Origin of the sequence: Synergistes jonesii (genome assembly GCF_000712295.1) — a bacterium.
In the GTDB taxonomy this organism is placed as follows: domain Bacteria; phylum Synergistota; class Synergistia; order Synergistales; family Synergistaceae; genus Synergistes; species Synergistes jonesii.
Genome location: NZ_JMKI01000004.1, coordinates 1 through 53306 on the forward strand (window position 1 = coordinate 1; position 53306 = coordinate 53306).

Below are 53306 nucleotides of genomic sequence, written 5' to 3' on the forward strand. Positions count from 1 at the left end.
GGAATCCACCGAAGACGTGATACAGGCGGCGATCAGCCCCGGCATCACGAGCAGGAAAATAGCCTTGAGCGAATCGAACGCGTCCTTTACCTCCTGCTGGCTCACCTCACCTCACCGCCCCCTGTAATCCCAGCGCGCGCGCCTGCCGCGCACGTCCACGTGGATCCCCCAGTCGTACAGGCCTATGCCGCCTTTGTCGAACTCTGGGATCATAGCGGCGAACTTAGCAAATTCCTTCGGCGAAAGCTTCGGGCAGTAAATATCGGCGGCTATGCCCTCCAGATGCCGGCTGTTCCGCACGCCGCCGACGCGCCTGTTGTGCCGGACGCATCTGACCGCCGAATTGATGATGATGGGGACGCCGATCAGATCCCTCAGCGCCTGTAAAGCCGTCACCAGCTTCATGTCGATCGGCGCCGCGTCGCAATCTTTCCTTCCGCACCTACAGCGGAACTCCTTCCGCGAGAAATCCTTCGTTAGGTCTCCCAACGCCTACGCCTCTTTCAAGCGCCCTTCATACAGCCGCCACAGCGCGCAGACGTTCCGCGCGTAAGCGCTCCCGCTCCCAGCGCCATTGAAGCGGCCGGCGGCGGCGCGCACGATCGCGGCGTCGATCCCCCCGCCCGCTCCGAGCGCCAGGCGCACCGCATCATTGTGGCGCGCAAGCTCCTTGCGGAGCAGCACGCCCAAATGCGCCGCGCCGAAGCGCACATTCTGATCCGGATCAAGCAGCGCCGCGACAGGGTCCTTCCTGGCCGCAGTCCCCATATAGCCCCAGGCCAGCGGCAGCATCAGCTGCATAAGCCCGTAGCTCGTGGCCACATCCTCGAGGGACAAGCCGCATGCATGGGCTATCTCGCGGCAGCGCGCCTCATACCTTTCCATATACTCCGGCTCGTGCCGCGTTGCCTCTGGGCCCCCGCCCGACTCCTGCTCGATCACCGCCAAAATCAAAGCCGGCGGACATCCAGTCTGCCGGCCCCACTTCTCCGCAAGCTCCCGCCAGCGGAACACCTTCATATTCGGCTTCCATACGCTCATAGCCTTACCTCCTTTCGCTTCCCTCCGCCGCCTCTACACCACAGCGCGGGAAAGTATCACATTCTGCCCGTTGGGGATGTAGATAAAATTCTCTCCGTCCGCTATGCGTAGGTTTTCCAATTTCTCCCGCAGCGCCTGCGGGAGAGGCGTCCACGTTATCCCGCCGTCCACCGTGACGCTGTACACTCCGTTCTTAGAACCTATGCTGTAGCTCTGGGCGCTTCCGAGCGGGAGTTCAGAGAGCGCTATGTGCGCATACGAGTGATACCCTTGGCTGAAAGCCCTGTATTTGGCTACAGTGCTCGACGAGCCGTCGTAGTACGCCTTCACCGCGTCGTAAGCCAATCTCGGCTTAGCCTGCCCGGTGACTTTCACCTGTCCGGAGACTATCGCACCGACCGTTTTAGTCACGTCCGGCTGTACGGCTACGAAGAAGTTGAAACCAGCCAGCTCATGTGATGTGAAATCGCCCGCTTCGTTCAGTATGCCGTAGCAGTAGCGGACGTATTTCGCCCCTTCCGGTATCACGCCTTGGCGCGACGATATGAGCCCACTTATGGGGTTCAAGGCCCCGTCGTAGAAGTAGCGCGTAATGAGGGAGAAGCGATTGGTCATGCTTTGTGTCCAGTCACTGAGGTCGGTTGTGTCGATATAGTTTTGTACCTTCCACGACGCCGGCATAAATCCCGAACGTACTCTTTTGGGGTTTTCTGTTTCCATGCCCGTGCTGCTGTTGATGCCGCCTATTTCCCATACGGCGGCGTTCATGCCGTTGTAGACGTCGATGCGCAAGTCACCGTCTGAGACTTTGCCGCTGACGTAAACGGAGGGCCTGTAGCTGGCCGAATAAATAACGGCGTCGCTGTCCCTCAATACGGCTTCTTCCAGCGTGTTGCGACGGCCGTCGGCGCTGTTGTATTCGGAGTACGGGGATTCGAGCGGCACTCTCGCGAACATGCATTCTAGCGCGGGCGACGACGACGTGGATGTGCCGTGCTCGGCGTCGTATGGGTTGATGCGGTCGAGGAAGCGGCGCATTATAAGATTTTCTTTCACAGCTTTCCCGTCCGGCCCGACCGTGAGCGTCGGCCCGTAGCCGCCGGACTCTATGCATTCGGGGTGCAGCCTGCCGTCGGCGGCGTCGGTCGGCGTGCTTTCCACCCAGCGCCCTGTGAACATAGCCACGTGGTCCCACATGCGGAATAGGTTTTTGAACGAGGGGTATTCCGGCTTGTACGGGTTAGTGCGCCAGAATACCAGATCTCCGGCCTGTAGCTTGCTGTAGTTTATACCGGGGTCTATCGCCCAGCCGTTTTTGTAGAGCCATTCTATACTGGAGGAAGCTCGAAGGTTGTCTACATACTTTCCCCACGGATAAAAGTGCGTCCCGCGCCAGCGGTTGGTCAACTGCTCGTACCTGCTCTGCCAGTACGGTATACCGCGGATCGCGAGAAATATCGGCGCTCCGCAGTCGCATGATTTCTCGCACGCGGACGGGGAGCCGCCGCTGTACGCGCTGACGGTGTAAAGGCCGTCGTCGGCCGGCCCCTTGAAGTTCATTTCAAGGCTGTCGTTGTTCTCCTCGATGTGCGAACGCCCGTATACCCACGAACGGCCGGCGTAGCTTTCCATGCAGCTTACGAGCTGTCTTGCCGCGACTGGGTCGTTCAGTGGTCTTTCGTTGGAAAGTATCGAGTAGGCGTTTATTGCGTTGCAGTCTTTAGGGTTGGGGGTGAAGGCGGTGGGGAACCGGCCTTTTTCGAGTTTGAAGAGGTGTTTGTCGCCCAAGTCGAATATCGATGCGGCCGTTACGCTGCCGGAGTCGTTTAGGACGTAGCTGTAGAGCCGCATGTAAGTCGCTTCCGCCGGCACCGTGAAGGTATAGCCTTTTTGCAGCAGCTCTACAGCCGCGGACGACGACGTCTCGAGCAGCCTGCCTACACATTCGTCGTCCGATATGTCGATGTCTTCGTAGTGTTCGAGGTGCGCCGGGGCGGGCTGCCTCTCGGCCTCCCTGTAGAAGAAGAGGCGGCAGCCTGCGGAGCCCCACGCTTTTATCGTATACGTCCCCCCCGCCGTCACCGGTATTTTGCGCCTGTACCTCAGTGCGGCGAATTTCAAGTTGTCCCTGTTGTAATCCGAGCCGACGGGGCCTTCGGACTCCGTCACGCACATGCGCCCGCGCTCCCAGCAGCTTACGTTGTGGCGTATGAGGTTTTCGCCCGGGACGCGACTGCGCCCGGCGTTGTCGACGAGCGTCCCCCCGCCTGTGTTTGTAACCGTCCACATGTCCGCTTCGCAGTCCAGTGTAAGCGTTTTGCCGGCCGCCACATTGAACACGGCTCCGTTGTCTATTTCCAGATAGACGTTCGCAGGCACCGTCAGGTCGTTCAATACGTTGTACGTCCCCGCCGGCAGCCGCAGCTTTATCGCCGAGCCGTCCGCCCTGTTTATCCACCAGGCCAGCGAAAGCGGGGAAGAGGCCTCCGCCTGATCCGGCCACACGGCCACCACGTTGTCCGGCGTGAGCGTGTATCCGCCCGCTTTGTTTCCGTCTCCTACGAGGAGCTTTTTTACGTCTGTCAATACGCCGAGCTCGTTTTCCATCAAGACCGAGGCGGCGGCCTGTGAAGAGGTGCCGCCGCGCTCCGTGCGGCGCACTATGTTGGTAGTCATTTAAAAACCTCCCTGCACAAAATCAGAAAGAGCCGCCCGAAACGAAGGCGGCCGCGGCGTCCCCGAAAGTCCCGCCGCTTTCCATATCGTACGTCCCCGCCTGTTGGATCACGGTGACGCGCACCCACATATCCGACTCCGGAGGATACGCGCCGGAGACGTCCGTCCCTATGCACCTGTACGTATGGCCGTCCACGCAGCAGACCGTATCGGGGTAGCCGTAGACCGTCGACGCGTCCCACGGCGGCACGGAAGAGGCCGAAAGCACGGCGTCCCTGGCCGCCTCCGCGGCCTCCGCGCTCATCTCCGCCGACGCCTTGGCGGCAAGCGCCGCGTCGGCCGAACTTACGGCCGACGAAGCCGACAGCTGCGCCGCGTCGCGCGCCGAAAGCGTCTCCCCGTGCTTCTGCGCTATCTCCTCGTAGCGCTCGTGATTCTCCACCACCTGCGCCGCCAGCTCCTCCGCGGAAAGCGAATCGTCCACCGGCGCCGTTATCGCGCGCCCCGCGACTTCCGCCAGCTGCTGGATCATCATCACGCCGCGGTCCAGCCCCTTTTCCGTGTCGTCGGCGAAAAAGCGCCCCTGCTGATTCAGCAGCTTTACCGGCTGCAGCAGCGGCAGCTCCCTCATCAGCGTCAGAGTCCACCCCGCGGGCAGCGCGTCCGCGTCCGCGGAAGCGGGGTAGACCACCCGCCTCGCTTCGGCGTCCACCCTATAGCCGGACGAAATAAGCTCCGGCGTCCCGCCGGGCCCCGAAACATACACCTTCATATACGAGACGTCCGGCAGCGGGAAATCGTAACTCCATTCGCGCGTCAGCCCGTTGCCGGCGTGGACCTTCTTACAGCTTTCAAAATCCAGCATCACAGCCTCCTAACCCGCCGGCGCCACGTCGGCCGTAAGCGCCAGCACCGAACAGGGCAGCGGATGCGGCGCGTAAAGCACCATCCGCCCCTCGTCATAAGAAGAATCAAAGAAAATCTCGTGGTCGCAGGAAAAGAGCCGCGTAGCCTCCCCGCTCTCCTCATCAGAGCGCTCCGGCACCTCGAAAAGCAGAGCTTTCTGCGCTTCCGAGACCCCCGGACCGGTATAGACGGCGTTGCCCGGGCCTCCGGCGGCGGCGCCGGCCGAAAGCCCGCGCGTCCTCTCCACGCGCACGCGGACGGAGGCGACGCGGCTCTTCCGCGTAAGCTGCGCGCCGTCCCTCCTCTGATACGAAAGATCCAGCGTCTCCGCCACAGCGGCGTAGGGCAGCCCCACGTGCACGACGCGCGCCGCCTCCGGCAGCATTACTCGGCCGTCCTCCACGACCAGCCCCTCCACCGCGTCGCCGTCGGCGTTCGCGCAGACCGTGCGCCCGTTCAGATGCGAAAGCCCGGAGACCTCCCTTTGCGCGGACGCGGAGACCCTCGTGATCCCCGCGTCCACCATAAAGGCCTCCGCGGCGGTGGAGGCCTCCATCGGCTCCATCACCTCTATAAAGCGTTCGGCCCCGCGCCGCACGCAGAGATACACCAGGTCGGAGCCGCGCGAAATCACCGAAGCCACGCGCTCCACGACCCCGTCAGTCGGATAGCGCGCCCAGGCCACCACCTCGTGCTCGCGTATATACGTCATCCCTATCAGCAGCCCGTCGTCGCGCACCGCCCAGCACATCGAATCCGGCTCCAGCGCGAAAGCCCAGTCTACGATCTCGCGCCCTTCGAAAAGATGCCTCGCCAGCACCGTCAAGTCGTTGCCCGTATAGCTGTCGGAGGCGTATTCATAGCCCAGGTCGCGGATGCGCAGGCCCCGGGCCTGCACGAAAAGAATCATATTGCCCACGACGATCGGCTCTATCGCGGCGCAGCCCCTGTTGCCCTGCAGCCCTACGTCGACGTTGGAAGGCGTCACTGCGCCCCCCGCCGCTCCGGAAGAAAGCTTCCACTCGCCGCCGGAAGTCATCACCAGCAAGTCTCCCAGCGAGACGAAATACCTGAGGTCGAACATCTTCCGCGAAACCAGCGTGCCGGAAAGCGCCTCGTCGTCCAGCGCCTCGAACGACGCGCCGAAATCGTAATAATCGCCCGTCTTCGACATCCACCAGCTCTGCGGCTGCTCCCGCGTCGAGCCCATAATCAGGCGCTCCTGATAAAATCCTGCGGCCGACGGCCAGCCCTGCGCGTCGCTCCACGCGCCCTCCTCCCAGTTGACGGTGGCCTTCGTAGCGGCCGCCGCGGTGAGCACCCGCGCCGCCGCCGAAGTGGGGGAGTAGACCGCCGTGATCTTCATCACCGCCCGGTGCTCGGCCGCGTTCGCCGCCAGCTGGAAATAGCCGCGGTCCTCCTCGCTGTTGCCCTCGGGCACGAAAGTAGTGAACGACGCCGCCCTCACGCGCAGCCGCGTCGGCTTGTCCACCACGTCCTGATCGCTGTAATTCTTCGCATTGCCGCAGGAGGACGACGTCCCCTCGGCATAACTTTCCGAAATATAAGTCTTATACTTCACCCAGGCCGACTCATCCTCGTCGTAATACTCCAAAAACACCGTTCCGCCCCAGAAGCCGCCGGACTCCAGCCGCCAGCCCTTATAGGCCGTCACCTCGAGCGTCCGGCCGCCGGATGAGGCCGGGACGAAGACCGAACAGTCCACCGCGCCGACGCGCACCGGCGCCGGCGGGGAAAAGGTCACGACGCCCTCCTCCGAAAGAGAGGAGACGGAGCAGTCGGTATAGCCGTCGCCGCTTACGGCGCTGTAGACGCGGCACCTGCGCCCGACCGCGAAATATCCCCTGTACGCCTCCGGGACCGTGTAATAATAGCTGTACGTGGGGCCACCCTCGCCCGACGACCCCGTCTCTTCCTGGACCCCGGTGATCGAGGCGGAGGCCCAGGCGCCGCCGGCGTCTCCGGAGGACTTCACCGAAACCTCGTCCACATGATGAATGACCGAAAAAAGCCCGCCAACGTGCCCCGACTTAAAGAGCGGCGCCGAGGCGGTAAGGACGATATTTCCCGTCTTGGCCGAGAGCCCTACCGCGACCGCCTCTATATCGGCCCCGTGCCCGCGCCAGGGGCCGTTCTTAAAGGCGAAATCCGCCAGCACCCAGTTCGTGTCATTGACGCGGTACAACTCACGCGGCCTGTGATTCTTATGCACGATATAAAGCACGTCCGCCGACTGCGTGAACGACAGCCCGTCGATATCGGCCGCCGAATAGGGCGTCGCCACCTCGTACGGCTCCGACCCCGACTGGATCTGCCTTCCGTCGCGGTAAAAGCGCACATACCTGTCGCCGAACTCCAGCACATACGTCTGATCTATCGAATACTCGAACTCCACCAGCCGGCACTTCCCCTTAGCCTTGGCCACGAACCTCATCCCCGCGCGCTTAGTGATCCCGCCGTGCGGATGTATCACGAAATTCTCGCATCTCCGCAGCCCGGCGGCGTACTTCGCTAAGTCCGGCCGTCCGAAAAGCGCCGGAGAAATCTCGCCCGAAGCGAAAGAAGTCTGCAAAGTGCGTATGCTCATCCCCTGCCCCTCACATACTCATCCGCCCAATCGTCGCCCATATCCGCCGGAACCGCTTCATTCGCGTCGTTCCACGCCGCGCGCTGCACCGCCTCGTTATAAAACCTCGCCAGATGCTCGCGCATATTCACGTCGCCGCCCTGCAGCGAGACGCATATCTCCATAGCCAGCCGGTATGCCAGAGCCTCCGCGAAGAGGTCCGGCATAAAAGGCGGTATCGCGCTTGAGCGGAACTCCGCGTAAGCCCGATAGAGATCCGTCGCGACCGCCGCTTCGAACACGCCCTTGCGCGCCTCCACCGTCAACATCCTGAAAGGGGCGTTCCCCGCCTCCTCGTTGAACACCCGGCAGAGCACGGCGCAGTCCTGCGGCGGCGTATAAAGATACTTCCACCCCGGCACAGAGACATCCATCTGTTCCAGCGTGCATATCCTGACCGTCCAGCTCCACGGATGCGCCGCCAGCAGAGAACGGAAAGCCGGCAGATAGACTCTTTTGCAGACCGCCGCCTCGGCGCTCTTCTCATCCATCGAACTTATGCCGCGCGAGCAGCCGCAGAGAATCAAAGCCCTGTTGCAAACTTCGGTCTCTCCCACACCCGTCCCTCCTTTCCGTTATAAAAAAGGCGGGGCTTTCGGCCCCGCCTTCAACAACGCTTTTATCTTTCGCTATTTTCGCGTGCTCACGTCGATGCGCGGGGGCACGGTCTTAGGGCTCGGCCTGCCGACGGGCCCGATCCCGTTGTCCATCAGCCAGCGCGCCTGGAGCCTGCGCCCCTCGCGCTTCGCCTCCGAAACATCCTCCCAGCCCTCATAACAGTCGCCGTAGGGATTGACGGAGGCTCCGTTCTTCACGGCCGCCGCCCCCGCCTCGTGCAGCAGCTTCGCGAAGGTCTCCACATTCCATTCGCTCACGGCCTACAGATCCTCATAAGAGTGATGGTCTCCCTCTACAAGGAACATATCCACCTTGCCCGCCGTAAAAGTCCCCGTCACGTCGATATACCCGCGCAGATACCTCTTGCAGCCGCGCGGGACGCGCACCGCGAAGAGCTTCTTCCCGGCCGTGAGCTCCGCCAGCGTGACTTCGTCGCTCCTGTAAAGCGCCTTCTTCGTCGAAAAATCGCTTGCGTCCGAAGTTTCAAGCGAAAACACCGCCGAAGTCCCGCCGGCTCCGGCGGCGGAGCAGACGCCGACGAAATACATCTCGTCGCCTATCGCGTCGCCGCCCTTCACGAGATCTATGACGTCCGTCGCCGCGTCTCCTCCGGAGAGCTCCTTACCCTCGCAGAAAATAAGATCCTTCTCAAGTATCATCTTTTCTTACCTCCTTAAGCTACCGCCGCTTCGTTGTTCTTGATGGTGTCCACCTGGCGGATGGGCACGCCCCAGAACGAAGTGACCGGCTTGCCGCCCACCTCGTCCACCTTCAGCGCCAGCGTCGAGCGGTTCGCCGCCTGTAAATTCAGCGCCGTCATCACCGTGCGGTTGCAATAGATGACCCGCCTGCCCATATCGGCCTTCGGGAACTTGCCGAACGCCGTAATAAGCAGGTTGATGAGATCCGCGCCGGCGTAGCCCGACGAGCCGGAGCCCGCGAGATCCGATACGTCGATATTGGCGATGCGCACGCCGTAGCGCCAGTCGCGCACGCAGAAGCCCATATCCCACTTATAATGCGTCACATACGCCTCATACTTCTTGTTGCTCGCGTCGCGCACCGTCTGCTGCCCGCGGAAGTCGACGGAAATCCCCGCCTTGCTCCCGCGCGGATAAAGGCCGTGCATCGTCTGCGTCCCCCAGTTGAGGATATAGATAGACGTGTTGTCCGTCCCCGAGCCGCCGCCGTCTACGACGTTGAAGCCGATCTTCTTCTCGTCCGTCGAAAGCGTGCAGTAGCGCGCCGCAAGCCCGGTGAACTTCGCCGTATCCTTCTTCTCGTTGCCGTAGATCAGCGTATCCGCCATCTCGATATTCATACGCTCCAAGAACGAAGAACTCTCCGAAAGCAGAAAGGCCGCCTTGTCGGGCGCCATATCTGCAAGAGCCTTGTCAATCTCGCTGTAAGTTTCAAGCATGCCGCAGGAGTCCTGAATCTGCTCCGTCTCGCTCTTCGACGACGGCACGCCTTCGTAGAGCTTGCGCCATGTCGCCTCCGGCAGCCCCGTCCTCACAGTGGTCTTGTGCGTGTGGCCGCTGTTGCACTGCTCGAAGACCATATCGTCAAGAATCGCGTTCTGCTCCGACAGCATCTCCACGATCTTCGCGATCTTCCCGTTCCCGTCGGTGCGACGGGCCACATCCATAAGCGTCGGGTTGTTTCCGCCTAAAATAGCCATTTACCGTTCCTCCTTAAGACAACTTCCCATATATGAGCTCCGCGGCTTCCTTCACCGGATCGCCGCCGCTTCCTCCGCGTCCGCCGGGTATGAACCTGTCGTCGGAGAGGTCCTTCGCCATCTTCACCATCGCCTTGACGAAAGGCGGGTAATTTCCGAGGTTGGACCTGTCCAAATACGCCACGAACTCCGGCCCCGCGTACTTCGCCAGCACGCGGGAGACTGTCGCCAGGTTCTCCTTCAGCTCAGCTCCGCCGATCTCCGGGTCCTCGCGGATCTCCTTTTCCCACGCCGCGAGCTGCACGCGGTCCGCCTCGAGCTGCGCCTCGCGCGCCGCCGAGAGGCGCTTGATGTAAAGGTCGGCCACAGCCTGCGCCTGCTCGTTCGTCGCCTTGAGCCCCCGCATGATGGGTGTCAGCTCCGCAAGCCCCTCTTCGTCCAACGTCCAGCCCTCCGGCATCGTGAGCTCGTACTTCTCAGGGGCCCCCGGCTCCGACGGCGCTTCCTGTTTGCCGCCAGGCGAACATTTAGAACTTCCTTGGGACGCGCCTAGTGCCGCGTGCGTTTCGCGGCCGCCGCCCTCCTCTGCCGCCGCAGGCGGATCCGTCTCTATATCCTTCGTGAGCAGAGAGCGCTCGAAAGTTTCCTTCTCTTTCCCTTCGCCGGCCTGCCGCCCCTGTGCCGGCTGCTGTTCCGGTTCGCCGCCCGGAGTGTTTTCCAGCGAACCTTCCGCCGCCTTAGCCGCCGCTGTTTCGTCTGCCATCTTTATCTCTCCTTATCCCTCCTGCGTGAATATGTTCTCATCTTCGGTGCAGGAGCCCCAAAGATTTATCTCTATAGCGCGATAGCCCTTGTCCTTCTTCCTGTTGAAAAAAGCCTCGGCGCGCGGCGGCCTCTCCGGCTTCACGCGCGCGGACTATGGCCCTCTGCCTGGCGCTCCAAGGGTCTTCCTTTTCCTCCTTGGACATCTTTTCCTCTGGAGGAAGGCACGTCACCGCATAGAGCTTAAGCTCATCGCCCTTAGCCGTAACGCTCGGGAAGATCATCTCGGCCGCATTTTCCTCACCCCGTTCCGCCATAAGAAACCTCCTCTTCTTCCGACTTATTATCGGCTTCTTCGCGAAGCTCGATCTCCTTATTCCAGCGCCCGAACTCCTTCATACAGCCCAGCGGCTCCGCGCCGGCGCTGAAGGCCATTTCGAAAACGCGCTGCCCGACGTTGCGCTCGCCCTCGCGGTAATACGTGTCCTCTACAGTGGGGGAGTCGCGCGCCGAACTTTTGAGAAAGCCCGTCTCCTCGATCAGCAGCCCGACGAAAATCCGCCCCTCCGGGATTCCCAGAAGGGCGGACATCAGGCGCCTCTCGGCGTTACGCCTCTGTTCGGTCATATTTACACCTCAATTCTTTTTTTGTTAAACTACCCCCATAGGAGGTGATTTGAAATGCCTGAATCCACCAACGGCGATTCCCTTAAAGTAACGGCGTCATTGGTAACGTCTATTGTTGAGCATGGCGGCCCCATAGACGCATCAAAGATAGCCGAACTCTTTGAGACTATTTTCCTGACCGTCGAAAAATGCCGCATTATGAATGTTTGCGAAATCCGCAATCGCTTCAACAAGAGCGGCTAACTATTCAATACGTCCAGCACCGCCGGCAGAGCCGCGCTCTCCGCCGGCGTGCATTCTCCACGCAGGCAGCGCGCTACGTACTCCTTGACCTCTTCTTTTATTTCCGCCGCCTCTTCTTGTGTAAGCCATATCCTCACGCTTCACACCCCTCTCAAAGCCCGTTCGTAAACATATCGTTTACGGCGGAAAGCGCCGAGCCTTCCCTCACGTCGGTGTTGGCCAGCGCCTCAGCGCCCTGCGCCGCCTGCGCGCCCGACTGTATGGCCGCCTGCATCTGCGCGATCTGCTCCTGCTTCTGCGCCGCCTGGGCGCGCGCGGCGCGTATCTCTTCCACTGCGGCCGGCTCGCGCAGTATCTTTGCCGGCGCTCCCGACAGCCTGCAGTACTCTCGGATCGCGCCGTCCACATCCAGCGCGTCCGCCGCTTCCGGGAACGACGCGGCGATAGACCCGATAAATGAGACGCTCTGCTCGATCGGCTTCATGCCCTGCATCTTCTGCGCCTGCGCCAAAATCGATACGAACTCGATATTTATATCCGACGCGCCGCGCAGCGCCTCCGGAGGCTCCGGGATATAACCCGCCTCGTCCATTATGACGTATATGCGCTCTATCGCCGGAGAAAGCAGCTCCCTTTCCAGCCGTCCGAGCACCGGCCCCAGCACCAGCATCTTCTCCTCGTGCCGCTCGATTATCTCCCTAGCCGTCATCTGCGGCCTGTCCGCCTGCTGCAGCATAAGGAACAGATCTGCGTACATCGTGCTGCGTATCGATTCCGTCGTCTCCTGGATGATCTGCTGCAGCCCCGGCAGATTGAGCTGGACGTTGTACAGCGGCAGCACCTGTTGCACCTGCCCGTCGGGGACGAAAGTCACGCCGTTGGGCGCGGAGCGCACCCCCGAACGCCGCAGCCCTTCCGGGGCCACCAGCGGAGGAGCCACCTGCTTGCGGATCGCAACGGCCCTGTCGCGTATCTGTATCCGCAGCTCCTTGGCGTCCGGCAGCGCCTCCGCGCCGGGGCCGTATCCGTATATATCGTTGTCGATACAGTGCCACCTCGGAGTCATCGCGGGGAAGTCCGAATAGCCGCGGACGGCCAAAAGCCTCTCCTCCATGCCGCCGCTCTCCCAGTAGACGGAGCGGAACGGCTTGCGCGTGACATGCTCGTAATCCGGCTCGATCGCCTGATGCACGAGAAAACGCGTGAACGGGCTCGATTTCGCCGCCGACCGCACCCCGTCCGAGGCGTTCTCTTCGCCGAATATGGAGACGATCTGCTTCGCGGTGAGGTCGAAATCCCTATAGACGCAGTCCACGTCGTAGCCGTTAGAGGCCCCCAGCCAATAGCGGCCGCAGGTGAGCGTCCCGCAGCGGATGAAATTCTCATAATCCGGCTCGATGAACATTACCCCCGTGCCGAAGGTGACGAGTTCCTCATAGACGTTATGCAGCGCGTGATAGAAGTTGCTGCCCTGCATCACGCGCATCATGCGGTCATGTACGTCGTCCAGCCAGTTCCGCACCTCCCAGTCGTCCGACAGGGCATGATCGTGCGTCGAGAGCTTGAACCACTGTCTGGAGGGCGAAGTGAGCCCGGACTGCATCCCCGCCACCAGCGTCGAACGGGCCTTCATCGGCGCGGAGGAAAGCACCTTGCCCATGTCGGGAAGGACGTCCTTTTCGCCGTCGAAACGCCCGCGGAACGGATGAATGTAGCTTCGCAGCTCCCGCCAGAGCGGGTCGATGTAAGAGGCTGCGCTGCGCAGCTCCGCGCGCCGCAGTTCAAGCCCGCGCTTAAGCTCCGCTGCGTTTACCGTTCTTTCCATTCTCCATCACCCTATTCTCCGAACAGTTTCTTTCCGGACGTAGTATCCGAGATGCCGCCGGCGCCGCCCTCGTTGCGCACCGTGGAGGCGGCCCCTCTGCGCTTCCTCTGGCTCGCCCTCACCCGCGAGAGGTTCAAGAGCGAATCCTCCGGCGAGCCGGACGACACGCTCGTAGCCCCGGGAACGGCCTTCGGAACGGGCGTCGGCTCATAATTGCTTCCGTTTGAACACATGGCGTTACCCCCTTTCTATGTATAAATGTCGTAATCTTCATCCGCCTGCTTCATATCCAGCGCGTCGCTCTCCATCCTTATGAGCTCTTCATCTGTCGGCAGCCGGAACCTTTTGATCCAACCCCTATGAAGCCCTATCGGCTCGCTCTCTTCCTTATCCACCTTGCTCACCTCCTCCGCTCTTCCCCCTTCTGCGTCTGCCGATGCCCCTATCTGTATATATCGTAATCTTCGTCGGCCGTCGCCGCGCCGTCGTCCGGCGCATAGCCCCCGAAGCCGTATTTCGCCTGCACATCCGCGGCGAAAGTGAGCGCCAGCGCATCCGCCAGGTCGGGGGAAGCCAGCCCGCGCTTCTTCATATCCGCCTTGCGCTCAAGCTGAATAAGATTCTTCCCCGTCGTATACTGATACTCCGGCCCTACGAGGTCGTCGCGCAGGTCGGGATCGTCGGGGACGGCCCCGCCCGAGAGGAACCACTCGCGCATCTTGTACCAGACTTCCGTGCGCCTGTTCGCACAGTTGGCAAGCAGCGACTTCTCGCCGGCGTAAAAAGCGATGGGGGAGCGGTGCATCAGCCGCAGGCTCGACATCACCGCTTCCCCCACGCCGGTCGCGTCCACGATCAGCGCGTCCGCCTTGTGTTCGTCGTAGAGCCTCGCCGCGTGCCCCGCCAGCTGCTCCGGCGTATTGCCGCGCGTCTGATACAATATGTTCGAATACAATCCCTGCCGCAGTACGATCACGCTCCGGTCGCCGCCGAACATCGCCACGTCCACGCCAAGTATCTTCGGCGCGAAGTCGAACATCTCGCCGCGCAGATGTTTCCCCATCGCCGCCTCCACCACGTCCCCCGGCATGAACTGAGTGACCGAAGCGTTCGGGAACTCGCCCAAGACGCGCACGCGGTACATGTCCGAGTCCTCGCCGTACTCGTCGGCTATCTCCGATGCGTAAGCGGGGGAGACGCGCGGCGAATCCAGACAGGAGAACTGAAAACGCGTCCAGAGATCGCGGTTCCTGTGATGGCTGTTGTAAAAATATCCCGAGAGCCTTGTAGGGTTCGCCGCCATGAGGATACGCGCCCCTTCTGTGGAAAGCGCGCCGCGGGCCACCTCGAAGACAGTCTCGGGAATGCCGGAGGCTTCGTCGATCAAGAAGATCATATGGTCTGCGTGGAAGCCCTGCAGCGCTTCGGGGTTCTCCTTCCTGCCCGTGCGGGCGGCCACAAAGCCCGGGGTGCCGTCCATAGTCACCTTGTCGCCTTTTACGCGGATCGCCGACTTCCACGGTTCCAGCATCCTACTGCGCCACTTCTCGATTTCGGGGAAGAGTATATCCTCCAGCTGATGGGCCGTAGGAGCGGTCGCAGGAACCTTGACGTCCCAAAAACAGACGAGCGCCCACAACGCGATCCAAGCGAACATCGTCGACTTGCCCGTGCCGTGCCCAGAACGAATGGAAACGTGCGCCCCCGGCCTGCTGAAAGCGACGAGCGCCGATTCCTGCTGCTTTGTAGGTTCCACGTCGAGACACTCGACGACGAAATCCAGAATACTGTCGCGCCAGCGCTCGACGTCGGATATAAGCTTTTCTTCCGGAGTCAGCTCATCGTTCATCCCGCTCACCCTCCGCGGCTTTCGACCCACGTTTCTTTCGACGTTCTTCTATCGTCTGCGTGATACCAGCGGCGGAAACCTCGATATTCACCGTAGTATCCGGAGACTTGAGCCCCCTCATCTCAGCCAGCAGCTTGATGGCGCTCAACCTGTCTTCTAGGGCGATTTTCGGGGCCAATATTATAGTGTCTTTATTGCCTATGTTTTGTACTTCCATGGACTTTATAGCGGTCGTCTTCTTTAAAGGCATGTCGCAAGTCGGATAAAAAATGACGCCGTCGAAGTCCAGATGAAGTTGTCCGTTGTCTTTCCTCGCCTGAGCGTCAAGCGCTTCCCGTCTGTTCGGGTCGCCGCTCCCATTTGAAATCTGGACGTAATCCGTAACGTCGGAATCTATAAACGCTATGAGCTTGTTCACAAGATAGCGGTCCAACGCAGCGCCCTTATAGTCTGCGTGGGCAAGCTGTTCAAGCTCTAATTCCCTGATTCTGGCTTTTATGTCAGGCTTTGTCAGGTTCTCGCTCGCCTGTTGTCTTGCACAGTTTTTCGAATACCCGGCGCGTATCGCCGCTTGTGTGGCGTTGCGCTTGGGGTCGTTGACATACTCTATGCAAAACCGCTCCTGCATCTCACTGAGCGCCATCATTACCGCCTCCTTCCTACTTTTCATAAAATACGCTATACATTTGCTACTGTTTGAGATACAATATAGAAACATAAAAACAAAGGGGGAATCGCAATGGCCGGCAAGACAGCCATGCTGCACATAAGGATAGAACCGGACATAAAAGAAGAAGCCGATTACATCTTCGGGCAGATAGGCATCACTACCTCCGACGCCGTTAAAATATTCCTGCGCAAAGCCATCTATTCATCCGGCTTCCCGTTTGAAGTGACCGCGCCGACGCCCAACGCGGAAACTATCGCGGCCATGGAAGAGGCCAAACGCATAGCGCACGATCCGAACGCGAAAACATACGCCGATTTCAGCGAAATACTCAAAGAAATCGACGAAGAAATAGCCGACGAGGAAAAAGCCCCGTGTCTAAGCTGACGGTTCGACAGACCAGCCAATTTAAGAAAGAACTCAAAAAGGCGAGAAAACAGGGCAAAGAGATGGCCGCAATGGATAAAGCCGTCTCTTTGCTCCAAAACTGTGAGGCCCTGCCGCCTAAATTCAAAGACCACGCCCTCACGGGCGACTGGAAGGGCTATCGCGAGTGCCACCTCTCGCCGGACTGGCTGTTGGTTTATATGATAGAAAACGACGTCCTCGTACTCACCCTCACCCGTACCGGCAGCCACGCCGAAATATTCGGCAAATAAATAGTAAAAAAGCCCGACAAAAAAGCCGCCCTCCCGATCGGGGAGGCGGCTCTTCGTTTCTCTTCTCTCTTCGTCTTCTGCCTACGGCAAATTCCATTGTAGAAAATTATAGCAGAAAAACATGTCAAAAAACTGACAACAATTTAGACACAATTTGACCTTTGAGAGCCTGACCAATGCGCCGTAAAACACACTACGGAGGATAGAAAGAGGCGGCTCAAACGGCGGCGGGAAACTCTGACCAATGTGGATAACTTGAGAAAAAATTCTCAACAACGGAGGCGAAGTTCATTTCAACCTGCCGGTTCGCCAGTCTTCAAGCAGAGACTGCACAGAAAGCAGCGGCCGGTAGAGGCGGTAAAGCGCGCTGTTGAGCAGCCGGTATACGTGCCTTTCGGTAAACCCAAGTTCACGGGCGATATCCGACACCTCCATGTTCCGCCAGTATCGCAGCGCCAAAACACGACGTTCCTTCTCCTCAAGCTCGCAGTAGGGCTCGTAAATACCGGACATCAGGGATTTCAACTTCCTCATCACGGGATCGTTGTATCGTTCCAGATACCTGTCGCCGGCCGCAACGGCGCCGCTTCCGTCCACGGGCTCGTCCCAGAGGCAGCCGCAGGACATAGCCTGAGCGTCGAGCATCAGCTTGTAGCCGTCGTGGTCCTTCTTAATAGCGGGGAAGTCCTTAATCGCCCCTTCCACCATCCTGTGCCTGTACGTCGCCATTTGACGGTCCTCCTTCTTCGCTGTTTTCCGCTATGTGTGCGTTTCGCGCGACGGCGCGCCCTCTTCGCCGTAGGCGAAGCTGAAAAATCACCTTAGGGCTCGCCTAGTGCCGCGTGCGTTTCGCGGCGCGAACATGTGCACCTGTTCGCAACATGTTCGCAAATATGTTCGCGCCCTCGAAGCCTTGCAGTTACTGGAAAAATCGGCGGTTGCGAACATTGCGAACATATTTACCCCTTATTTTTAGAAAATCATTTAAAGAAGAAAAAATCTTTTTTATACGGTTTTTTCGTGTCTGCTGTTCGCAGGGTACAGTTATCCCCTGTGATACCAACGGTTTTTTTGCGCGAACATGTTTGCGAACATGTTGGAAATATGTTCGCGCCGGTATCGCTGAAGCCTTGCTGTCACCGGCTTTTTTAATGCGAACATGTTTTGTTGACTATATGAATTGTTCGCGCTATCTTTTGTTACAAATCATCTTCCGACACCTCCAGCGGGATCGTGCGCTTGGGCGGCACGCGCCACATTCTGGCGTTGGAATGCCCCATCGGCCTGGACTTCCCCCCGGTGAGTTTCGCCAGCACTTTGCCCGCCTTTATCACGTCGCCCGGCTTGGGCGTGGAGCTGGGAGGGTAGCCGCAGTCGTACAGCACCTGGGTGGTCGTCGCGTATCTCCAGATTTCGGGCATGGCTTTCCATTCAAGGCCGACGGCTATCATTTCCTCTATGCTGGACGGGACTTCGAATTCCTGGTTGAGTTCCGCGAGCAGCGCGTCTTCTTCTTTCGTCAGCCACCAGCGGTATTCGTCGTTTTTGGGCTCTTTTAAGTGCATGAGGTAGTAACGTTCGTAGACTTCCCGCCACATCTGCTGCATTTCGCCGCGGTCGAGCGGCATGATCTTGACTAGGGGGATGCACCACCAGCGGGAATTGCCCGTGTCGTCGATGAGGAATTGCCGCTGGTTCACCGTGGCGCCGTATATCGTGCGGCGCTGGAAGTCCGATTCCCTGCGGCTCCACGGCATGCGCAGCTTGTCCGAGCCGCGCGTCAGAAAGGCTTTCAAGATGGGCACTTCGGAGCGGTTGAAGGTGCCTTCTAATTCTCCGTATTCCACGCCCCAGGCCGATATGGCGGCTTTCACGCTGTCTTTGTCTTTCAGGTTGAGCCCCACGCCTTCGGAAAAGAATTCGTCTTTCCCGAAGAGGATGCGGAACCAGGTGGTTTTGCCTATGCCCTGTCCGCCGACGAAGGTCAGCACTCCGCGACAGCGGAAGCCGCTTTGCATGAAGACGGCCGCTACGCCGGAGATGAGCCAGCGGCGGATGAGCGTTTCTTTGAAGCCGCGCGGGAAGTCCCTCTCCTCCACAAGAGAATCGTAAACATTTTGCAGACGCGAAAAGCCGTCCCAGGGTTCGGAGAGTATCCAATCTTTCACCGGGTTGACGATGTTCTGCGAACCTATGTTGGAAATAAGGGGGTCGATGTCGCCTTTCGGCATGCGCCAGCGCGAGCAGAGGGAGAGTATTTCGCCCATCGCGGCGTTTTTCGCGTTGTCGCCGCACCATGTGCGCCCCGGCATGGAAAAGACTTCTTCTTTTTTTATTTCGTCGTAGGATACGGTCATGCCGGCGAAGGCCAGCAGCGCCCGCAGGTTTTCCACGGTGCCCAGCGGCCGGCCGCCTTCCGTCAGGTCTACGAATTGGGGCTCTCTGTGTTTCAGCTTGTAGAGGCCCTCGTTTTTGAAGGCCTCCAGTTTTTTCAGCATCAGCGCCCTCGTCTTTTTCAATCCGTTTTTGACGGCGTAGTCGTTCCAGTCCGTGCCTTCGTCGTCTTGGGCGAAGTCCGGATAGACGAAGGGGACGCCCGTTTCTTCAAAGACTTTTATCGCGGCCGTCGCCCCCGGGTTTCCCGCCGTATGCCTGTCATTATCGGCGGCCACGACGAATTCTTTTTCCGGCCAGAGGCGGCGGACGTTTTTTACCACGGGCAATAGGTTGCCGGCGTCGCAGCCGATTATCACGGCGTCGCCGGTCGCCTCCGCCACTGAGCAGGCCGTCGCCCACCCTTCGGCGATCCAGACGCGCGCCGATAGGCGCGCTTCGTCGAAGCCCGAAGGGGCGCCGGAGGCTTCAGACCCCTTGTCATCCGCCCGCGCGTCGGAAGGCGCGGAAGGGGAAGAGGCGGAAGAGGGCCCTCCGCTGGACGGGACGTCCATATAGATCACGCCGAAGTTGCCCCGCTTGGGCGCCGAGGTCTCGAAGAGTTTTTTGGCGCCCTGCCGCTGCGGTATGGTCTGCACGTTGACGACGGCGCCGCTCGCGTCGAAGAGCGGCCACAGCAGGTCCTGTCCCAATATCCGGGCGCCGTGGACGGACCGCAGCCGCTTTCTTGAGGCGTATTTGTGCGACGCGTCGGCCGGCGTCGCCGCCGCCCACTTCCGCCGCGCGAGGGCCGAGGCCTCGGCCTGCGACGACGCCTTCTTCCGCGCGGCTTCGGCCCTTTCCCGCTCCCACTTCTCGGCCAGCGCTTCCCGTTCTGCGGCCGACAGGGAACGAAAATCCGCATCCCCGCGCGGGTCCCACATGTAAAACTCCCCCGTGCGCCAGTTGTGCAGCCAGCCGCGCGGGAATTCGTCGTTGAATATCCTGTATTCGCCGTTCTTGCTCCTGGGCTTGTCTCCGGAGAGCGTGCAGCGGTGCTTGCGCCCGTCGATCTTAAGCCCCTCGCCGGAAGCGAGGTAGACTCCCTCGCCTCCGAGAAAATCAAGAAAAGCCCGCTCGATGTCAAAAATTCCCCAATCGCCCAGATCCCTCACCCGCCTGACTTTTTATCTTAAACCGAAACCGAAGCGAGCGGCCCCATGCGCGCCGCCGCCCTACTTGCCCAGCTCCTGCCCTTCGACGTCCTCGATCCAGAACTTAAGATCGCGGTTCGGCTCCGCCAAAGCGGCCTCCACCGAAGATTCCACCATCGGCTCAACGATAGGTATATACTCGTCGGCGATAAGATCCTCGTCGAGCGACACCTCCTCCGGCATCCCCTCGTACCTCTCCAGCAGCTTCTTCAACTCATCCAGCTGCCTCTCCGTCACGAAAAACCTTTTCCCGTCATTCATCTTCATGCTATAATCTCCTTGTCTGTTATATGCCTGAGTCCCGTGCGCCGCTATCGCTCGGGGCTCTCTTTTTCCGCCCGCGCGTCTCTGCCGGCAGAAGCTTCTCGGCGTCCATGATCACCGTGCCATGTTCGACACAGCGGCGCATATACTCGGGGAAAGAATAAATATCATCCCAGCCGTGCCGCAGGTAGTATGCGTACAGCTCAGACTCAGTGCACTCGATGATTTTGCCTTTTTGCGCTTTCATTAGTTCGCCTCCTCAAAAATTCTCGCTTGCGGGTTATGGTTCCGGAAAAATGTTTTGTCTTCGATCCACCAGTTCCACACGTCCTGTGCCGTGCGCCACGTATCGGACTTTTTGCCTACATCGCGCCTGTGTTGCAGCATTTTGTCGAACGCGCGAAGATAAAGCGCTTTATATTTCGACCAACGTTCAGCATGGCGTATCCTTGTCTGCACATTTGCCATTGGGCAACAAATGCAACCCAGGCGGGCAAAGCCTTCGTCGTAGAGTCCGCAGTATGACAGGCTGCCCCCGCGTATGTATTCCCACACTTCGCGTTCCGTCCAGTCGAATATGAGATGCAGGTATTGCCCATTTTTTCTACGCTTCGGCTCTATTTTTTGTCTTTTCGCCCTGTGCACGCTCTCGTCGCGACGGACGCCTGTTACGCAGATAGTTCTGCCATCTCCGCCGTGCTCCTTGAGTGCCGCACAGCAATAACGCATTATGCGCGTCGGGGGCGTGTTTTTGGCGACGATTAGCGCCCACATGCTCAGGCGCGGGCTATGCATGGCAACGTCGGGCTGTGCCCGGATGAAGTAGACCAGCTCCGGCGGGTCTACGGTCGTAACACAGTAGTGCGCGTCATATTTGACTCCGGAGCGCCGCACGAGGTCGAGCACGACGGTGCTGTCTTTACCTCCGGAGTACGCGACATAATAGCCGTCCGGCGGCTCCATTTCACGTAATATGCCGATAGCCTCGGCTACTTTATCGCGGGGTCCGAAGAGCGTGTTTTCATACAGCACGACGCTATGCTAACTCCTGCTGCTCGACGTCCTCGATCCAGAACTTAAGATCGCGGTTCGGCTCCGCCAAAGCGGCCTCCACCGAAGATTCCACCATCGGCTCAACGATAGGTATATACTCGTCGGCGATAAGATCCTCTTCGAGCGACACCTCCTCCGGCATCCCCTCGTACCTCTCCAGCAGCTTCTTCAGCTCATCCAGCTGCCTCTCCGTCACGAAAAACCTTTTCCCGTCATTCATCTTCATGCTATAATCTCCTTAGTCAGTTCTACTTAGTACAGTTCTATTTTGAGTCCCGAGCGCCGCTATCGCTCGGGGCTCTCTTTTTCCTTCCGCGCGTCTCTGCCGGCAGCGCCTTCACGCCCGTCTCTTTCTCGTACCGTTTGTCTATCTCGGCAAAGCTTTTCCGGAGAAAAATCGGCGAAAACCTCACCGAAACGCCGCTCTCCCGGATAGACTCCATGATTTTTTTCCACGAATGCCCGGCCATACGCGCAGCGCGTATCTCGGTATAAAGGGACTCGATGAGCTGCGTCTTCATCTGCTTCTGCCCGTATGAAGCGCGCGGGTTGCGCGCCAGCTCGGTCAAAGCCATACGCGCCCGGCCGAGCCCTGGGACGTCGAACTCAGGCATCGCCACCATCCTCCCTGCCCGCCGCCTTAATCACCGTGCCCTGTTCGACACAGCGGCGCATATACTCCGGAAAAGAATAAATATCATCCCAGCCGTGCCGCAGCCAATACGCGGTCAACTCCGCCTCGGTGCACTCGACGATCCTGCCTCTGCGTACCTTCATCGCCCGCCATCCTTCTTAGGCGCCCTGTAAACATTGGCCAGATACTCCATGCGCCTCTTCTGCCGGCGGCGGTCTTCCGACCATACGCAAAGCATCTTGCCGACAAAAAACGCCGCTACGGCCAACGCCGCGACCACAAGAACGCAGAACGACACGAAAGCCGCTGCGACATACACCCTATACATCCTTCTTCTCCTCCTCGTCGGTCCTCATATAAGACACCAGCAGATGCCGGCAGAACTCCTTCATATCCTTCACCCGCGCCGCGTCCCGCTCAAAGCCGTCGCAGTTGTGGCAGGCGAACGCAGCCGCGCCCATCGGCAGCAGCCAGACGGCGGGGTAACACTCCTCATGCCCGCAAAAAGCGTGTATCTTCCCAAACCTGCGGCACTTCGCCGCCATCCCGTAACGCGCCATCTCAGCGGCCGCCCCCAAACATACGGGCGCACTCTTCAAGCGCCGCCTCCCTATACTCCGCGTTCACGCGCTGCTCCCAGCGGCGCAGCCCATCCGCGCGCCGTCTCTCGTCGTATCGTTCTATAAGCCAGTAAAAAACCATAAACGCCGCCGCGACGAAAAGCGGCGCCAAAACATCAGCCGTATAAGCCATCATACGCGCACCTCCCTGCGCCGCCTCTCCACGTGCCCACACTCGAAAGCGCGCGCCACAGCCGCCGCGTCGAAACGTGCCGTCGCGTTCTTCGCAAGCCCCTCCGGCTTCAGGGGATTTGGGTAAATATCCAGGTGCCTGTAGTAAGTGGCCTGAGAAATCTTCCATGCCGCCGTGATCTCCTTCATCGTCACCGTGCCCTCGATGGGGAACGGCACATACTCAAGCGCCGTCTGTGCGGGTTTCGGCTCTGTCCCGGCGGGGCAGGGGAGCGCCTCCTCAGTAGGTTCCGGACGGGAAGCCATGGCGGCGCGCCGCCCCTCTTCCTTCCTCTCCAGCTGCTCGCGTACCAAAGCGTCGATCGCGTCGCATATCTCAAAACCCGCCTCGCGGCCGACGTGCTTCGGGAGTCCCACCGTTATCTTCACCCCGAAGTCGGGGCTGTACGTAAAACTCACGCCCATAACGCAGACGCCTCCCGTGTCGTCTTCACGGGCGCAAGGCGGACGCGCAAAGCGCGGCACGTACCGGGGCGCGCCCCGTCCTCGTCGAAAGCGTCGCACAGTTTACAGCCCAAACGGCGCCCCGCGCGCAGGGCGAGCTCGGCCGGCACCATCGTCTTGTACCCCTCCGGGAACACGAAACGCTTCCCGCGCAAATCGCAGAACCCCACCATCCGACGTGAAACCATAACTTTTCCTCCAATCTCAAATCGTGATAAAATATGACAAACCATTTTTTCAAGCCGTCGAACCTCCCGAAGCCGCGCGCCAACACGGCTTCGGGAAACGGCTTTAACTCTTTTTTTTAGCTCCCACGTTTCCGCCTTTTATAACTTCAGCAAAACTGCTAAACTATATATGCCGCCGGGGGAAACGAAGGTGATAACATGAAACATCTGTCTCCGATACAGGAACACCAAAACGCGCCTGAAGAGCTAAAAGAAACAGAACGATACATCCATGACTTAAATTGCCATTTTCAAACTCTCTGCCAAGAGCTTGAAGAAAGGGTAAAAGCTCTCGAAGCTATCCTGAAGAAGTAGAATCTTAATCTACCCTGGCGGCGCGCCTAGTATCGGATGCGTCTGCCGATGCGGCGGTGTACTTCTTCAGGATTTCAAGGATCTCCGTCTTCGTGAGTATCTCCTCTTCCAGCTGTCTTGCCGCCTCCAGTACAAGCATCTCTCTGTCGAAACACTCGCGCGGCACGCCGTAATCGTAAAAAGCGAAACCCAGGCAGGTCTCGGCCCTGCGATCCAAAGAGTAGTAAAAATCCTCCTCCGGCTCCCTTCCCATACACACATTCAATTCCCTTTTAAGCGCTTCAAAATCCACAGACATAACTAAACCTCCTTATCCTCGTCAGAACCAAGACCCTCGATGATAATCAATGTTCTTATAGCAATTCTTAAATCGTCTGCTGAAAGCTCGTGCACCACTTTAGCGTGAGAAAGTCTGTCAAACAGACGATTGAAATCCAAGTCCGATAGACTATCGCTCAATAGACATAATTCGTTACGCTCAGTCTCTATTGCGTATATTGTGTTTTTGATTAGTCCTCTGATGGTATCAAGCAAAATCTTTTTTTTCATTCCTGTGATCTCTCCTCCAAAATCAGCTCTTTGGCCGAACACCCCAGTGCCTTCGCGATCGCTTCAAGATGCTTCAGCGACGGCACATACCTCCCGACCTCAAAATTATTGAGAAAAGACTGAGAAATCCCCACCGCTTCCGCCAGCTGCGCCTGCGACATCCTCTTCCCCAGCCGCATCATCCGCATCTTCTCCCTGTCAAACATCTGAACACCCCCTTAATATTCGTATTACGTATATATTATTCACCATGCTTCTATTTATGTCAATCCATATATTCGCTATTATCCCTGTAATAAGATATTAGATACCCGTATAATTTAAGGGAGGTAGAGATATGAACATTGGAGACATAATTGCTAAACGCAGGAAAGAAAGTAATTTCAGCCAAGAACAATTGGCTGAAGCTGCTGAGATTAGCCAGAGCTATATCAGCAGAATCGAACTCGGAAAAGAAAAACCTTCTTTTGAGTTGTTAGAACGTATAGCAGTAGCTCTCAATTGCGAGTTATTTATCGATTTAGTGCCTATCGGCGAGCAGCGTCGGCTCTTTACCCCAGATGAATATCCGGTAGAAGACAACGCCGCTCTGCAAACATCGACGCCGACATGGCTCACCCTTGAAAACGCGCGCGCTCTTACTATTTTCGGCATCGCATATCAAAAATTGGAAATAGAAAAGAATACGCTCTCAACAGCCGAACTCAAGGCACTTGAAGGCATTATTGAAACATGTTTATCACTGATAACCCCAAAAGGAGGAGAATAACATGGAACTTCATACGGGGGACCCCATATTCGAAGAAACCAGCAAGAAGTTGGGCGTCGGGCTGAAAATTCAGCCCTTCTTTGTAGATGGCGTATGTAGTTACCTCGCCGCTTTCCTTACGCGAAATGACAATAAAAATACTCCGTTTAAAGAAACTGACGGGTTTAAGAAGATTGCCGCGCTTTTGTACCAATATGATTTTGAGCAGGGACAAAGGGGGACAGAAAGCAGAGGCCCATATGAAAACTATATCTTTAAGCGCCACGAGAATATTCCCATAATAAAGGTGAAACAATCAAAAGATAAATTCGTTGTCGAGGACTTCAAACGCGATTATGACCATATGCTCGCGGAAAACAGCAAGACAAAAGGATAATATAGAACGTACAGGGTAATAATATGTCATATCCAGCTACTGTTTATAAAATTTTCACAGCTTCTCCTTCCGACACATCAGAAGAGCGCAAAATAGTAGACGATACAATAAAAGAGTGGAATATCGTCAATTCAGAAAAAAATAGAGTGGTGCTTATGGATATGTCTGCGAAGCAAAACGCCTACGCTGACAGTGGAAAACCGCCACAGAAAATAATCAATAATCAGTTGGTTAAGGACGCGGATATATTAGTTGCCATCTTCAAGCGGAAATTCGGCAGCCCCACCGACACGCATCCGAGCGGCACTGCGGAAGAGATAGACATCCAAATAAATAAAAAGAAACCGGTTATGCTTTTTTTCTACAACAGAGAAACAGCAAGAGACGAGTTCGATTCTTGTAAAAATGATATTCAGAAAATTAACGAACTCAAAGATAAGTATAAGAACAATACATACTATCAGCTATACCAATCTACTATAGATTTCAAAGACATATTCCGCAAAAACTTATACCAACTTGTTAACCAATACTGCATACACCAGCCTGTTGTCGAAGAAAGCGTTGATGACTTCAATGCTCGAATACAAAAAATAATAGACGATCCCAAAATGTTCCGAATCAATATATTTACATATCCCAACAATGGGTATGCAGATGATACATACAATTTGTATGACGACGATACTCCGACATCAACAACACAATATTCCGGCACTGGAAATCTGTATTGCTACAAGGAGAAATCTTTAAAAGATATTTTCCCATATGTATCAAGTGCTGTTTGTACAAACAGAAAGACGGATGCGGGGGGATTTGAAAATGCAATAAAGCGCGCCGCGCTTGATAACGATTCAATGTCAATGAGCGATCTTTTTTTAGGCGATGGTATAGCAGATGAAATTATTGGAAGTATGGTAACAAAAGGACTGTTAAAACGTGAAAGTGAAAATGGATTTTTTATTTTAACCGATTTAGGACTCGCACTAAGCATACGCCTAGAGAGGACATAATGTATCTTTAGAAAAATTTCGTCTATTTTTACAGAATCGGTTATGTCCGGGTATTCATAAAACCCCATACTGAAATAAAAACCTAACCGCCCCACCTGAAAATCCTGTAAAGGAGAGCGACGCCCCCGAAATGGACAACCTGACCCCCGCCGAAGCCGTCGGCTTCCGCCGCCCCTCCTGAAAACAGAGGGGCGGACGCAGCATAAAAATAGATAATCAGTTGGGAGTGTTTTAGTCATAATACTTGAGCATTTTATTGAATACCTCAATTCCTTCGCCATAGCCAAGTTCTGTAAGAACTTCACACATGAGTTCATCCGCCGGCCCATGCCCGTCGGCGTTGCAGTGTGGGCGCGGCTTTCCGCCGGGGCAGTCAAACTCTCTCATTTTAGCCGCGAATTCTTCCGGAGTAATCATAATATCATCCCTTTCTTTATAATTTAATTGGAGGTGCACACTTTGAACAAATGGTTTAATGGAGACATTCGCTGGAGTAATACAGAGCGGTTATCCAATCGGGAATATCATTGCCCGTTTTGTTTAAATAAAGTTTCTTCAAATACAGGATATGGTTTTATTGTAACCTTTGAATATTCGGACAGCAGAATCGGATCTAAGAATGGGGCCATATACATATGCCCTCACTGCCAATATCCAACACTGGTAATCTTGGATTTCCAGTTTCCGGGAATACCGGAAGTCAAGTCTTTAGATCACCTTCCTGGGGTTATTAAGGGTATTTACGAAGAAGCAAGAACCTGTATGAGCAACAACTGCTATACGGCAGCGTCGATGCTTTGCAGAAAAATCATTATGAACACGGCGGTCTCTGAAGGTGCGAAGACCAATTTAAATTTTTTCACATACGTAGACTACCTGAAAGGCAAAAATTTATTTCATCCAAAATGTGAATCGCTCCTATCAACAATCAAAGATAAAGGGAACGAAGCAAACCATGAAATAGAAGATGTAACAAAGAACGACGCTAAAAACGTATTACTATTTACATATTACCTGCTTCTATATGTTTATGAGATACCAGGGAAAATCAACGCCGAAATCCCGGGATAAACACCGAAACGCAAATCCAGTTCCGGACAAAAATATCATATGAAGACCGTGGGGAGAAAAGGCCAGAAAACGAAGATTCCCCGCCGAAGCAGGGAATCTTTACGCGCTCTTCCGGTTACTTTACCCTCGCGGGCAGCCGTTGCCGGAAGATTCCTTAAGGCTACCTGTTGAATGTCACATCAGAAACAGTAGTGCTTGTAGCAATGAAAGGCTCCTCCCTACGGATTATCCCTCTCTCAACAAGCCGCTTATACCGCCTATCCGCACGCTGCATCACACTCTCCTCGGGCATGCTTACGCCATCGGGAATATTTTTCCGCATCAGCTCCTCATATTCCTTAACGTAATTCATCATATAAACCTCCTCGTGTGAAAGAAAGCTCCAAGTTTTCTTTGTCCTATATAGTCGCGTACAAGTGCATAATATTTATTCAGATTAGACGCCAGATCCGCATCTTCTTCAAAATCGACAATTTCAAGTTTCAAATCTTGCAAGGTTTTGATATCAAGCCCTCTGCCATGGGACTTCCACCGGTTATTATCGCTCAGATCCGCAGCGATATCCTCGGCTCTCTTTTCCTTCTCATCCGGTGTGACTGCCCTGCCTGGATCTGTAGTCCTATGATTATTCCAATTTTTGAATTTATATCGAACTAACCATTTCTTCAACAGTTCGATGCTGAGCTCCCTTGCCTGCTGATAATAACGCAGATTGGCAAGATCTAATTCCCTTAACATCATAAACTCAGCGTCGGTCAAATTATTTTCCCTTGATTTCTCTATAAACTCCCCCACCTTATCGAGATACCCCTGAGCCGGAATATATCGTCCATCCTTATTGGGGACCTGCGGGTCTATTGGGCCAAGCACACTGTAATAATTCATATAAATTTCGTCGCCGCTCATACATAAGACCGTGCCTGCGCTGTAGGCATAATCCGGGATAGCAAAAACAACTTCGTCATAAAAATGGCGGACAACGTTTACTATACGTTCGACCTCTTCTATACTCCCACCGTTCGTTGTGAGAATAAAAAATAACTTTCGTTTTTTTGTTCTTATCCTCCTCCAAATCAGCGAGAAGGTCTTTTATAATCCCAGATAACGTATTGAATATATCTGAATGGATATATATAACATCCGAGTCGGAAATTTTTTCTATTTTCATCAAATAAAAATTAAGTTGGGATTTTATAGTATCATCTAACGGAAAATCCACAACCCCCACCCCTTACATTGCCTATGTCATATAAACCATATTTATATTCTCACACAACAATAAAAATATAGCAATGGGTTTTTGCACTACATTTTTCGCCCCATATTTCTATCTTGCCAGCCTATCCAGCTCATCCGCGTACCACTGCATCATCCGCACCCGTTCCGGCATATACTTCGCCTGGTTATAAATCTCGCGCACGCCTCCGGCTTCCGCAGAACCTACAAATGGACGGGAAATCGAAATAAAAACCTAACCGCCCCGTCCGCAACCGGCATAAGAAAAAGCCTTGACTTTTTAAATTTTGTAGCTACAATATAGACACATAAAAGGAGGTGCGGATCATGGGCACAGTATGTGACAATGTGGTGCGTTTCCGGATCGACTCGGAAACAAAAGCAAAAGCCGCCGAAGCTTTAGATTGCATGGGACTCACCATATCCGACGCCATGCGCATAACGCTGCGCAGGATAAGCGAAGAAGGGCGCCTGCCCTTTGATGTGGAAATCCCGAACGCCCGCACCCGCCGCGCGATACGCGACATGCGCGAAGGGCGGACAACCCGCTTTGAGACCGTCGAAGAAGCTCTGAAAGACTTAGGCCTCTGATATGTTGGCCATTGAGCTTACAGCCCAATTTAGGCGCGACAAAAAACGAATGGAAAAGCGCGGCGCCGACATGACAAAACTTCGGGGCGCCATCCTTCTGCTTGCGTCAGAAGCGGAAATACCGCCGAAATATAAAGACCACGCGCTGAAAGGCAATTGGGAAGGATGCCGCGATCTTCATATAGAAGCGGACTGGCTTCTGATATACGAAATCAAAGATAACACGCTGGGACTTGCCCGTACCGGCACGCACGCGGACCTGTTCGGGGGATAAAATTTTATTCCCTCCCTCCTGCAAATACGAAAAAATCCCTCCGGGCTTTCGCGGAGGGGCTTTGTATATTCTATCCCATCAAATGCTTTGGCGGCTCTATATCTGTATACCTGGCCTGTTTTTGCCTCTCTTCCACGCGAATGCGCTCCGCAAACTCCGTGATCTTATTGCACAGCCACATAAAAGCCGTTGTCCCCTCAGAATAATCCGCCTCCGCGTACATATTGATCCGGCCATCCGCCCGCATTTGCTCCACCTGCTTCAATGCTTTCATATCACCCTTAGGGTAAATAGCGAAAGTTGCTCCGCCATTCTGATTTACTACTGAAAACGCCGGCACGTCGCTTGGCCCGTCAGCCACATAAACCATGTTGATAAAATGCACCCTGCGGTGCTCCTCCGGTATCTTCGTGTTCACAGTCATATCATCTATCAACCCGACACCCTTATTGATCTCGAAAAGGGCCCTTGTCTTCGTAGTATTATCCAGTGAATACCCGACTTCGCTGATAATATATCTGCTTTTGTCATTAGGGTCGGGCCCCTCGATAAATTCACAGCCCCAGATCTGTTTAGCAAACCTGGCTACGCTTGAACCGCGGATAACCTGGCTGATCCCCGTACTCACGATATAATGCTCCAGCTTTATGTCATACTCCGCATAAATCGGCTCCTTTTCGATCAGGGCCTGCGTCCTTTCAAAAATATCAGGTATCCCGTCATAAAAACGCAGATTTTTCCCAAGGTCATACAATTTATCATTATTCAGCCCCTCAAACTTCCCTTCCCTGGCATAACGGATCATATGATTAAGATAAATCGTGTCAGGGTTTACCTTCACCTTCTGTTCTCTCATATACTTTGCCGGCAAAGCATTGACCTCATCCCAAAAAACCTTTGGATTCACATTGTAAAACTCAAAAACAGGATCCTCCATATAACCATTGACCAGCGTCTTATCAAAATCCCACACAAGGGCGATTATATTTGCCAAAGTCCTGCTGCCTCCTTAGCTAAAACTCAAGAAATCCCGCCGCCTGACAGCCCGTCCAGCTCATCCGCATACCACTGCATCATCCTCACCCGTTCCGGCATATACTTCGCCTGGTTATAAATCTCCCGCACGCCTCCGGCGCTGTGCGCGAGCTGCGTCTCTATCGCGTCCGCGGACCAAAGCCCGGACTCGTTGAGGATCGTCGACGCCATATGCCGGAAGCCGTGCGCCGTCATCTTATCCGGACCGAAGCCCATAGAGCGTATCGCGATCCGCACGGTATTCTCCGACATCGGCCGTGTCGCCGAGCGCTCCGATGGAAAGACGAACTCCGTCCTGACGCCGTCTTCGTCGAGCAGCCGCCGCTCATCCTCCAGAACCTCCGCCGCCTGGCGCGACAGCGGCACGACATGCTCTCTGTTTCCCTTCATGCGCTCCGCCGGTATGCGCCACTCCCGCCGCGGCAGGTCGAGCTCGCGCCACAGCGCGCCGCGCACCTCGCCGGGCCGGCAGAAAGTATACGCCGAAAACAGCAGCGCGTTGCGCACCCGGCGCTGTCTATAATACCTTATTCCGCGCATAAGCTCCGCTACGTCCCGTCGGTCCGTCAGCGCGGCGAAATGCGCGGCGCGCACCGGCATCAGATTGGCAGACAGGCCCGCGGTGGGATCCGCGGGCACCATACCCGTGGGAATGCCGAACTGAAAAACCGCCGCGAAAATATCCAGCACGCGATGCGCCGTCTCGATAAACCCCTCCCGTTCGACCTCCTTGCAGAGCGCGAGGATCTCCTTGCCCTTGATAAACGCCGCCGGCCGTCCCGCAAAGCGCGGCAGCAGATACTTATCCAGGCGCATCCGCACCGTCCGGCTGTAATTCGCCGACAGAGGCAGGATACGCGTCTTATACCATTCCTCCGCCAGCTCGCCGAAGCGCACGTCAGGCACTTCAAGCCCCGTCGCTATCCCCACCTCCCGCTTCTTAAGCGCGCACGCCTCGCGCGCAGCCTTCAGCGACAGCTCCGGATACCTTCCAAGGGAAAACTTCCGTCGTTTGCCGCCCTTCTGCGTAACGAACCACCAATACTTGATGCCGGACGGCACCACCTCGACATACAGGCCGTCTCGGTCGGCCTTCATAAAGCGCTGCTCCTTCGGGCGAAGGTCCCGCACCGCGATCTCAGTCAGCATCCGCCTTCTCCTCTCTTCGGCACTACAAAAAAGATCGTAGTGCCGAAAATTCGATTTTGTAGTGCTGAAAATTCGTGATTAGGCTTGATTGGACTTGAGAAGGAATGAGAAAGCACAAACCCGCCGTAATCGCAAATTTTCCAGTATTATACAGTATCGTGAGTGGACTTGAGAAGGCTTGAGAAACAAATCAAGCCCCGTGAGGGGGCTTGATAAAGCGTTCTGGTGGAGACGCGGGGAATCGAACCCCGGTCCAACAGAAGACAATCTGGAGGGCGCTACGTGCGTAGCCTACATTTTAAATTTCAGGGCTGCGGCTCCCACAGGCAGGATACGCTTTCCCAATCCCCTCCTGTATCTCGGACGGCAGCCGAAGGGCTCTGCTGCGGCCCCAGCCGTCTTTGTGACGCCCTTCCGGTACCCGACGGCGGAAGCGCCGGAGAGCGCGCTGCTTAATTAAGCAGCGAGTGCGTAATTGTCTTCGACAATTATTGTTTTGGAGCCGGATTTACGAGGTTTCCCCATCCTCGGCACGCTCCCCCCGACCCTCCGCTGTTGTCGAAACCTGTCGTCCCCGGAGAAGCTCAATATGCGCGCCGTGCGCTTATATTGGCTTGCGGCATAAAAGCCGCGGGCGGGAATAGTTCCCTAATAATCGTCTTCGCCGCGTGACCTGCGGCGCAGCGCCCTTGACATCTCGCGCTCCGCGTCACGCTCTGCGGCGCTGCCGCGCTTGTCGTGGAGCTGCTTTCCCTTAGCTACGGCAAGCTCTATCTTTGCGCGCCTGCCCTCTTTAAGGTACATTTTCAACGGCACGAGCGTCAAACCTTTTTCGCGCGTCTTTTCGACGAACCTGCGTATCTCAGCTTTGTGGACAAGCAGCTTGCGCGCGCGAAGCGGGTCTTTGTTGTAGATCGTACCTTTTTCGTAAGGCGAGATGTGAACGTTGTAGAGCCACAGCTCGCCCCTTTCGACGGCCGCAAAGCCGTCTTTGAGGTTAACTCTGCCGTCTCTGACGGATTTTATTTCCGTTCCCGATAAAACAATGCCAACTTCGAAGGAGTCCAATATAAAATATTCATGTCTCGCCTTCCGATTCTGCGCGACTGTTTTATCATCAGGCACATTTTTCACCTCGTTGCAGGATTATACCTTTTTGAGCAAAATTAGTCAAATATTATTTCAGATAAGCGCAACCCTGCCGAAAGAAAACGAAAAAGTTGCGTTCCACCGTCTAAGCGATACGAATTTCCGCTGGACATCGTGCGACTTTTAGTCAAAAATATATCTGAGACAAATTTGTATTTTAGGAGGCTTTTCCTTTGGATATAAACGACATCTTCCGTGCGATGGGCAGGAGGCGCGAGTGGACTCAGGGCGACGGCGACAACGGCGAAGGCTGGGAGGCCCCCCCACGCGTGCCGACGGCGCTGCCGCCGGTCAAAAAAACGTGGTTCGCCGTCGCCGCGATATTTGTACTCTTCGGCGTCGCGCTCCCGTGGCTCGCCTCCTTTCTGACGGAGCTCTGCTGGTTTGAGTCACAGGGCTTCGAATCGGTGTTCTGGCGGCGCTTCTTCGCGTGGTGGGAGCTCTTCGCAGCCGCAGCGGCCGTCGCTTTCGCGATATTCGCGCTGAACTGGACGGCCGCGCTTCGCAGCGCGTCCGCACAGGACGGAGAATTTTCCGGCGCGCAGCTGCGAAGGCTCAGGCGCGTCGCGCTCGGCGCGGCTTTCGCCTTCGCGCTGGTGAACGCCTTCTCGGCGGCGGGGATGTGGCCGGAATTTTTGAAGTTCGCGCACCCGACGCCGTTCGGCGAAAAGGATCCTCTCTTCGGTATAGATGCCGGCTTTTACGTCTTCACTCTGCCGTTCCTCAGCTTCATACAGGAATGGCTGCGCGGTGTTCTTATATTCGCGCTCGTTGGCACCGCCGCGGCGTACTTTGCGGCGCGCGCCGCTTCTTTCGCTCCGGGGAGATTTTTCGTCGCCCCTCGCGCCCGCCTGCACCTTACGGCCTTGGCTTCCGCGGCGCTCGCGCTGTGGGGCGCCGGCTGCTGGCTCGCGCGCTATGAGCTGCTCTTTTCGCCGACCGGCGTCGTCTTCGGCGCGGGCTACACGGACGAACATGTGATACTACCGGCCCTCACCGTGCTGGCCTTTGCGCTGTTCGCCGCCGCGGCTCTGCTCTTCGTGAACTTTTTCAAGCCGGCCTGGAAGTTCTCCGCAATCCTCATCGGCGCGCTGCTCGTTGCGGGCTTCGCGTCGCGCACGCTTCTGCCCGGAGTGGTGCAGCAGTACGTCGTCAAGCCGAACGAGTACGAGAGGGAGAAAAAATATCTTGACTTCCATCTCGAATTTACACGGCGGGGCTTCGGGCTCAACCGCGTGACCTCGGTGGCCTTTACGCCGGAAGCGGAGGTGACGGCCGCCGAGCTCGCGGCCGAGAACGAAACTGTGCGGGATATACGCATGTGGGATTACTCGCCGCTGCTGCGCACCTATAAGCAGCTCCAGGCGATAAGGACCTATTACAACTTCCACGACGTATTCATCGACCGCTATTCGGTCAACGGACGCGGCCGTCAGGTGATACTCGGCGTGCGCGAGCTCGACCTTTCGAAGCTTCAAAATCCGACGTGGGTGAACACGCATCTTGAATTCACGCACGGCTTCGGCGTCGTGATGAACCCGGTCAACGAAATAGCGGAAGGGGGGATGCCCCTATTCTTCATGAAGGATATCCCGGTGCGCTCGACGGTCGACATACCGCTGTCGCGTCCCGAGGTCTATTACGGCACGGGGCGCTACTCCTACGTCCTCGTCAAGACCGGCGTCAAGGAATTCGACTACCCAATGGGAGATTCTAACGTGCGCACGACTTACGACGAGAACGGCGGGGTGCCGATAGGCTCGCTGTGGAAGAGAATCCTTTTCGCGCTCCGCTTCCACGATTCCGAGATACTCTTCACCGGAGCCCTTAATAAAGAAAGCCGCATACTTTACAACAGAAATATTCGCGAAGCCTTCGCGAAGGTGGCGCCATTCCTTATATACGACGCAGAGAGCTATCCGGTCCTCGCCGGCGGGCGCATCAAGTGGGTGCAGGAGGCTTTCACGTGGACGGAGCGCTATCCATATTCTAAGCCCTTTGCCGCGAACGACGCGACTCTTTCGCACTTCTTCGGCGTGAACTACCTGCGCAACAGCGTCAAAGGAGTCGCCGACGCCTACACGGGGCAGCTGGAATTCTTCGCCTTCGACGAGAGCGACCCGATCCTTTGCACGTGGAAGAAGATTTTCCCCGCGCTATTCAGGGACAAATCGGGAATCTCCGATGAAATGCGCGCGCATCTGCGCTACCCGGAGGATTTCTTCGAGGTGCAGACGGAGGTCTATACGACCTATCATATGACGGACACGAACACTTACTACAACCGCGAGGACGTCTGGGAGGTCACGCCGGTCGGCCGCGAGAAGCGCATAGAGCCGAACTACGTGACGATGAAGCTGTGGGGACAGAAGTCGCCGGAATTCGCGATAATCGTCCCCTACATGCCGCTCGGGCGCGACAACCTTATAGGCTGGATGGCCGGACGCTGCGACCCGGAAAATTACGGCGAACTGCTCGTCTACCATTTCCCGAAGCAGAAGCTGATATACGGCCCGGGGCAGGTCGAAGCCCTTATCGATCAGAACCCGGAGATATCCGCGCAGCTTTCGCTGTGGAGCCAGCGCGGCTCGGACGTTATACGCGGCGATCTGCTCGTCATCCCTATAGGCAGATCGCTGCTCTACGTGCAGCCCCTCTACCTTAAAGCGGAGAAGGGGGAGCTGCCCGAGCTGAAGCGCGTCATCGTCTCAACGGGAGGACGCGTAGCGTGGGGCGAGAACTTCGGCGCGGCGCTAGAAAAGCTGATGGGGCGTAAAGTGGCGACATCCGCGGCCCCGAAGGCGAAGGCCGCCGAAGAGGGCGCCGCCGAAGCGCCGGATATAAAATCTCTCGCGCGCAAAGCCGCGCTCCTCTACGACGAGGCGATCTCGGCGCAAAAGAACGGAGAGTGGGCGGCCTACGGAGAAAAGATAAAGAAGCTGGGGGAGGTGCTGTCTAAGCTGAAGGGGCCTGAAGAGTGATGTTACTTCTCTTCGGGGCCTTCGCGGCGCTTGTAGCCGCGCTCTTGGGGCTGTGCTTTTACGTCTTTTCCGCCTATGTGATGTACAGGATAGGGGATAAATTCGGAATTGGCTCCTTTTTCGAGTTCTTGATACCTTTTTACAACCTGCTGCTGCTCTGCGACTGTGCGGGGGTGACGCGATGGACCGCCGCGGCGATGGCCTTCGCTCCTTTTGCCGCGCTCTTGTCTCTTTTTGCGCGCGGCGCCTTTCGCAGCGTCGTGCTGTGCTCTGCCGCGGCGCTCTTTATTTTTTCGTGGGGCTATCTGTGGGGAAGCGTCGCGCGCAGGCTCGGGAAAAATTTTCTGCTCTGGGGAGCGAGCTCCGTTCTCTTCGGAGGCATACCCGTCCTCTTCCTCGCCTTCGACCAATCGCTGCCTCCGAGGCGTTGACAGCGCACGGCATAAATATAAAATACGTGATGAAAAAGATTATATATTGGGGTGTTTCTGTGAGATTCTTTAAAATACTTTTTTTGACGATAGCAGTGACGGCGCCCTTTTCTCTCCGGGCTTCCGCCGCCTCGACCGCGAGCCTGGACGCGATGATACACGAACAGATGTCAGGCGAGACGCAGGGCGCGCCGCTTTCGCACGACGCGGCGCAGGGGGACGGCGCTCATAATAGCAGCGAAGCGGCGAAGGGCGCCGAAGAGGCGCGGCCGCAGGCGCATGAGGAAGGGGCGGCCTCTCCCGCGGAGCAGCCGGCGGCGAGCGCAGCGCTGGAGGAGCCGGCGCCGGCCGAGCTGCCGGAGGTATACGAAATATCGCTCGGGCTTATCGCCGACGCAGACAGGCGCGGAAAGACGCGCTCTCTCTCCGAAGAATTTTACGCGTCAGGGCGCCGCGACAAGGCCGCGTCCGTTATCGGACGCGCGCTCGGAGAGGAGAATGATTTTTCCCTTCACTACCTCGGCTCCTTCTGCCTGAAGACCCTTCCGGCCGCAGGCGACAGGGAGGCGCAGGCGGAATTCCTGACCGGGCTGATGCGCGGCTATTCGAGGTGCGGCGTGCTGATGTTCACGACAGATGCGGTCAAGGCTTTCGCCGTTTATCCTCCGAGCCGCGGAAGCGCGTGGAAGGCCGTTCCCGACGGCGCCGCGCGGGCTGCCAAAGGCGAACGCGTTTACAAAGGCGACGCAGTCGTCTTCATCCCCTTCCCCTACGGCACGAGATTCACAGTAGACCTTACCGCGAAGAACGGCGCGAACGTGAAGATGTGGAAGATTCTTCCCGGGAGCTCCGTCGTCAGAAACTGGCAGGGCGGAGTATGGGAAAAGGAGATCACCGTTGTAGGAGCGGTGAAATGACAAAGGAGGCGATGCTCTTATGAAAAAATTTATCGCGCTCGCAGCCGTTGCGCTCGTAGCGATGTCCGGCACGCCCTCCGCGGCGCCCGCCGACACGTGCTGGGATGAGTTCATCGCGCGCGAGGCGGAAAGAGAGAAAATCCGCGCCGAAGGGCCGGAATATTTTTCGAAGATAGCGCTGCTTGCGCCGCAGGGCGGCGACGCCGAGCTGTGGAGGCTCTCCTGCTCGGCCCCGACGCAGGAGATGCGCGCCGCCGCTTCGGCGGCTCTTGTAAAAAAATGGTTTCCCGGCGGCGATCCGGCCAACTGGGAATCCGTGACGGGATTTTTCCCGAGCTCAAGCTTCACGCCGAAGCAGCTCGTAGCGGTGAACGCGCTCTTTAACGCGGTGGATGCGCTCTCGCGTGTCGAGGGGGGAAAATATTCCGCCGCCTGGCTGATGACGCGCTTCGCAAAATCGTCGCGGGCCAAGCTCTGCTTCATAGACGAGATGCCGGAGTATTTCAGAAAAGTCCTCGACGATCTGATCGCCGAGACGAAAATGCCCGGGGACTGGTCGAGCAGCAGAATTGCAGGGCCTTACCCCTTTGTGCCGCTCTATGGCGGAGAGAGGTCGATGAGTTACGCGACGGCTAACGGCCTGCAGTTCCTCGACGGCGCCGGAGCCGTGGCGAACTTCGGCCCCTACGCCTGGGACAGGGCGCGCGGCTTCGTCTACCGCATCGTAGACCGTAGCGACCGAGGATTCTGGCTGCGCGACTGATCCGCGCAGACAGATGCGTCGTAAAGCAAAGTCTGCCGCGCCATGGCGAAATGCCTTGGCGCGGCGGCTCGTCCGTTATAGGCGTAAAAATTTTTACCCTTCGTCCATTTCTTCGAGGATGTCGGCGGTTTCCGACAGCGCTTCGGCTTCGATCTCGTCGGTGTCCCTTCCATCCTTTTCCATCTTCGCAAGACGCTTTTTCGCCTTTTCGATCCGATCGAGGATTCCCGCGTCCTCGTAGCCTTCGCGCAGCGCTTTTTTATCTTTTTCATCGGAGAGGTTGTCGGTCAGGTAGGCGAAGAGAAAGGCCGGCGCGCTTATCGCCGTGAGGCGCTTGTCAGTCTTGCACCACGGGTCAGCGAGGTACGCCGCGTCGTTCACCGCGTCCTCCATGTCCTCGTCGATCTCGTCGTCTGTGTCCGGGAAATCCCAGATGCCGGTGATGAAGAGGGGGACGCAGGGAGAGAGCGATATCGCGTAGTTCGTCGCGTCGCGTACCTCTTCGGGGGAGGCGCTCTTTTCGAGCAGCGCGATCGCGCGCGCGTGCTCGCCGGCGACTGACTCTGCCGAATCCGTTTCAAGATATGTCATTATGTCGTCGTAGAGCTCAAGGTCGAGCATCGTGCGGTAGAGCAGGGTACGGCTCGGGTAAAGCCCCTCTTCGTCGAAGCTCGCGAACTCCTTGGCCGTTTCGTAAGCTTCGTCGACGTGCCCCTCCGCGAGAAGAGAGTAGCCGAGATTCGTCAGCACCGTCATGTAGACGAGCGCGTCCCTGTCGCCCTCGACGAAGGCCGGGATCTCTTTGGCGTCGACTACAGCGCGTATCGAATCGAGAGCCTCCCTCAGCATGTCGAGGTTTTGGACGCCGTCCTCGTACGCCATCGACTCCCATACGGCGAGTTTGCCGTATGGGCTGTTGGGGTCGAGCGTGAGGAGCTCTTCGCCGATTTTTTTTATTTCCTCGTCGCTCTCGGCTTCGTCGAGTCTGTTCAAAAGCTCTTCTTTTGTCATCAGATACTCCATCCTCTCGGTTTGTTTTAAATCGTCCGCCTATTATACGTTAAACGCCGGATACGACCAACAGCAATGTGTTGCCCCCTTGGAGCTTCATTATATAGGCGAGGTCGCCGTGCCTGAGCTGCCTCTGTCTGCCGTCGAGCGCCGGCCCGTTGATGCCTAACTGCTCGAGCAGCTTCTGCGCCTCTTTTGCCGAGGTCTGAGGTTCGAAGGACATTATCAGCTGCTGGCAGAGACTTGCGAATTCTTCGTCTTCGTCCGGTCCTGCGGCGCCGAATCTATGCGCTTTGGGCACACGCCGCTCGACGGCGTAGGAGACCGCGGCGTTCTTGATCATTTTCGTCTCCGGCGCCGTGTTGAAGAAGAGCTGTATCGATTCGTTGTAGTCTATTGCGTAGCTCCCGCCGTCAAAATGCAGGATTTCCTTTTCTATGCGCTCGTCCGAAAGAGGATATTTTACCCTTTTTGCCGCGATCTTCAAATTCATCGTGAATATGGAAAGCGAGACGCCCGTTCCTTCTTTTTCGTCGCAGCAGCCTGCGTAGGGGCGCAGCGCGCAGGCGGCGACGACCAGGCAGAGCAGAAAAAATTTTTTCATTGTGACGGCCACCTCATTTCTCAGCTAAGTATCCCGGGCGCGAGATTTAGCGGATTTCAATCCAGATTATAGCAGACGCGCAGGTTAAAATAGTTTTTTTAGGGTAGAATATCATTTGAATTGCGGAAGGAGTGTTGCAATGAAAGGAAAAGTTAAAAAATTTCTTGCCGCCTCGGCGTTGGCGCTGCTCTGTGCGCTGCGCTGCGCTGCAGCCTCAGCGGCCGACGGCGACGTGCCGCTCGCTGCGGCGTACGAGGACGAAAGCGGCTCGCGCGTCGCGCTGCCCGAGGGAGCCTTCGTCAGGAGCGGCGCGCTTTGGGCGCCGCTGGACGCGCTTAGATTGATGGGGGCGCCGGCGGCGCTCGGCGAAAACAAAAAGAGCGCCGTGATAAAGGTGGAAAATCCCGCCGATGCCTTCGACATACCGGCGCTCGCCCAGCTGGCGGGCGGCGCGCTGTCGCTCGACTTCCCGCTGATCCGCGTCGGCGAGGCGTATTTTTTCAACATGACGGGGATGCAGAATCTCGTCAAGCTCGATTACAGAATCGAAAGCGGCAGCGTGATATTCACGCCCAACGCCAGCGCAAAAGCCTACCTGCGCGGCGAGGCGGCGAAGCCTGAGCCGAAGGACGGCAAACTCACGCTCGTATGGGAGCACGTCGCCGCCGAAAATCCCGACCTCGGCGCGCAGGCACCGATTCCCGGGCTCGACGTGATCTCGCCGACCTGGTTCAATCTAAAGGACGCCGGAGGCGGCATGGCGAACAGGGCCTCCTTCGCCTACGTCGAGGCGGCGCACAGAAGGGGCTATCTCGTATGGGCCCTCGTCTCGAACAGCTTCAACGCTCAGATGTCGTCGTCGTTTTTCAGAAACGCACGTGCGATGAATCTTTTTATCGCACGCCTGCTGATTTACGCGAAGCTCTACGGGCTCGACGGCGTCAACCTCGACTTCGAGGGGCTCGACGAGGTGGACAGGGCGAACTTCGTCGGCTTCGTATCGCGGCTATCGGAGTTCCTGCGCACGGAGGGGCTGACTTTTTCCGTCGACGTCTTCATACCGGCCAACACGAAGTCGTCGCGCAGCCACGACCGCGCGGCGCTCGCGAAGTACGCCGACTATATAATGCTGATGGCTTACGACGAACACTGGCGCACCTGCAAGGTGGCCGGCTCCGTCGCGTCGCTGCCGTGGGTCGCGCGCGCGGTGGAGGGCGCCCTCGCCGAGGGGGTGCCGGCGGAGAAGCTCGTGCTCGGGGTGCCCTTCTATATGAGGCGCTGGGAGGAGACGCGCGGTCCCGGCGGCGTAAGCGTCAAGGGCTACACGCTGACGATGGCCGGCGCCGAAGAGATTTTGGCGCGGCGCGGGCTGACGATGCAGTGGCTCCCGTCGGCCGGGCAGAATTATTTCGCCTATTCGGCCGACGGCAAGGTGCAGAAAATATGGGTCGAGGACGCCGCGTCGATAGCCAAAAAGCTCGAACTCGTGCAGAAGCACGGCCTGGCCGGGATGGCGGCCTGGCGCAAGGGGCACGAAAAGCCGCAGGTGTGGGACGTGATTTCCGAGATGATGGGAAAATAAAAGATTAAAAGCGCCTGCAGAAGCGTCGTGCCGTAGCGTTCGTCCAGCGCTCCGGCATGGCGTTTTTAATCGTTTTTATTACCAGCCGGAGCCGCCGCCCCCGCCGCCTCCGCCGCCGGAGAAGCCCCCGCCGCCGGAGCCCGATGATATTGTCGGCGAGAATTCCGGCTTCGGCATGCCGGCCGCGACGCTCGACGATAGCGAGTCCGTGAAATTCCCGAAGCCGCCGCTCATGAAGAGGTACGGCGACGGGCCGTCGTACCACTGAGGCGTGTAATCCGCCGCTTCGAGCACCTTGGCGAAGCGCTCTCCCCACGTTTTCGCGGCGCCCATCGCCACCGCGTAAGGCAGCAGCCTCTCGTAGACCTCCGGCGTATCCTCCGGAGCGTTGAACATTTCCAGCCGCTCCTTCTCGGCCGTCGCGACGTACATATAAAGCCCCTCTATCTCGCTGTGAAGCTCTTTGCCGCGCTTAGTCCTGCGCAGCGAAAGGGGGCGCAGCGTCGCGGTCTGCGCCGCAGAGGCGATAAAGGGCAGCACCGTCAGCAGCGGGCCCCTCTCTCCGCCGTAGGCCGCCGACGCGAAAAAGGCCGCGATCACGGCCGGCAGCAGCGACGCGAGCGTTCCCTTCGCCTTCGCCGCTAAGCTGTCGGCCGGCGCCGGCTTCCTCGCAAAGGAGATCAGCATCACGCCGCCGCCGAGCAGAGCGGCGGCGGCCGCTGCGCCCCACGACTGTCCTGTGAAGGGCAGCGTCGACGCGACGCCCGCCGCGAAGATAAGCGCTCCCGTGACGCAGAAGCTGAAATTGTCCACCGTAAGCCCGCGCGCAAGCGCGTTGACGGCGCCGCGCAGCGCTGCGTTCGCACGCGCTATGCTCTCTGAGTTGTTTTTGTCGATGGCAAGCTCCTCCCGCCCCGAGCTTGCTGGGAAAAGTCGGCGCAGCAGGACTTCCTCGTCGTGCGTCAGCTTGGCGTCGCTTTCGAGCCTGTGCAGGTAAAACTTTTTGTCCTTCCCGATGCCGAAGAGACCGCCTCCGCTCTCCCTTTCCTCGATCTTCAGCGCCCCCTTGACCGCGAGATCGATCAGATCTGCCGAAATGGAGATGCGGTCGAACACGGAATTTCTGACGCGGCGCACGAACGCCGGCGAAGAGGCGTCGGGCGGGTAGAAGCGCGGTATGACGGCGGGAGCGTCGTCATCCTTCAGCTTCGACAGAGAGAAGAAGAACCAGACGCAGGAGAGCAGCAGCGTGCCGAAGGCTATCGCGTGCTGCGCGCGCTCGTTGCCGAAGGGCGACGGAGGCGGCGCTACGATTCCTTTTTTCCACGTGTAGACTACGGTGAGCCCCTCGCCGGCCGCGAGGGCGCGGGTCGTCGCGACTCCGTTTTCCCCGACGCGCTTGGCGTCGGCGGCGTCCCCCTTTTCTCCGTAGCGCCCCGTGTACCATTCGACGGAGCGGAACTTCTCGCCGGAAAACCTTTCCGGGAGCCGGACTGTGCAGGAGGCGCGCAGAATCGGCCACGACCAGCCGTTGCCGGTGACGTTCCAGTAGAGCTCGTCGAACTCGTCGAAGAAGCCGACTTGAAGAGTCGTCTTGTAGCTTATCTCGAAGGTGTGCGGACCGCGCGGGATGATGCCGTTAGGGTCGCCTATCCTGACGTTCGCGTAGCTCCCGTCGTCCGATATTTCAAATGGCGTGCTTCCGCCGTCGAGCGTCGCGCCCGTCACGCTGAAGCCGACCCTGAAGCTTCGTCCGCCCGCGTCCTTGCATCTAAGCGGGAAGTGCCTTATGATGCCGCGCTTTATGGAGATATTTTCGACGTTGATCCTTATCGTCTCAGTCACGGAGAGCGAGCTGTCCTCGTGAATCTGTATACTGCTCTCGAAGTCGGTTATCTCCTCTGAGGCGAGGGAAGGGGGCGCCGCGAAGGCCAGCGAAAAAAGCAGCAGGGCCAAGCAGAGCATTATTTTTCTTATCTCTTTTGTGCGGCGCATGAAAAAATTCCCCCCGTGTCGTCGAAATACGAGTCGATTATACCGCGAGCGGCGCGTTACGTGTTAATATTTACGCTGTAGATACACGACGACTGAATGACTGCGGAGGATTTTACGATGATAGTGAGACTCGTATCAGAAGAAGGGGAGATGCGCACTGCGAAGGTGGGCTTCAGCTGGACGGTATTCTTTTTCGGCTTCCTCGTCCCGATATGCCGCGGCGACGCCAAATGGGCCGTCATCATGTTCGCCGCTAGCGTGCTGACGCTCTTCCTCGCGCAGATGGTCTTCTGCTTCACTTATAACGGCACCTATATAAGGGAGCTGCTAGCGAAGGGCTTCCGCCCGGGCGACGATTATTCGCGGGCCGTGCTTGTAGCGAAGGGGTATATAGCGGGGTAGGCCGCCAGTCGCACGCGGCGTTAAGAGCGCTGGAAAAAATAAAAAATTTCCGCGCAGAGCGCCGCAGATTTTTTGAACGCGGCCGCGCGCGGAAAAATTTTTGCAGGTAAAGGCTTCGTCGCCGATGAGCCGTCGGGCTCGTCAGCGGTTTTTTGCCAGCTCTTTTATCGCATCTACGGTATAATCTATTTCCTCCTTCGTGTTGAAGCAGCCGGGCGACAGCCGCAGCGCGCCCTGCGGGAAGGTGCCGAGCGTCTTGTGGGCGAGCGGCGAGCAGTGGAGCCCGGGGCGCCCCTCTACCCCGTAACGCTCGGAAAGGTCGCGCGCCAGCAGCCCGTTGTCGATCCCGTCTATGTTGAAGGAGTAGACGGGCAGCCGCGGAGCTTCGTCGTACAGCGGCCCCGTGAGCCTCATCCCCTCTATCGAAAGCAGCCCCTCTTCGAGGCGCCTTCCCAGTTCGTTTTCTTTTTCCGCGATAGCGGCCGCGGTCCGCTTTTCGATGTATTCGAACGCCGCGTCGAGTCCCGCGACGCCGGGAAGGTTCTGCGTGCCTGCTTCGAATTTGTCCGGCATTAGGCTCGGCTGTGTCTCTTCGTGCGACAGGCTGCCGGTGCCGCCCTCGAGGAGCGGCGCGCACTCTTCCGCGAACTCCGGCTTCCATACGATCCCCCCAGTCCCCTGCGGCCCGAGCAGCCCCTTGTGCCCGGTGAAGCAGAGCGCCGCTACGCCGAGCGCGCCCGCGTTTATCTCCAGTATCCCGGCCGTCTGTGCGCAATCGAGCACGAGCGGCACGCCGCGCTTCGCACAGATATGCGCCGCTTCCTCTATCGGCTGGACGGAGCCGCAGACGTTGCTGCAGTGCGTCATCACGACGAGGTCCGCCCTTTCGCGCAGAGCTTCTTCGAGAGTTTCGGGGGCGAGGAAGCCGCGCAGGGAGCACTGCATTATCCCGACGTGGACGCCGCGCGCTTCAAGCTCGCGCAGCGGACGGATCACGGAATTGTGCTCCACCGAGGTCGTCAGCACGCGCATCCCCTCTTTAAGGAAGCCCTTAAGCACGACGTTCATCGAATGGGTCACGTTCTGCGTCAACGTCACATACTGCGGCGCGGCTTTTTCGTAGCCGCCGAACATTTTCGCCGCGCGCTCTCGCGCCGTGAAGAGTATGTCGAGGCTCCTGAGGTCGCGCTCAGACGCCGAGCCGCGCGACGCGTTCGCTCCGGCGAGCGTCATGAATTTGTATACGGCGTCGGAGACCTCCGGCGGCTTCGGCCACGTCGTCGCCGCATTGTTAAGGTATACGTGCCTCATATCAGCCGAGGACTATCGGCTTTTCCGCTCCGAATACGGACTCGGATATCTCGAACATGTTGGATATCGCGCCGACCGCCACGCGCTCGGTTATCCCGAAGTGCTTCGCGCAGGTGCCGCACACGAGTATCTTCACGCCCTTCGCTTCGAGCGCCTTCAGCGTGTCGCAGACGGAATTTTCGGCGAGGGACATTTTGACTCCTTCGTTCATCAGAGCAATCACCGCCGGAGGAACGTCCGCCTTCGGTAGGGTGCCGATAAAGGCTTTCATAAGAGATTCGCCGAGGCCGTCCGAAGGGGCGCCGATTCTGTCCGACTTGAAAAGTATCGCCGTGCTCTTGAGCTTTTCACCCTTTGCCGCTTCGCCGCTTTTGACGCCGTTGATGTATATGCCGTTTTCCGCCTCTTTGCGCGAAGCGGCGTAGCCGCGGCTTTCAAAGAAGCGCGTAACGTTCCCCGCGGCGGTCTCGTTGTCTACGAGGACATGAATCTCCGTCGCGCCCTTGTCGGCTTCCTCCTTCGTCAGCAGCACCGGCTTCGGGCATTCAAGTCTTCTCGCGTCTATTTCGATCATCGCATATCGCTCCTTAAAAATAAAATCGCCGCCGAACACGAGCCGTCCCCGGCCGCGGCCACGGCGGCTGTTATATTATACGTTATGCGGCGCCGCTTTTATTCGCCGCCGTGCAGATATTCTATGAATTTTTCTACTATGTGCGGGTCGAGCCGGCTGCCAGCCTTTGCGCGCAGCGCCGCCGTGACGTCGTCTTTGTCCGGCAACACGCGCCCCGGCCACGGGCGCGTAAGCTCGTTCCATTCTTCGACGACGGCGTATATCCTGGCGCCGAGCGGAATCGAGCTGCCGGATATCCTACGCGGGAAGCCGGAGCCGTCCCAGCTTTCGTTCCAGCTGTACGCTATCGGCGCCGCGGGGCGCAGAAGTTCCACACCGTTCATGAGATCCTTGGTGCGGATGGGATATTTTTTATATTCGCGCTCTTCGGCCGGCGAGAGCGGCGTCTTCTTGTAGAGAAGCGAATGCGGAAGCGTGATCATCCCCATTTTGGCGAAGAGCGAACCCGTGTAGATATAAACGAGTTCTTCTTCCTCCATCCCCAAATAAGCGGCGAATTTGCGCGCCTCACGCGCTCCGCGCAGCACCGCCGAGCGCGACGCCCTGTCGTCTTCGCGCCAAAACACCGTCGCTATATCTTCGAGCGTCTTCATGCAGAGCCGGCTGCCCGCTTCGGAGAATCGCTTGTAGACCGAAAGTGTTATGTCGTCCACCCTGTTCTTCTCGCCCTGCCTGAATTCAAAGAAGGCTATGGAATCGTTCAGCGTGCGCTGCAGCTCCGCAATCTCGTCGCGCTTTTTGTCTACCGTGACGCCGTATGTGTCGCCGCCGTCGCCGCGGATTGTTTCGACCTCGTGCCGCAGGCGGACGAGCCGCGCCGTGACCTGCTCTTTCATAAAGAGGCCGAAGAGGAAGACCACTGCCGCAGCCGCTGCGCCGAGCGCGAGAAAGAGCATCTGAAGCCGACGCTTCGCTTCGCGGATGTCGACGTTGGGCGATACGCACGTGATCCAGAAGGCCGGGGCGCCTGTATAGTCGCGGACGAGCGCGCTTCCGCGTATGTAAGAGCTTGAAGGGTCGTTGTCGAGCCGCCTGCCGGGCAGCTCCATTTCTTTTTCTTTCGGCGTCACCGGTACTATCGCGAAGGTGAAGTCGAGAGAGTTGGAGATGATTTGAATCATCTTCGGAGAGAGGGCCATCGTAGCTATCAGGGAGCCGGCTTCCGCGCCTCCTTTGTTGGAGCGGCGGATGCGCTTCACCGCGAAGAGTATCGGTTCGCCGCCCTTCATGATGACGCCGCTTGCGCCGTCTTCGGGTATGTTCCGCAAAAATTCCGCGCCGCCCTCGCCGGAGAATGCCTCTATCTCGCTTTCGGGCGACGATTCGTCGTCTGGGGAGCTGTAGTCGCGGTAGAAGACGGCTTTCCCGTCGTTGTCGAGGAATATCAGGGAAGATACCCCTATCTCCGTGAGCACCGCGCGGTTCATGTAAATATTCGGATAATCCGGGTTAGCGCCGGTCATGAAATCCCAAGCCTTATCGGAGTAGGCCCAGTTGCCGGCGATAGCGCTGAGCATGCGCTCTTCGCCCTTGAGCGTCAGATAGGTGCGCGAAAGGTTCCGTTCCATGCGCTCTCTGTCCGTTTGGTCCGCTGAGTCGACCAGAAAGCCTGTAAACATTACGTCGAGCAGCAGAAGCGCCGCCAGGAGCACCGCTCCCAATATGATCTGCGCCTTACTTCTGAGAGTCACCGCCGAATACCTCCAAGTAGAAAGAATTCACTTGATTATCTGATTATGCATATATTGTAGCAGAAATCATTGAAAAAAACTGGGATTAGTGCCACAATGTCGACGATATACCGCAGGGAAATCATCGGGCGGAATTGTAATCAGGGGGCTGCTGGTTTGATGGAAGACGGTGTTCTATCGTTTATAAGGGCGCGGTGCGTTTCTCGCGGAAAGCTGCCCGTCGTATCTCTTTCCGTCTGTCGCGAGGCGGCGGAGGAGTGCGGGGCTACTCTCCGCGAGGTCGAGATCGCCGCGCTTCACGCCGGCATATGTCCGTCGCGCTACGAGCGCACGATCGGCTCTTTGGGGGCGGAGGGGCAGGCGAGGCTTCTCGAAAGCTGCGCCGCCGTCGTAGGCTGCGGAGGACTCGGCGGCTGGATGATCGAGATACTCGCGCGCGCCGGCGTCGGACGGCTCATCCTTATCGACGGAGACACGTTCGCCGAGAACAACCTGAATCGCCAGCTTTACGCGACGGAGGAGAATATCGGCGCGCCGAAGGCGCGCGCCGCCGCGGCGCGCGTAAAGGCGATCAATTCCAGCGTCGAGGCGGAGGCGCGCGAAGCTTTCATCGACGAGGCGAACGGCGAGGAACTGCTGCGCGACGCGGACGTCGTGCTCGACGCCCTTGACGGCAACAGGAGCAGGAGCGTTGTCTTCGGTGTCTGCGAAAAAATGAATGTACCGTTCGTGCACGGCGCCGTAGCAGGCTTCTTCGGAGAGGCCGCCGTGCTCCGCGCCGGCTGCGTCCCGCCGTGGGAGCGCGTAGGCGCGGAGGACAGAGGGATAGAAGCCGAGGTCGGCACCATGCCCTTCACCCCGCCTTTCGTCGCGTCGCTGCAGGCGGCCGAGGCGGTCAAAATTCTTGCCGGCGTAGGCGGCGGGGCGGAGCGTACGCTGCTCTGGTTCGACCTGCTGCGCCGCGACATGCAGAAATTAAAATTGATCTGAAGCACGCGTGCGTCCGCCGAAAATTTTTCGGCGGACGCGCCGTCGAAGGCGGAGCTGAAATAAATGAAAGAAAAAATAATCCTTGACGCTCATTTCGATATGCTGCTCGACGTGCTGGCGTTCCGCAGGCGCGGCGAGCGCTCCGTGCTTGAGAGGCGCTTTTTGCCGGATCTCCGCGCCGGAGGCGTGAACGTGGTCGTCTGCTCGATATTTATCCTCGACGAGCTGCTGCCGGAGGGAGCTCTGCGCAACGCGCTGGATCAGATATCGGCGCTGCGCGCCGACCTTGACGAATCTCCTTCCTTCGCGCTCTGCGTCAGCGCGCGCGGATGCCGCGAAGCAGCGGCCTCCGGACGGGTCGCGCTCTTCCTCTCTCTTGAGGGGGTTGAGCCGCTCGGGCGCGACATACTGCTGCTGCGCGTATTTTACGAGCTCGGCGTGCGGCTAGTCGGCCTTTCGTGGTCGCGCCGCAATTACGCCTGCGACGGAGTCTCCTTCGACGAGGCTGCGCCGGCGTCTTCGCAGGGCTCTCTCACCTCCTTCGGGAGGGAGCTCGTAGCAGAGGCCTGCCGCCTTGGGATGGTCGCCGACGTGAGCCATCTCAACGACGCCGGCTTTCGCGAGGTCTGCGATATGCTGGGGGAAAGGGGGCTGCCGTTCATCGCGTCGCATTCGAACTGCCGCGAGCTCGCGCCCTCTCCGCGCAACCTCGCCGAATGGCAGCTCGAAGCGCTTGCCGCGGCGGGCGGTGCCATTGGGATGAACGCCTACGGCCCCTTCGTCGCGGTCGAGCGGCGTGAACGGACGCCCGAGACCCTATTCGCGCATCTTGATAGTATAATAAAGAGATACGGCGCGCGCAGCGCCGGCATAGGCTTGGACCTCTGCGCCTGCCTCGAATCGCTCTCCGGCGGCTATGACGAAGGGGGCGACACGGACCTCTTCAAAAATCACGCCGAAGCGGGCGAGCGCTTCATAAAAATGATTCGCGAGAGGCTCAGCGCCGACGACGCGGACGCAGTGCTGGGAGAGAATTTTCTGCGCGTCTTTGAGAGGGTGATCGGCCAATGACTGAAAAATACGTCTATCCGCTGGTTTTATACAGGGAGCGGCGCGACGGCGGAGACGTCTGGATCGGAAATTTCCCAGGGCTCAACGGCTGCTGGGCGGAGGCCCCGTCGCGCGGGAAGGTGCTCCATTCCGCGCCCTCCGTGCTGCATGAATACGCGTCGGCCTGCCGCGAGCTCGAATGGCCGCTGCCCGAAGCGCCGTCGGTCGATGAGCTGAAAGAGGCGAACGTCGGAGAGGTCTTTCTCATCGAGGAATCTCAGTAAGAGCGCGGGGAAGCTGAACTTGAAATCTGCAACACAAGATAAAAAGAGCCTGCTGAAGTTTTTGATACCCTCGCTGCTGGGAATCTTGATATTTCTCGTCCCCTTTCCGCTGCGCGGGGAGATGAACACGACGATCGGCCATGCGAAAGAGTTCCTGATGGCGTCGATCGAAGGGCGGCAGCCGTTTATCGTCTCCGCGGTCGTCCTCATGGCGGCGTTTTTGACGCTGGCCGCAAAATTCTTCAGCCCCAGGTGGATCATGGAGGAGCATATCCTCCTCGAAAATCTCGGCGGCGGCCCCCTCTGGTTTGCCGCGCGCGTCTGCGCGCTGCCTATCGCCCTTTTCGTACTGCTCGGCGCGCGGTACTATCCCGAAGCCGGCGGGGCTCTCGCCGTTTTTGCGGAGAAAGCCTCGTTTATAGTCGACAACCTTGCTTCGCGGCTCATTATACTGGCGGTCGTGCTGGGAATATGGGCGCCGCTGATAATGGACTTCGGCCTCGTGCAGTTTATCGCCGTCTTTGCGAGTCCCGTCATGCGCCCGCTCTTTCGCGTGCCGGGACGCGCGGCGGTCGACTGCGTCGCCTCCTGGCTCGGCAGCAGCTCGATGGGCGTCGTCTTTACGGCTAAGATGTACGACGCCGGCTACTACACAGACAGGGAGGCGGCGGCGATCGTCTGCGGCTTTTCCCTCGCCGGCATCTACAATATCTACGCGATCGCCGAACTCTTTGATATTGAATACGCGATGCCGCAGATACTCTCCGTCGTCTATTTCACGATGGCGCTGCTGGCCGCGGTTATGCCGCGGGTATGGCCTCTTTCTTCCATACCCGACTCCTACTATCGTGGACGGGACAACTATCACGCGCATAAAGCCGGGCGTCGCGAACATTCGACGTTCAGCTGGGCGCTGCTGCGTGGGACGGCTTGCGCGCGGCATATGAACGCGAGGAAATATCTGCGCGAGAGCTCGGCTATCATTTGCGCGCTGTTGCTGAGCACCGTGCCGCTGATGATCACCTTCGGAACGCTGTTTGTAGTCGTCGCCGAAACGACGAGAATCGTGAGCGTCCTCTCCGTGCCCGCGGCCGCCGTGCTTGAAGCGCTGGGAGCCGCGGAGGCGGATATAATCGCCGCAGCTACCGTATTCTCCTTCGTAGACCACTTTCTCGCCGCCGCCTGCGGACGCCTGCTTTTGACCGAACAGGCCCGCTTTATCTGTATCTGCCTCTCTATAACTGGGCTGATAAATCTCACGGAGGTGGGGCTGCACGTCTGGCATTCAAATATCCCGCTGCGTTTCTGGCAGATGACGGCGGTCTATGTAATGAGGGTCTTCCTGTCGGCGATCGTCGTCATTCCGGCGGCTGACGTGCTTTTCCCGTAATCTTTGTTGTAAACCGGCTGAGCTTTTAGGATTTTTTTATTTCGCCCCTCTTGCCGCATGTTATGCGCAGCAGTTCCTCCGGCGATATGGGGAAAAAGGCGTGGTCAGTGCCGGCCGCGGCCCACACTGTGGCGTAGCGGAAGAGGTCCTCGTCGACGAGCGTCGGCGGCTGTTCGGGATAGCCGACCGGGGGCACGCCGCCGGGACGGAAGCCCGACCACTCGGCGCAGAGCTCCCTGTTCGCGAAGGAGACTTGCGAAACGCCGAGCAGCTTTTTGATTTTTTTGGTGTCGACGAGATTCACTCCGGACATCAGCGCGAGCGCGAAGCTCTTGCCGTGATTCACCGAGAGGAGGATGCTTTTTAAAATTTCCTCCTCCGGCGCGCCTACCGCGGCTGAAGCGTCGGCCACCGTGAAGATCGTCGCATCGGTGATTTTTATCTGCGACGCGCAGCCGCAGCCCCTTAAAAATTTCTTTACGCGTTCCACCGCGTCGAATTCTTCCTCCGGCATTTCTCTCAACCCCTTATTTCTCCTTCAGCGCCGCCATTTTGTTCCCTGCGGGTGGACGCCCCGCGGCGAAGAAGGAGCGCTCCTCTCCGCCGTTTTCTTCGTCGGTCGCTATATATATCTCGTAGTTCTTCAACACGGAGCGCACGTAGACGCGCGTCTCGCGGTACGGTATCTCTTCTATCCACTCTACCCAGCTGCCGGCGTACAAAGCCCAGCTCGATACGCTGCCCGCTCCAGCGTTGTAGGCCGCGAGCGCCATGGGTAGACGCCCCGCGAATCGTTCGTTCAGATGCGCGAAGTGCGAAGCGCCGAGCATGATGTTGTGAGCGGGGTTGCTCAGCGAGAGCCCGTCGTTTTTCAGGCGCGACGCGGCCTCTCTCGCCGTTGGCGGCATCAGCTGCATCAACCCGACAGCGCCGCTCCTGCTCACGGCGCGCTCGTTGAAATTGCTTTCCTGCCGCACCATTGCGAAGAGGATGTTTTTTGAGACGCCGGTCTTCGCAGAGGCCGCGGATATTTCTTTTTCCCAGCGGCGAGGATAGGAAGAATTCCCACAGGCCTCGAAGACGGCGCGCGTCAGAAATGGGTAATGCCCCTCGTGCGCGAGCGCGATGCTGTAAAAATCGAGCGGGAAGCGCAGCGCCATCATCGACGCGGTGGTTGCCGCCTCTTTTTCGCGCCCCAGCTTTTCGAGCGCGCGTATCTTCCAGTAGTATATCCGCGGAGCGCCGGTGTTGAAGGGAGCCGAGAGCGGCCTTGACGACCACTCCTTCGCGGCCGTAGCCGCGTCGCCCGCTCTCCACGCCCGCCATCCGCGGGCCCATTTTTCGCCGCCGCACTGCCTGGCCGCGCAGAAAGCCGCCGCCAGGCAAAGGAGCATCGCGCAGAGGAGCGGTGCGCACGACGAAGAGGAGCCGCGCGTCTTTTTATCTCTCTTGCGGCTTTCGGCGTTTTGCGCTATTTTATTCGGACAGACCTTGACCCCGGAGGGAATTGCGTGCATAGGGACGATACTCCTCTTTGTAAAATCAAGACATTTCATAAGTATGCGGCCATAAGGCTATGAAGTCAAGCCGGAGCGCGAAGACGCTTGCCGCCGCGGCGCACGAGGCGGCTGTGAAGGAGGTCATGACGACTCCTAAGCCCGGGCTGGTGGACGCGGAGGGGCGCGGCTGCCACGAGGACATGGACTGCGCCATGTTCATAAAAAGCGCGGAGGCCATCGCGCCTTTCTGGGAAATCCAAGCCGAAGCGGGGCTTTCCCTCTTGCCGCCGAAGGAGGCCTTAGCCAAGCTGAGGGAGGCAGGCGCCGAGGCCGAGCTCGCGATGTTCCGAGCGACCGGCGGGATAAACACGCACAAAGGCTTGATCTATCTCATGTCTCTGCTGCTCTACGGCGCCGGCTTCGCGGCCGCGGCCGGAGGTGGGGCTGCGCGCGCGGCGGAAGCAGCGTCGCTCGTGGTGCGCGGCAGCGTCGCGTCGGAGCTTGCCTCGCTTGCGTCGCGTCCGCCTGACAGGCCCCTGTCGAACGGCGAAAAATTATTTTTGGCGCACGGCGTGACGGGCATACGCGGCGAAGCCGAGGGAGCGTTCCCGTCGGTGACGCGCCACGGGCTCCCCGTTCTGCGGAAGAGCGTCGCCTCAGGCGCGTCGGAAAACGACGCGGGGCTGGCGGCGCTGCTTGAAATAATGGCGGTCTGCTGCGACAGCAATGTGATTCACCGCTCCGGCTTCGATTACTGGAAAAATATTTATCCCCCTTTAGTCGCGGAGGCGCGGAGAAAATTCGACCCGCTGCGCCCCGACTACCGCCCCCTGCGCGAGCTGGAAAAAAAATTTCTGCCTCTGCGCGTGAGCCCCGGGGGAGCCGCGGACCTTTTGAGCTGTACCTATTTCCTCTATTTATTTGAAAAGATATAGTCTGTCAGTTGTCATAATTCTGATGTTGTTATAATATATTGACAGTTGGTCTACGGGAAAATTCACGCAGTGCGAAAGGATGTCGTA

At 57.9% G+C, this 53306-nt stretch carries 68 protein-coding genes and 1 other RNA gene; 20 read left to right on the forward strand and 49 right to left on the reverse strand.

Features of this window, described 5'->3' with window-relative positions; translation table 11 throughout:
* Nucleotides 1-111: 111 nt before the first annotated feature.
* From EH55_RS00985 to EH55_RS01040, 12 genes are all read right to left on the reverse strand, one after another.
* Nucleotides 112-489: a D-Ala-D-Ala carboxypeptidase family metallohydrolase gene (locus EH55_RS00985; protein WP_037973903.1), complete on the reverse strand. Its 378-nt coding sequence runs from the start codon at nucleotides 487-489 to the stop codon at nucleotides 112-114.
* A gap of 3 nt (nucleotides 490-492) precedes the next feature.
* Nucleotides 493-1041, reverse strand: coding sequence for a lytic transglycosylase domain-containing protein (locus EH55_RS00990; protein WP_037974166.1), 549 nt, complete (start codon nucleotides 1039-1041; stop codon nucleotides 493-495).
* Nucleotides 1042-1074: 33 nt separating this feature from the next.
* Entirely contained in the window at nucleotides 1075-3717 is a 2643-nt protein-coding gene (locus EH55_RS00995; RefSeq protein WP_037974168.1) for a hypothetical protein, read from the reverse strand.
* Nucleotides 3718-3739: 22 nt separating this feature from the next.
* On the reverse strand, nucleotides 3740-4582 hold the full coding sequence (locus EH55_RS01000) for a hypothetical protein (protein WP_037974169.1): 843 nt from the start codon (nucleotides 4580-4582) through the stop codon (nucleotides 3740-3742).
* 9 nt (nucleotides 4583-4591) lie between these two features.
* Nucleotides 4592-7231 carry a hypothetical protein gene (locus EH55_RS01005; protein ID WP_037974170.1) on the reverse strand — a complete coding sequence of 880 codons (2640 nt, stop codon included), beginning with the start codon at nucleotides 7229-7231 and terminating at the stop codon, nucleotides 4592-4594.
* Complete coding sequence (locus tag EH55_RS01010) at nucleotides 7228-7827, reverse strand: hypothetical protein (protein ID WP_037974171.1); 600 nt, start codon at nucleotides 7825-7827, stop codon at nucleotides 7228-7230. The genes EH55_RS01005 and EH55_RS01010 overlap by 4 nt, the downstream gene beginning before the upstream one ends.
* Before the next feature lie 72 nt (nucleotides 7828-7899).
* The gene (locus tag EH55_RS01015; protein ID WP_037974173.1) at nucleotides 7900-8145 is read right to left on the reverse strand and encodes a hypothetical protein; all 246 of its coding nucleotides are present in this window, start codon (nucleotides 8143-8145) and stop codon (nucleotides 7900-7902) included.
* A 3-nt stretch (nucleotides 8146-8148) separates the two neighbouring features.
* Nucleotides 8149-8547, reverse strand: coding sequence for a Bbp16 family capsid cement protein (locus tag EH55_RS01020; protein WP_037974174.1), 399 nt, complete (start codon nucleotides 8545-8547; stop codon nucleotides 8149-8151).
* 14 nt (nucleotides 8548-8561) lie between these two features.
* Nucleotides 8562-9569, reverse strand: coding sequence for a major capsid protein (locus tag EH55_RS01025; protein WP_037974176.1), 1008 nt, complete (start codon nucleotides 9567-9569; stop codon nucleotides 8562-8564).
* 13 nt (nucleotides 9570-9582) lie between these two features.
* Nucleotides 9583-10332: a hypothetical protein gene (locus tag EH55_RS13205; protein WP_051682518.1), complete on the reverse strand. Its 750-nt coding sequence runs from the start codon at nucleotides 10330-10332 to the stop codon at nucleotides 9583-9585.
* A 37-nt stretch (nucleotides 10333-10369) separates the two neighbouring features.
* Nucleotides 10370-10648 (reverse strand): hypothetical protein, encoded by a 279-nt coding sequence (locus tag EH55_RS14330; RefSeq protein WP_037974177.1) that lies wholly within the window; start codon nucleotides 10646-10648, stop codon nucleotides 10370-10372.
* The gene (locus EH55_RS01040) at nucleotides 10632-10958 is read right to left on the reverse strand and encodes a Bbp19 family protein (protein WP_037974178.1); all 327 of its coding nucleotides are present in this window, start codon (nucleotides 10956-10958) and stop codon (nucleotides 10632-10634) included. The genes EH55_RS14330 and EH55_RS01040 overlap by 17 nt, the downstream gene beginning before the upstream one ends.
* A 54-nt stretch (nucleotides 10959-11012) precedes the next feature.
* Between EH55_RS01040 and EH55_RS01045 the strand changes: the two genes are divergently transcribed.
* Nucleotides 11013-11201, forward strand: coding sequence for a hypothetical protein (locus EH55_RS01045; protein WP_037974179.1), 189 nt, complete (start codon nucleotides 11013-11015; stop codon nucleotides 11199-11201).
* Here the strand turns inward: EH55_RS01045 and EH55_RS14335 are convergent.
* From EH55_RS14335 to EH55_RS13210, 6 genes are read right to left on the reverse strand one after another with little or no spacing between them, the layout of a single operon-like run.
* Entirely contained in the window at nucleotides 11198-11338 is a 141-nt protein-coding gene (locus tag EH55_RS14335; protein WP_160170712.1) for a hypothetical protein, read from the reverse strand. The two genes, EH55_RS01045 and EH55_RS14335, sit on opposite strands and share 4 nt — an antisense overlap.
* A 14-nt stretch (nucleotides 11339-11352) precedes the next feature.
* Nucleotides 11353-13026 carry a portal protein gene (locus EH55_RS01050; protein ID WP_037974180.1) on the reverse strand — a complete coding sequence of 558 codons (1674 nt, stop codon included), beginning with the start codon at nucleotides 13024-13026 and terminating at the stop codon, nucleotides 11353-11355.
* A gap of 11 nt (nucleotides 13027-13037) precedes the next feature.
* Entirely contained in the window at nucleotides 13038-13259 is a 222-nt protein-coding gene (locus EH55_RS01055; RefSeq protein ID WP_037974181.1) for a hypothetical protein, read from the reverse strand.
* A 15-nt stretch (nucleotides 13260-13274) separates the two neighbouring features.
* Nucleotides 13275-13421: a hypothetical protein gene (locus EH55_RS14340; RefSeq protein WP_160170713.1), complete on the reverse strand. Its 147-nt coding sequence runs from the start codon at nucleotides 13419-13421 to the stop codon at nucleotides 13275-13277.
* Nucleotides 13422-13468: 47 nt separating this feature from the next.
* Complete coding sequence (locus EH55_RS01060) at nucleotides 13469-14875, reverse strand: hypothetical protein (protein ID WP_051682519.1); 1407 nt, start codon at nucleotides 14873-14875, stop codon at nucleotides 13469-13471.
* On the reverse strand, nucleotides 14865-15518 hold the full coding sequence (locus tag EH55_RS13210) for a terminase small subunit (RefSeq protein WP_051682520.1): 654 nt from the start codon (nucleotides 15516-15518) through the stop codon (nucleotides 14865-14867). The genes EH55_RS01060 and EH55_RS13210 overlap by 11 nt, the downstream gene beginning before the upstream one ends.
* A gap of 96 nt (nucleotides 15519-15614) precedes the next feature.
* Here EH55_RS13210 and EH55_RS01070 point away from each other — a divergent pair, with 96 nt between their 5' ends.
* Both EH55_RS01070 and EH55_RS01075 read left to right on the forward strand, forming a co-directional pair.
* Complete coding sequence (locus EH55_RS01070; protein WP_037974182.1) at nucleotides 15615-15929, forward strand: type II toxin-antitoxin system RelB/DinJ family antitoxin; 315 nt, start codon at nucleotides 15615-15617, stop codon at nucleotides 15927-15929.
* Nucleotides 15917-16201 carry a type II toxin-antitoxin system YafQ family toxin gene (locus EH55_RS01075; protein ID WP_037974183.1) on the forward strand — a complete coding sequence of 95 codons (285 nt, stop codon included), beginning with the start codon at nucleotides 15917-15919 and terminating at the stop codon, nucleotides 16199-16201. The genes EH55_RS01070 and EH55_RS01075 overlap by 13 nt, the downstream gene beginning before the upstream one ends.
* Nucleotides 16202-16489: 288 nt before the next feature.
* On the opposite strand, the gene EH55_RS01080 is transcribed toward EH55_RS01075, so the two are convergent.
* From EH55_RS01080 to EH55_RS01150, 16 genes are all read right to left on the reverse strand, one after another.
* Nucleotides 16490-16930 carry a sigma factor-like helix-turn-helix DNA-binding protein gene (locus EH55_RS01080; protein WP_037974185.1) on the reverse strand — a complete coding sequence of 147 codons (441 nt, stop codon included), beginning with the start codon at nucleotides 16928-16930 and terminating at the stop codon, nucleotides 16490-16492.
* A 470-nt stretch (nucleotides 16931-17400) separates the two neighbouring features.
* Nucleotides 17401-19749 carry a VapE domain-containing protein gene (locus EH55_RS01085; protein WP_037974186.1) on the reverse strand — a complete coding sequence of 783 codons (2349 nt, stop codon included), beginning with the start codon at nucleotides 19747-19749 and terminating at the stop codon, nucleotides 17401-17403.
* A gap of 60 nt (nucleotides 19750-19809) precedes the next feature.
* Nucleotides 19810-20055 (reverse strand): hypothetical protein, encoded by a 246-nt coding sequence (locus EH55_RS01090; protein WP_037974187.1) that lies wholly within the window; start codon nucleotides 20053-20055, stop codon nucleotides 19810-19812.
* A gap of 19 nt (nucleotides 20056-20074) precedes the next feature.
* Nucleotides 20075-20299, reverse strand: a complete 225-nt coding sequence (locus EH55_RS01095; protein WP_037974188.1) for a hypothetical protein — start codon at nucleotides 20297-20299, stop codon at nucleotides 20075-20077.
* Nucleotides 20299-21084: a phosphoadenosine phosphosulfate reductase family protein gene (locus tag EH55_RS01100; protein ID WP_051682521.1), complete on the reverse strand. Its 786-nt coding sequence runs from the start codon at nucleotides 21082-21084 to the stop codon at nucleotides 20299-20301. Before EH55_RS01100 ends, EH55_RS01095 begins: the two co-directional genes overlap by 1 nt.
* Before the next feature lie 4 nt (nucleotides 21085-21088).
* Nucleotides 21089-21331, reverse strand: a complete 243-nt coding sequence (locus EH55_RS01105; protein WP_037974189.1) for a hypothetical protein — start codon at nucleotides 21329-21331, stop codon at nucleotides 21089-21091.
* Between the two features lie 37 nt (nucleotides 21332-21368).
* Nucleotides 21369-21719: a hypothetical protein gene (locus tag EH55_RS01110; RefSeq protein WP_037974190.1), complete on the reverse strand. Its 351-nt coding sequence runs from the start codon at nucleotides 21717-21719 to the stop codon at nucleotides 21369-21371.
* A complete protein-coding gene (locus EH55_RS14345; protein WP_160170714.1) occupies nucleotides 21712-21882 on the reverse strand; it encodes a hypothetical protein in 171 nt (56 codons plus the stop codon). The genes EH55_RS01110 and EH55_RS14345 overlap by 8 nt, the downstream gene beginning before the upstream one ends.
* Nucleotides 21879-22067 carry a hypothetical protein gene (locus EH55_RS01115; RefSeq protein ID WP_037974191.1) on the reverse strand — a complete coding sequence of 63 codons (189 nt, stop codon included), beginning with the start codon at nucleotides 22065-22067 and terminating at the stop codon, nucleotides 21879-21881. Before EH55_RS01115 ends, EH55_RS14345 begins: the two co-directional genes overlap by 4 nt.
* On the reverse strand, nucleotides 22060-22299 hold the full coding sequence (locus EH55_RS01120) for a hypothetical protein (RefSeq protein WP_037974193.1): 240 nt from the start codon (nucleotides 22297-22299) through the stop codon (nucleotides 22060-22062). Before EH55_RS01120 ends, EH55_RS01115 begins: the two co-directional genes overlap by 8 nt.
* Nucleotide 22300: 1 nt before the next feature.
* Nucleotides 22301-22495: a hypothetical protein gene (locus EH55_RS01125; protein WP_037974194.1), complete on the reverse strand. Its 195-nt coding sequence runs from the start codon at nucleotides 22493-22495 to the stop codon at nucleotides 22301-22303.
* Nucleotides 22492-22956 (reverse strand): hypothetical protein, encoded by a 465-nt coding sequence (locus EH55_RS01130; RefSeq protein WP_037974195.1) that lies wholly within the window; start codon nucleotides 22954-22956, stop codon nucleotides 22492-22494. The genes EH55_RS01125 and EH55_RS01130 overlap by 4 nt, the downstream gene beginning before the upstream one ends.
* The gene (locus EH55_RS01135; protein ID WP_141730460.1) at nucleotides 22947-23183 is read right to left on the reverse strand and encodes a hypothetical protein; all 237 of its coding nucleotides are present in this window, start codon (nucleotides 23181-23183) and stop codon (nucleotides 22947-22949) included. Before EH55_RS01135 ends, EH55_RS01130 begins: the two co-directional genes overlap by 10 nt.
* A 358-nt stretch (nucleotides 23184-23541) precedes the next feature.
* A complete protein-coding gene (locus tag EH55_RS01140; protein WP_037974198.1) occupies nucleotides 23542-23835 on the reverse strand; it encodes a hypothetical protein in 294 nt (97 codons plus the stop codon).
* Nucleotides 23836-23837: 2 nt separating this feature from the next.
* Entirely contained in the window at nucleotides 23838-24086 is a 249-nt protein-coding gene (locus EH55_RS01145) for a hypothetical protein (RefSeq protein WP_037974199.1), read from the reverse strand.
* Complete coding sequence (locus EH55_RS01150; protein WP_037974200.1) at nucleotides 24083-24292, reverse strand: helix-turn-helix transcriptional regulator; 210 nt, start codon at nucleotides 24290-24292, stop codon at nucleotides 24083-24085. The genes EH55_RS01145 and EH55_RS01150 overlap by 4 nt, the downstream gene beginning before the upstream one ends.
* A 131-nt stretch (nucleotides 24293-24423) precedes the next feature.
* Between EH55_RS01150 and EH55_RS13215 the strand changes: the two genes are divergently transcribed.
* From EH55_RS13215 to EH55_RS01165, 3 genes are read left to right on the forward strand one after another with little or no spacing between them, the layout of a single operon-like run.
* The gene (locus EH55_RS13215; protein WP_051682522.1) at nucleotides 24424-24855 is read left to right on the forward strand and encodes a helix-turn-helix domain-containing protein; all 432 of its coding nucleotides are present in this window, start codon (nucleotides 24424-24426) and stop codon (nucleotides 24853-24855) included.
* A 1-nt stretch (nucleotide 24856) separates the two neighbouring features.
* Complete coding sequence (locus tag EH55_RS01160) at nucleotides 24857-25231, forward strand: hypothetical protein (protein ID WP_037974201.1); 375 nt, start codon at nucleotides 24857-24859, stop codon at nucleotides 25229-25231.
* A gap of 23 nt (nucleotides 25232-25254) precedes the next feature.
* The gene (locus tag EH55_RS01165) at nucleotides 25255-26244 is read left to right on the forward strand and encodes a DUF4062 domain-containing protein (RefSeq protein ID WP_070114425.1); all 990 of its coding nucleotides are present in this window, start codon (nucleotides 25255-25257) and stop codon (nucleotides 26242-26244) included.
* A gap of 231 nt (nucleotides 26245-26475) precedes the next feature.
* Here the strand turns inward: EH55_RS01165 and EH55_RS14350 are convergent, their stop codons facing one another.
* Nucleotides 26476-26661, reverse strand: coding sequence for a hypothetical protein (locus EH55_RS14350; RefSeq protein ID WP_037974203.1), 186 nt, complete (start codon nucleotides 26659-26661; stop codon nucleotides 26476-26478).
* A 42-nt stretch (nucleotides 26662-26703) separates the two neighbouring features.
* Here EH55_RS14350 and EH55_RS14060 point away from each other — a divergent pair, with 42 nt between their 5' ends.
* Nucleotides 26704-27315 (forward strand): DUF4145 domain-containing protein, encoded by a 612-nt coding sequence (locus tag EH55_RS14060; RefSeq protein ID WP_141730461.1) that lies wholly within the window; start codon nucleotides 26704-26706, stop codon nucleotides 27313-27315.
* A 160-nt stretch (nucleotides 27316-27475) separates the two neighbouring features.
* Here the strand turns inward: EH55_RS14060 and EH55_RS01180 are convergent, their stop codons facing one another.
* Complete coding sequence (locus tag EH55_RS01180) at nucleotides 27476-27667, reverse strand: hypothetical protein (protein WP_037974205.1); 192 nt, start codon at nucleotides 27665-27667, stop codon at nucleotides 27476-27478.
* Nucleotides 27667-28392 carry an SDH family Clp fold serine proteinase gene (locus EH55_RS13220; protein ID WP_141730462.1) on the reverse strand — a complete coding sequence of 242 codons (726 nt, stop codon included), beginning with the start codon at nucleotides 28390-28392 and terminating at the stop codon, nucleotides 27667-27669. Before EH55_RS13220 ends, EH55_RS01180 begins: the two co-directional genes overlap by 1 nt.
* 486 nt (nucleotides 28393-28878) lie before the next feature.
* Here EH55_RS13220 and EH55_RS01190 point away from each other — a divergent pair, with 486 nt between their 5' ends.
* Both EH55_RS01190 and EH55_RS01195 read left to right on the forward strand, forming a co-directional pair.
* Nucleotides 28879-29142: a type II toxin-antitoxin system RelB/DinJ family antitoxin gene (locus EH55_RS01190; protein ID WP_037974206.1), complete on the forward strand. Its 264-nt coding sequence runs from the start codon at nucleotides 28879-28881 to the stop codon at nucleotides 29140-29142.
* A 1-nt stretch (nucleotide 29143) separates the two neighbouring features.
* Nucleotides 29144-29416, forward strand: a complete 273-nt coding sequence (locus tag EH55_RS01195) for a type II toxin-antitoxin system RelE/ParE family toxin (RefSeq protein ID WP_037974207.1) — start codon at nucleotides 29144-29146, stop codon at nucleotides 29414-29416.
* Between the two features lie 70 nt (nucleotides 29417-29486).
* On the opposite strand, the gene EH55_RS01200 is transcribed toward EH55_RS01195, so the two are convergent.
* From EH55_RS01200 to smpB, 4 genes are all read right to left on the reverse strand, one after another.
* Complete coding sequence (locus EH55_RS01200) at nucleotides 29487-30410, reverse strand: HAD family hydrolase (protein WP_037974208.1); 924 nt, start codon at nucleotides 30408-30410, stop codon at nucleotides 29487-29489.
* 26 nt (nucleotides 30411-30436) lie between these two features.
* Complete coding sequence (locus EH55_RS01205; RefSeq protein ID WP_037974209.1) at nucleotides 30437-31600, reverse strand: tyrosine-type recombinase/integrase; 1164 nt, start codon at nucleotides 31598-31600, stop codon at nucleotides 30437-30439.
* Nucleotides 31601-31823: 223 nt separating this feature from the next.
* Nucleotides 31824-32176, reverse strand: a transfer-messenger RNA (tmRNA) gene (gene ssrA / locus EH55_RS13735).
* Between the two features lie 72 nt (nucleotides 32177-32248).
* Nucleotides 32249-32725: an SsrA-binding protein SmpB gene (smpB, locus tag EH55_RS01210; protein WP_037974210.1), complete on the reverse strand. Its 477-nt coding sequence runs from the start codon at nucleotides 32723-32725 to the stop codon at nucleotides 32249-32251.
* A 197-nt stretch (nucleotides 32726-32922) separates the two neighbouring features.
* Between smpB and EH55_RS01215 the strand changes: the two genes are divergently transcribed.
* Genes EH55_RS01215 through EH55_RS01230 form a run of 4 tightly spaced genes read left to right on the forward strand, consistent with a single transcriptional unit; the run spans nucleotide 32923 to nucleotide 37841 of the window.
* Nucleotides 32923-35730 (forward strand): UPF0182 family membrane protein, encoded by a 2808-nt coding sequence (locus EH55_RS01215; RefSeq protein WP_037974212.1) that lies wholly within the window; start codon nucleotides 32923-32925, stop codon nucleotides 35728-35730.
* Nucleotides 35727-36161: a hypothetical protein gene (locus tag EH55_RS01220; protein ID WP_141730463.1), complete on the forward strand. Its 435-nt coding sequence runs from the start codon at nucleotides 35727-35729 to the stop codon at nucleotides 36159-36161. Before EH55_RS01215 ends, EH55_RS01220 begins: the two co-directional genes overlap by 4 nt.
* A 59-nt stretch (nucleotides 36162-36220) precedes the next feature.
* On the forward strand, nucleotides 36221-37078 hold the full coding sequence (locus EH55_RS01225) for a hypothetical protein (protein ID WP_141730581.1): 858 nt from the start codon (nucleotides 36221-36223) through the stop codon (nucleotides 37076-37078).
* Between the two features lie 19 nt (nucleotides 37079-37097).
* A complete protein-coding gene (locus EH55_RS01230) occupies nucleotides 37098-37841 on the forward strand; it encodes a hypothetical protein (RefSeq protein WP_037974215.1) in 744 nt (247 codons plus the stop codon).
* A 93-nt stretch (nucleotides 37842-37934) separates the two neighbouring features.
* Here EH55_RS01230 and EH55_RS01235 read toward each other — a convergent pair whose 3' ends face one another.
* The gene (locus tag EH55_RS01235; RefSeq protein ID WP_141730465.1) at nucleotides 37935-38852 is read right to left on the reverse strand and encodes a hypothetical protein; all 918 of its coding nucleotides are present in this window, start codon (nucleotides 38850-38852) and stop codon (nucleotides 37935-37937) included.
* Between the two features lie 49 nt (nucleotides 38853-38901).
* Complete coding sequence (locus EH55_RS01240) at nucleotides 38902-39456, reverse strand: hypothetical protein (RefSeq protein ID WP_037974217.1); 555 nt, start codon at nucleotides 39454-39456, stop codon at nucleotides 38902-38904.
* A gap of 139 nt (nucleotides 39457-39595) precedes the next feature.
* Between EH55_RS01240 and EH55_RS01245 the strand changes: the two genes are divergently transcribed.
* Nucleotides 39596-41038 carry a glycosyl hydrolase family 18 protein gene (locus tag EH55_RS01245; RefSeq protein ID WP_051682524.1) on the forward strand — a complete coding sequence of 481 codons (1443 nt, stop codon included), beginning with the start codon at nucleotides 39596-39598 and terminating at the stop codon, nucleotides 41036-41038.
* A 78-nt stretch (nucleotides 41039-41116) separates the two neighbouring features.
* On the opposite strand, the gene EH55_RS01250 is transcribed toward EH55_RS01245, so the two are convergent.
* Entirely contained in the window at nucleotides 41117-43033 is a 1917-nt protein-coding gene (locus EH55_RS01250; RefSeq protein WP_037974218.1) for a DUF2207 domain-containing protein, read from the reverse strand.
* Nucleotides 43034-43150: 117 nt separating this feature from the next.
* Between EH55_RS01250 and EH55_RS01255 the strand changes: the two genes are divergently transcribed.
* Entirely contained in the window at nucleotides 43151-43435 is a 285-nt protein-coding gene (locus EH55_RS01255) for a hypothetical protein (RefSeq protein WP_037974219.1), read from the forward strand.
* Nucleotides 43436-43576: 141 nt separating this feature from the next.
* On the opposite strand, the gene EH55_RS01260 is transcribed toward EH55_RS01255, so the two are convergent.
* The 3 genes from EH55_RS01260 to EH55_RS01270 all read right to left on the reverse strand — a co-directional run bounded on the left by EH55_RS01260 (nucleotide 43577) and on the right by EH55_RS01270 (nucleotide 47071).
* Nucleotides 43577-44746 carry an aminotransferase class V-fold PLP-dependent enzyme gene (locus tag EH55_RS01260; RefSeq protein ID WP_037974220.1) on the reverse strand — a complete coding sequence of 390 codons (1170 nt, stop codon included), beginning with the start codon at nucleotides 44744-44746 and terminating at the stop codon, nucleotides 43577-43579.
* Between the two features lies 1 nt (nucleotide 44747).
* On the reverse strand, nucleotides 44748-45320 hold the full coding sequence (gene yedF / locus EH55_RS01265; protein ID WP_037974221.1) for a sulfurtransferase-like selenium metabolism protein YedF: 573 nt from the start codon (nucleotides 45318-45320) through the stop codon (nucleotides 44748-44750).
* A gap of 98 nt (nucleotides 45321-45418) precedes the next feature.
* Entirely contained in the window at nucleotides 45419-47071 is a 1653-nt protein-coding gene (locus EH55_RS01270) for an HD domain-containing phosphohydrolase (protein WP_037974222.1), read from the reverse strand.
* A gap of 159 nt (nucleotides 47072-47230) precedes the next feature.
* Here EH55_RS01270 and EH55_RS01275 point away from each other — a divergent pair, with 159 nt between their 5' ends.
* The 4 genes from EH55_RS01275 (at nucleotide 47231) to EH55_RS01290 (ending at nucleotide 50785) form a co-directional block, all read left to right on the forward strand.
* Nucleotides 47231-48061, forward strand: a complete 831-nt coding sequence (locus EH55_RS01275) for a HesA/MoeB/ThiF family protein (RefSeq protein WP_037974223.1) — start codon at nucleotides 47231-47233, stop codon at nucleotides 48059-48061.
* Between the two features lie 63 nt (nucleotides 48062-48124).
* Entirely contained in the window at nucleotides 48125-49132 is a 1008-nt protein-coding gene (locus EH55_RS01280) for a dipeptidase (RefSeq protein ID WP_037974224.1), read from the forward strand.
* Entirely contained in the window at nucleotides 49129-49395 is a 267-nt protein-coding gene (locus EH55_RS01285) for a type II toxin-antitoxin system HicB family antitoxin (RefSeq protein ID WP_037974225.1), read from the forward strand. Before EH55_RS01280 ends, EH55_RS01285 begins: the two co-directional genes overlap by 4 nt.
* A 19-nt stretch (nucleotides 49396-49414) precedes the next feature.
* A complete protein-coding gene (locus EH55_RS01290; protein ID WP_037974227.1) occupies nucleotides 49415-50785 on the forward strand; it encodes a YjiH family protein in 1371 nt (456 codons plus the stop codon).
* A gap of 25 nt (nucleotides 50786-50810) precedes the next feature.
* Here the strand turns inward: EH55_RS01290 and EH55_RS01295 are convergent, their stop codons facing one another.
* On the reverse strand, nucleotides 50811-51299 hold the full coding sequence (locus tag EH55_RS01295; protein ID WP_037974272.1) for a YbaK/EbsC family protein: 489 nt from the start codon (nucleotides 51297-51299) through the stop codon (nucleotides 50811-50813).
* A 13-nt stretch (nucleotides 51300-51312) separates the two neighbouring features.
* Nucleotides 51313-52302 (reverse strand): lytic transglycosylase domain-containing protein, encoded by a 990-nt coding sequence (locus EH55_RS13225; protein WP_051682525.1) that lies wholly within the window; start codon nucleotides 52300-52302, stop codon nucleotides 51313-51315.
* A gap of 59 nt (nucleotides 52303-52361) precedes the next feature.
* Here EH55_RS13225 and EH55_RS01305 point away from each other — a divergent pair, with 59 nt between their 5' ends.
* Nucleotides 52362-53219, forward strand: coding sequence for a triphosphoribosyl-dephospho-CoA synthase (locus EH55_RS01305; RefSeq protein ID WP_037974228.1), 858 nt, complete (start codon nucleotides 52362-52364; stop codon nucleotides 53217-53219).
* Nucleotides 53220-53306 lie beyond the last annotated feature (87 nt).

Bases quoted from the DNA above. Each gene is read 5' to 3' on its own strand.
- EH55_RS00990 (WP_037974166.1), bottom strand. From the start codon at position 1,041: ATGAGCGTATGGAAGCCGAATATGAAGGTGTTCCGCTGGCGGGAGCTT.
- EH55_RS00995 (WP_037974168.1), bottom strand. From the start codon at position 3,717: ATGACTACCAACATAGTGCGCCGCACGGAGCGCGGCGGCACCTCTTCA.
- EH55_RS01000 (WP_037974169.1), bottom strand. From the start codon at position 4,582: ATGCTGGATTTTGAAAGCTGTAAGAAGGTCCACGCCGGCAACGGGCTG.
- EH55_RS01005 (WP_037974170.1), bottom strand. From the start codon at position 7,231: ATGAGCATACGCACTTTGCAGACTTCTTTCGCTTCGGGCGAGATTTCT.
- EH55_RS01020 (WP_037974174.1), bottom strand. From the start codon at position 8,547: ATGATACTTGAGAAGGATCTTATTTTCTGCGAGGGTAAGGAGCTCTCC.
- EH55_RS01025 (WP_037974176.1), bottom strand. From the start codon at position 9,569: ATGGCTATTTTAGGCGGAAACAACCCGACGCTTATGGATGTGGCCCGT.
- EH55_RS13205 (WP_051682518.1), bottom strand. From the start codon at position 10,332: ATGGCAGACGAAACAGCGGCGGCTAAGGCGGCGGAAGGTTCGCTGGAA.
- EH55_RS14330 (WP_037974177.1), bottom strand. From the start codon at position 10,648: ATGGCGGAACGGGGTGAGGAAAATGCGGCCGAGATGATCTTCCCGAGC.
- EH55_RS01040 (WP_037974178.1), bottom strand. From the start codon at position 10,958: ATGACCGAACAGAGGCGTAACGCCGAGAGGCGCCTGATGTCCGCCCTT.
- EH55_RS01045 (WP_037974179.1), top strand. From the start codon at position 11,013: ATGCCTGAATCCACCAACGGCGATTCCCTTAAAGTAACGGCGTCATTG.
- EH55_RS01050 (WP_037974180.1), bottom strand. From the start codon at position 13,026: ATGGAAAGAACGGTAAACGCAGCGGAGCTTAAGCGCGGGCTTGAACTG.
- EH55_RS01055 (WP_037974181.1), bottom strand. From the start codon at position 13,259: ATGTGTTCAAACGGAAGCAATTATGAGCCGACGCCCGTTCCGAAGGCC.
- EH55_RS01060 (WP_051682519.1), bottom strand. From the start codon at position 14,875: ATGAACGATGAGCTGACTCCGGAAGAAAAGCTTATATCCGACGTCGAG.
- EH55_RS13210 (WP_051682520.1), bottom strand. From the start codon at position 15,518: ATGGCGCTCAGTGAGATGCAGGAGCGGTTTTGCATAGAGTATGTCAAC.
- EH55_RS01070 (WP_037974182.1), top strand. From the start codon at position 15,615: ATGGCCGGCAAGACAGCCATGCTGCACATAAGGATAGAACCGGACATA.
- EH55_RS01080 (WP_037974185.1), bottom strand. From the start codon at position 16,930: ATGGCGACGTACAGGCACAGGATGGTGGAAGGGGCGATTAAGGACTTC.
- EH55_RS01090 (WP_037974187.1), bottom strand. From the start codon at position 20,055: ATGAAGATGAATGACGGGAAAAGGTTTTTCGTGACGGAGAGGCAGCTG.
- EH55_RS01095 (WP_037974188.1), bottom strand. From the start codon at position 20,299: ATGAAAGCGCAAAAAGGCAAAATCATCGAGTGCACTGAGTCTGAGCTG.
- EH55_RS01105 (WP_037974189.1), bottom strand. From the start codon at position 21,331: ATGAAGATGAATGACGGGAAAAGGTTTTTCGTGACGGAGAGGCAGCTG.
- EH55_RS01110 (WP_037974190.1), bottom strand. From the start codon at position 21,719: ATGCCTGAGTTCGACGTCCCAGGGCTCGGCCGGGCGCGTATGGCTTTG.
- EH55_RS14345 (WP_160170714.1), bottom strand. From the start codon at position 21,882: ATGAAGGTACGCAGAGGCAGGATCGTCGAGTGCACCGAGGCGGAGTTG.
- EH55_RS01115 (WP_037974191.1), bottom strand. From the start codon at position 22,067: ATGTATAGGGTGTATGTCGCAGCGGCTTTCGTGTCGTTCTGCGTTCTT.
- EH55_RS01120 (WP_037974193.1), bottom strand. From the start codon at position 22,299: ATGGCGCGTTACGGGATGGCGGCGAAGTGCCGCAGGTTTGGGAAGATA.
- EH55_RS01125 (WP_037974194.1), bottom strand. From the start codon at position 22,495: ATGATGGCTTATACGGCTGATGTTTTGGCGCCGCTTTTCGTCGCGGCG.
- EH55_RS01130 (WP_037974195.1), bottom strand. From the start codon at position 22,956: ATGGGCGTGAGTTTTACGTACAGCCCCGACTTCGGGGTGAAGATAACG.
- EH55_RS01135 (WP_141730460.1), bottom strand. From the start codon at position 23,183: ATGGTTTCACGTCGGATGGTGGGGTTCTGCGATTTGCGCGGGAAGCGT.
- EH55_RS01140 (WP_037974198.1), bottom strand. From the start codon at position 23,835: ATGTCTGTGGATTTTGAAGCGCTTAAAAGGGAATTGAATGTGTGTATG.
- EH55_RS01145 (WP_037974199.1), bottom strand. From the start codon at position 24,086: ATGAAAAAAAAGATTTTGCTTGATACCATCAGAGGACTAATCAAAAAC.
- EH55_RS01150 (WP_037974200.1), bottom strand. From the start codon at position 24,292: ATGTTTGACAGGGAGAAGATGCGGATGATGCGGCTGGGGAAGAGGATG.
- EH55_RS13215 (WP_051682522.1), top strand. From the start codon at position 24,424: ATGAACATTGGAGACATAATTGCTAAACGCAGGAAAGAAAGTAATTTC.
- EH55_RS01160 (WP_037974201.1), top strand. From the start codon at position 24,857: ATGGAACTTCATACGGGGGACCCCATATTCGAAGAAACCAGCAAGAAG.
- EH55_RS01165 (WP_070114425.1), top strand. From the start codon at position 25,255: ATGTCATATCCAGCTACTGTTTATAAAATTTTCACAGCTTCTCCTTCC.
- EH55_RS14350 (WP_037974203.1), bottom strand. From the start codon at position 26,661: ATGATTACTCCGGAAGAATTCGCGGCTAAAATGAGAGAGTTTGACTGC.
- EH55_RS01180 (WP_037974205.1), bottom strand. From the start codon at position 27,667: ATGAATTACGTTAAGGAATATGAGGAGCTGATGCGGAAAAATATTCCC.
- EH55_RS01190 (WP_037974206.1), top strand. From the start codon at position 28,879: ATGGGCACAGTATGTGACAATGTGGTGCGTTTCCGGATCGACTCGGAA.
- EH55_RS01195 (WP_037974207.1), top strand. From the start codon at position 29,144: ATGTTGGCCATTGAGCTTACAGCCCAATTTAGGCGCGACAAAAAACGA.
- EH55_RS01205 (WP_037974209.1), bottom strand. From the start codon at position 31,600: ATGCTGACTGAGATCGCGGTGCGGGACCTTCGCCCGAAGGAGCAGCGC.
- EH55_RS01230 (WP_037974215.1), top strand. From the start codon at position 37,098: ATGAAAAAATTTATCGCGCTCGCAGCCGTTGCGCTCGTAGCGATGTCC.
- EH55_RS01235 (WP_141730465.1), bottom strand. From the start codon at position 38,852: ATGACAAAAGAAGAGCTTTTGAACAGACTCGACGAAGCCGAGAGCGAC.
- EH55_RS01240 (WP_037974217.1), bottom strand. From the start codon at position 39,456: ATGAAAAAATTTTTTCTGCTCTGCCTGGTCGTCGCCGCCTGCGCGCTG.
- EH55_RS01245 (WP_051682524.1), top strand. From the start codon at position 39,596: ATGAAAGGAAAAGTTAAAAAATTTCTTGCCGCCTCGGCGTTGGCGCTG.
- EH55_RS01250 (WP_037974218.1), bottom strand. From the start codon at position 43,033: ATGCGCCGCACAAAAGAGATAAGAAAAATAATGCTCTGCTTGGCCCTG.
- EH55_RS01255 (WP_037974219.1), top strand. From the start codon at position 43,151: ATGATAGTGAGACTCGTATCAGAAGAAGGGGAGATGCGCACTGCGAAG.
- EH55_RS01260 (WP_037974220.1), bottom strand. From the start codon at position 44,746: ATGAGGCACGTATACCTTAACAATGCGGCGACGACGTGGCCGAAGCCG.
- yedF (WP_037974221.1), bottom strand. From the start codon at position 45,320: ATGATCGAAATAGACGCGAGAAGACTTGAATGCCCGAAGCCGGTGCTG.
- EH55_RS01275 (WP_037974223.1), top strand. From the start codon at position 47,231: ATGGAAGACGGTGTTCTATCGTTTATAAGGGCGCGGTGCGTTTCTCGC.
- EH55_RS01280 (WP_037974224.1), top strand. From the start codon at position 48,125: ATGAAAGAAAAAATAATCCTTGACGCTCATTTCGATATGCTGCTCGAC.
- EH55_RS01285 (WP_037974225.1), top strand. From the start codon at position 49,129: ATGACTGAAAAATACGTCTATCCGCTGGTTTTATACAGGGAGCGGCGC.
- EH55_RS01295 (WP_037974272.1), bottom strand. From the start codon at position 51,299: ATGCCGGAGGAAGAATTCGACGCGGTGGAACGCGTAAAGAAATTTTTA.
- EH55_RS13225 (WP_051682525.1), bottom strand. From the start codon at position 52,302: ATGCACGCAATTCCCTCCGGGGTCAAGGTCTGTCCGAATAAAATAGCG.
- EH55_RS01305 (WP_037974228.1), top strand. From the start codon at position 52,362: ATGAAGTCAAGCCGGAGCGCGAAGACGCTTGCCGCCGCGGCGCACGAG.